General features: G+C 33.7%; 49 protein-coding genes, 2 pseudogenes and 1 riboswitch (2 of these 52 only partly in view). Of the genes and pseudogenes, 8 read left to right on the plus strand and 43 right to left on the minus strand.

Translation table 11 applies throughout. The features are described 5' to 3' along the window. A protein-coding gene (locus QTL86_RS15740) for an ABC transporter substrate-binding protein (RefSeq protein WP_410495372.1) crosses the window boundary here: on the minus strand, positions 1-1,021 show its 5' portion. 53 nt of this gene lie to the left of the window's left edge; the window shows 1,021 of its 1,074 coding nt (coding positions 1-1,021); the start codon lies at positions 1,019-1,021; its stop codon lies beyond the left edge, outside the window. Positions 1,022-1,145: 124 nt separating this feature from the next. Between QTL86_RS15740 and QTL86_RS15745 the strand changes: the two are divergent. Together QTL86_RS15745 and QTL86_RS15750 are read left to right on the plus strand one after the other, a co-directional pair. Continuing rightward, positions 1,146-1,289, plus strand: a pseudogene (locus QTL86_RS15745) (alpha/beta hydrolase fold domain-containing protein); the annotation flags it as partial. Then, entirely contained in the window at positions 1,247-1,642 is a 396-nt protein-coding gene (locus QTL86_RS15750) for an alpha/beta hydrolase fold domain-containing protein (RefSeq protein ID WP_330547614.1), read from the plus strand. The pseudogene QTL86_RS15745 and the gene QTL86_RS15750, both read left to right, overlap by 43 nt. A gap of 157 nt (positions 1,643-1,799) precedes the next feature. On the opposite strand, the gene QTL86_RS15755 is transcribed toward QTL86_RS15750, so the two are convergent. The 13 genes from QTL86_RS15755 to QTL86_RS15815 all read right to left on the minus strand — a co-directional run bounded on the left by QTL86_RS15755 (position 1,800) and on the right by QTL86_RS15815 (position 22,685). Continuing rightward, positions 1,800-2,552: a cyclase family protein gene (locus tag QTL86_RS15755; protein WP_127065450.1), complete on the minus strand. Its 753-nt coding sequence runs from the start codon at positions 2,550-2,552 to the stop codon at positions 1,800-1,802. A 521-nt stretch (positions 2,553-3,073) separates the two neighbouring features. Further along, positions 3,074-3,478 carry a pyridoxamine 5'-phosphate oxidase family protein gene (locus QTL86_RS15760; protein ID WP_127065449.1) on the minus strand — a complete coding sequence of 135 codons (405 nt, stop codon included), beginning with the start codon at positions 3,476-3,478 and terminating at the stop codon, positions 3,074-3,076. 499 nt (positions 3,479-3,977) lie between these two features. Next, entirely contained in the window at positions 3,978-8,678 is a 4,701-nt protein-coding gene (locus QTL86_RS15765; protein ID WP_410495373.1) for a hypothetical protein, read from the minus strand. Positions 8,679-9,077: 399 nt separating this feature from the next. Then, positions 9,078-9,794, minus strand: a complete 717-nt coding sequence (locus QTL86_RS15770) for a response regulator (protein ID WP_127065447.1) — start codon at positions 9,792-9,794, stop codon at positions 9,078-9,080. Next, positions 9,760-12,495 carry a sensor histidine kinase gene (locus QTL86_RS15775; RefSeq protein WP_127065446.1) on the minus strand — a complete coding sequence of 912 codons (2,736 nt, stop codon included), beginning with the start codon at positions 12,493-12,495 and terminating at the stop codon, positions 9,760-9,762. The genes QTL86_RS15770 and QTL86_RS15775 overlap by 35 nt, the downstream gene beginning before the upstream one ends. Before the next feature lie 111 nt (positions 12,496-12,606). Then, complete coding sequence (gene kdpC, locus QTL86_RS15780; RefSeq protein ID WP_410495374.1) at positions 12,607-13,209, minus strand: potassium-transporting ATPase subunit KdpC; 603 nt, start codon at positions 13,207-13,209, stop codon at positions 12,607-12,609. Positions 13,210-13,319: 110 nt separating this feature from the next. Next, entirely contained in the window at positions 13,320-15,389 is a 2,070-nt protein-coding gene (kdpB, locus tag QTL86_RS15785) for a potassium-transporting ATPase subunit KdpB (RefSeq protein ID WP_410495375.1), read from the minus strand. Positions 15,390-15,404: 15 nt separating this feature from the next. Continuing rightward, entirely contained in the window at positions 15,405-17,144 is a 1,740-nt protein-coding gene (kdpA, locus tag QTL86_RS15790; protein WP_410497315.1) for a potassium-transporting ATPase subunit KdpA, read from the minus strand. Between the two features lie 334 nt (positions 17,145-17,478). After that, positions 17,479-18,633: a M20 family metallopeptidase gene (locus QTL86_RS15795; protein WP_410495376.1), complete on the minus strand. Its 1,155-nt coding sequence runs from the start codon at positions 18,631-18,633 to the stop codon at positions 17,479-17,481. 128 nt (positions 18,634-18,761) lie between these two features. Next, entirely contained in the window at positions 18,762-19,616 is an 855-nt protein-coding gene (locus QTL86_RS15800) for a MetQ/NlpA family ABC transporter substrate-binding protein (RefSeq protein ID WP_410495377.1), read from the minus strand. 34 nt (positions 19,617-19,650) lie between these two features. Continuing rightward, entirely contained in the window at positions 19,651-20,322 is a 672-nt protein-coding gene (locus tag QTL86_RS15805) for a methionine ABC transporter permease (protein WP_410495378.1), read from the minus strand. Further along, positions 20,300-21,325, minus strand: coding sequence for a methionine ABC transporter ATP-binding protein (locus tag QTL86_RS15810; RefSeq protein WP_410495379.1), 1,026 nt, complete (start codon positions 21,323-21,325; stop codon positions 20,300-20,302). The genes QTL86_RS15805 and QTL86_RS15810 overlap by 23 nt, the downstream gene beginning before the upstream one ends. A gap of 19 nt (positions 21,326-21,344) precedes the next feature. Next, positions 21,345-22,685 (minus strand): CapA family protein, encoded by a 1,341-nt coding sequence (locus QTL86_RS15815; RefSeq protein ID WP_410495380.1) that lies wholly within the window; start codon positions 22,683-22,685, stop codon positions 21,345-21,347. 137 nt (positions 22,686-22,822) lie between these two features. Continuing rightward, positions 22,823-22,948, minus strand: a riboswitch (SAM riboswitch). A gap of 417 nt (positions 22,949-23,365) precedes the next feature. Here QTL86_RS15815 and QTL86_RS15820 point away from each other — a divergent pair. Continuing rightward, the gene (locus QTL86_RS15820; protein ID WP_127065438.1) at positions 23,366-23,812 is read left to right on the plus strand and encodes an Hsp20/alpha crystallin family protein; all 447 of its coding nucleotides are present in this window, start codon (positions 23,366-23,368) and stop codon (positions 23,810-23,812) included. A gap of 152 nt (positions 23,813-23,964) precedes the next feature. Here the strand turns inward: QTL86_RS15820 and QTL86_RS15825 are convergent, their stop codons facing one another. After that, complete coding sequence (locus tag QTL86_RS15825) at positions 23,965-24,888, minus strand: helix-turn-helix domain-containing protein (protein ID WP_410495381.1); 924 nt, start codon at positions 24,886-24,888, stop codon at positions 23,965-23,967. Between the two features lie 266 nt (positions 24,889-25,154). Here QTL86_RS15825 and QTL86_RS15830 point away from each other — a divergent pair, with 266 nt between their 5' ends. Beyond that, the gene (locus tag QTL86_RS15830; protein ID WP_410495382.1) at positions 25,155-26,741 is read left to right on the plus strand and encodes a transposase; all 1,587 of its coding nucleotides are present in this window, start codon (positions 25,155-25,157) and stop codon (positions 26,739-26,741) included. Positions 26,742-26,958: 217 nt separating this feature from the next. Here the strand turns inward: QTL86_RS15830 and QTL86_RS15835 are convergent, their stop codons facing one another. The 9 genes from QTL86_RS15835 to QTL86_RS15875 all read right to left on the minus strand — a co-directional run bounded on the left by QTL86_RS15835 (position 26,959) and on the right by QTL86_RS15875 (position 35,535). Continuing rightward, on the minus strand, positions 26,959-28,146 hold the full coding sequence (locus tag QTL86_RS15835; protein WP_410495383.1) for a M20 metallopeptidase family protein: 1,188 nt from the start codon (positions 28,144-28,146) through the stop codon (positions 26,959-26,961). A gap of 236 nt (positions 28,147-28,382) precedes the next feature. Continuing rightward, positions 28,383-28,931: a dTDP-4-dehydrorhamnose 3,5-epimerase gene (gene rfbC / locus QTL86_RS15840; RefSeq protein WP_410495384.1), complete on the minus strand. Its 549-nt coding sequence runs from the start codon at positions 28,929-28,931 to the stop codon at positions 28,383-28,385. Between the two features lie 397 nt (positions 28,932-29,328). Next, positions 29,329-29,937 carry an ABC transporter ATP-binding protein gene (locus QTL86_RS15845; RefSeq protein WP_410497316.1) on the minus strand — a complete coding sequence of 203 codons (609 nt, stop codon included), beginning with the start codon at positions 29,935-29,937 and terminating at the stop codon, positions 29,329-29,331. 1 nt (position 29,938) lies between these two features. Then, positions 29,939-30,109 carry an ATP-binding cassette domain-containing protein gene (locus QTL86_RS15850; RefSeq protein WP_410495385.1) on the minus strand — a complete coding sequence of 57 codons (171 nt, stop codon included), beginning with the start codon at positions 30,107-30,109 and terminating at the stop codon, positions 29,939-29,941. Beyond that, complete coding sequence (locus QTL86_RS15855) at positions 30,106-31,128, minus strand: FecCD family ABC transporter permease (RefSeq protein WP_410495386.1); 1,023 nt, start codon at positions 31,126-31,128, stop codon at positions 30,106-30,108. Before QTL86_RS15855 ends, QTL86_RS15850 begins: the two co-directional genes overlap by 4 nt. 3 nt (positions 31,129-31,131) lie before the next feature. Then, positions 31,132-32,295, minus strand: coding sequence for an ABC transporter substrate-binding protein (locus QTL86_RS15860; protein ID WP_410495387.1), 1,164 nt, complete (start codon positions 32,293-32,295; stop codon positions 31,132-31,134). 43 nt (positions 32,296-32,338) lie between these two features. Continuing rightward, entirely contained in the window at positions 32,339-33,526 is a 1,188-nt protein-coding gene (locus tag QTL86_RS15865; protein ID WP_013655417.1) for a nitrogenase component 1, read from the minus strand. Position 33,527: 1 nt separating this feature from the next. After that, positions 33,528-34,784 carry a nitrogenase component 1 gene (locus tag QTL86_RS15870; RefSeq protein WP_410495388.1) on the minus strand — a complete coding sequence of 419 codons (1,257 nt, stop codon included), beginning with the start codon at positions 34,782-34,784 and terminating at the stop codon, positions 33,528-33,530. Continuing rightward, positions 34,771-35,535 carry an AAA family ATPase gene (locus tag QTL86_RS15875; protein WP_410495389.1) on the minus strand — a complete coding sequence of 255 codons (765 nt, stop codon included), beginning with the start codon at positions 35,533-35,535 and terminating at the stop codon, positions 34,771-34,773. The genes QTL86_RS15870 and QTL86_RS15875 overlap by 14 nt, the downstream gene beginning before the upstream one ends. Positions 35,536-35,710: 175 nt before the next feature. Between QTL86_RS15875 and QTL86_RS15880 the strand changes: the two genes are divergently transcribed. Beyond that, complete coding sequence (locus QTL86_RS15880; RefSeq protein WP_410495390.1) at positions 35,711-36,346, plus strand: Crp/Fnr family transcriptional regulator; 636 nt, start codon at positions 35,711-35,713, stop codon at positions 36,344-36,346. A gap of 316 nt (positions 36,347-36,662) precedes the next feature. Here QTL86_RS15880 and QTL86_RS15885 read toward each other — a convergent pair. Then, positions 36,663-37,873, minus strand: a pseudogene (locus QTL86_RS15885) (IS4 family transposase). A 356-nt stretch (positions 37,874-38,229) separates the two neighbouring features. Between QTL86_RS15885 and QTL86_RS15890 the strand changes: the two are divergent. Next, a complete protein-coding gene (locus QTL86_RS15890; RefSeq protein WP_410495391.1) occupies positions 38,230-38,631 on the plus strand; it encodes a phytoene desaturase family protein in 402 nt (133 codons plus the stop codon). 223 nt (positions 38,632-38,854) lie between these two features. Here QTL86_RS15890 and QTL86_RS15895 read toward each other — a convergent pair whose 3' ends face one another. From QTL86_RS15895 to QTL86_RS15950, 12 genes are all read right to left on the minus strand, one after another. Next, on the minus strand, positions 38,855-40,762 hold the full coding sequence (locus tag QTL86_RS15895) for an FtsX-like permease family protein (protein WP_410495392.1): 1,908 nt from the start codon (positions 40,760-40,762) through the stop codon (positions 38,855-38,857). Beyond that, entirely contained in the window at positions 40,762-41,514 is a 753-nt protein-coding gene (locus tag QTL86_RS15900; protein WP_410495393.1) for an ABC transporter ATP-binding protein, read from the minus strand. The genes QTL86_RS15895 and QTL86_RS15900 overlap by 1 nt, the downstream gene beginning before the upstream one ends. A 93-nt stretch (positions 41,515-41,607) precedes the next feature. After that, the gene (locus QTL86_RS15905) at positions 41,608-42,633 is read right to left on the minus strand and encodes a sensor histidine kinase (RefSeq protein ID WP_410495394.1); all 1,026 of its coding nucleotides are present in this window, start codon (positions 42,631-42,633) and stop codon (positions 41,608-41,610) included. Continuing rightward, positions 42,633-43,301, minus strand: a complete 669-nt coding sequence (locus tag QTL86_RS15910; RefSeq protein WP_013655406.1) for a response regulator transcription factor — start codon at positions 43,299-43,301, stop codon at positions 42,633-42,635. Before QTL86_RS15910 ends, QTL86_RS15905 begins: the two co-directional genes overlap by 1 nt. Positions 43,302-43,571: 270 nt before the next feature. After that, positions 43,572-44,444: a hypothetical protein gene (locus QTL86_RS15915; RefSeq protein WP_410495395.1), complete on the minus strand. Its 873-nt coding sequence runs from the start codon at positions 44,442-44,444 to the stop codon at positions 43,572-43,574. A 482-nt stretch (positions 44,445-44,926) separates the two neighbouring features. Beyond that, positions 44,927-45,868 (minus strand): methionyl-tRNA formyltransferase, encoded by a 942-nt coding sequence (gene fmt, locus QTL86_RS15920; RefSeq protein ID WP_410495396.1) that lies wholly within the window; start codon positions 45,866-45,868, stop codon positions 44,927-44,929. A gap of 18 nt (positions 45,869-45,886) precedes the next feature. Next, entirely contained in the window at positions 45,887-46,165 is a 279-nt protein-coding gene (locus QTL86_RS15925; RefSeq protein ID WP_410495397.1) for a 3-dehydroquinate synthase II, read from the minus strand. A gap of 405 nt (positions 46,166-46,570) precedes the next feature. Next, a complete protein-coding gene (locus tag QTL86_RS15930) occupies positions 46,571-47,230 on the minus strand; it encodes an HAD family hydrolase (RefSeq protein WP_410495398.1) in 660 nt (219 codons plus the stop codon). A 167-nt stretch (positions 47,231-47,397) separates the two neighbouring features. Continuing rightward, positions 47,398-47,763 carry an ACT domain-containing protein gene (locus QTL86_RS15935; protein WP_013655402.1) on the minus strand — a complete coding sequence of 122 codons (366 nt, stop codon included), beginning with the start codon at positions 47,761-47,763 and terminating at the stop codon, positions 47,398-47,400. Positions 47,764-47,767: 4 nt separating this feature from the next. Next, positions 47,768-48,304: a hypothetical protein gene (locus tag QTL86_RS15940; RefSeq protein WP_410495399.1), complete on the minus strand. Its 537-nt coding sequence runs from the start codon at positions 48,302-48,304 to the stop codon at positions 47,768-47,770. Between the two features lie 13 nt (positions 48,305-48,317). Further along, positions 48,318-49,421 carry a 4Fe-4S dicluster domain-containing protein gene (locus QTL86_RS15945; RefSeq protein WP_410495400.1) on the minus strand — a complete coding sequence of 368 codons (1,104 nt, stop codon included), beginning with the start codon at positions 49,419-49,421 and terminating at the stop codon, positions 48,318-48,320. A gap of 2 nt (positions 49,422-49,423) precedes the next feature. Beyond that, positions 49,424-49,990, minus strand: coding sequence for a TetR/AcrR family transcriptional regulator (locus QTL86_RS15950; RefSeq protein ID WP_127065430.1), 567 nt, complete (start codon positions 49,988-49,990; stop codon positions 49,424-49,426). 262 nt (positions 49,991-50,252) lie between these two features. Between QTL86_RS15950 and bioB the strand changes: the two genes are divergently transcribed. Continuing rightward, the gene (gene bioB, locus QTL86_RS15955; protein ID WP_410495401.1) at positions 50,253-51,224 is read left to right on the plus strand and encodes a biotin synthase BioB; all 972 of its coding nucleotides are present in this window, start codon (positions 50,253-50,255) and stop codon (positions 51,222-51,224) included. Between the two features lie 161 nt (positions 51,225-51,385). Here the strand turns inward: bioB and QTL86_RS15960 are convergent, their stop codons facing one another. From QTL86_RS15960 to QTL86_RS15980, 5 genes are all read right to left on the minus strand, one after another. Continuing rightward, positions 51,386-51,970: a DUF2271 domain-containing protein gene (locus QTL86_RS15960; RefSeq protein ID WP_410495402.1), complete on the minus strand. Its 585-nt coding sequence runs from the start codon at positions 51,968-51,970 to the stop codon at positions 51,386-51,388. 236 nt (positions 51,971-52,206) lie between these two features. After that, positions 52,207-53,457, minus strand: coding sequence for an MFS transporter (locus QTL86_RS15965; RefSeq protein ID WP_410495403.1), 1,251 nt, complete (start codon positions 53,455-53,457; stop codon positions 52,207-52,209). Between the two features lie 78 nt (positions 53,458-53,535). Then, positions 53,536-54,177, minus strand: a complete 642-nt coding sequence (locus QTL86_RS15970; protein ID WP_410495404.1) for a TetR/AcrR family transcriptional regulator — start codon at positions 54,175-54,177, stop codon at positions 53,536-53,538. Between the two features lie 131 nt (positions 54,178-54,308). Continuing rightward, positions 54,309-55,259, minus strand: coding sequence for an aldo/keto reductase (locus tag QTL86_RS15975; RefSeq protein ID WP_410495405.1), 951 nt, complete (start codon positions 55,257-55,259; stop codon positions 54,309-54,311). Between the two features lie 12 nt (positions 55,260-55,271). Continuing rightward, positions 55,272-55,865, minus strand: coding sequence for a Crp/Fnr family transcriptional regulator (locus QTL86_RS15980; protein ID WP_410495406.1), 594 nt, complete (start codon positions 55,863-55,865; stop codon positions 55,272-55,274). 918 nt (positions 55,866-56,783) lie between these two features. Between QTL86_RS15980 and QTL86_RS15985 the strand changes: the two genes are divergently transcribed. Beyond that, positions 56,784-57,101, plus strand: coding sequence for a DUF3784 domain-containing protein (locus QTL86_RS15985; RefSeq protein ID WP_410495407.1), 318 nt, complete (start codon positions 56,784-56,786; stop codon positions 57,099-57,101). A gap of 86 nt (positions 57,102-57,187) precedes the next feature. On the opposite strand, the gene add is transcribed toward QTL86_RS15985, so the two are convergent. Further along, on the minus strand, positions 57,188-57,671 hold the 3' portion of the coding sequence (gene add, locus QTL86_RS15990) for an adenosine deaminase (protein ID WP_410495408.1). Its footprint extends 470 nt past the window's final position; only the last 484 of its 954 coding nucleotides appear in the window; the start codon falls outside the window, past its right edge — the gene reads right to left on this strand; the stop codon is at positions 57,188-57,190.

Genomic DNA, 57,671 nt, shown 5'->3' on the forward strand with positions numbered 1-57,671 from the left:
GTGAAAAAGGCTCATATATTTCACTTAAGTCCATCATTTCTTTTGTCATATAAGCATTTGGATTGTTTTTTATATATTCTGCTTGTTCTAATCTGGCTTCTTTGTTTGGTGTGGTATAGCCAATTTCATCAGCTATTCTTAATGCGCTTTCTTTATCACTAACAAAATTAATGAATTTTTCAGCGCCTTCTACATTTGTTGCATTAGCTGGAATGCACAGACTATCAATCCAGAAATTTACCCCTTCTTTAGGTATGGTATAAACTAGATTTGGATATTCGTCTTGAAGATTGAGTCCTTCACCAGACCAAATCATATTGATAGCTGTTTCCCCGCTGGCTATCATTGTGGTTCCATTATCAACGCCGTATATTGGGTCTACTAATTCTCTTTGCTCTAATAAAAGCTCTTTAGCTGCTTCAAGTTCCTCTAGATTATCTGAGTTCATGGAATATCCTAGTTTCTTTAAGGCCACGCCTATAGTATCTCTATAGGTGTCAAACATGAAGACTTTATCTCTATACTTCTCATCCCATAGTATATCCCAGCTATCTACTTGCTCTGATACTTGATTCTTATCATAAATGATTCCTATGGTTCCAAACATATAAGGTACCGAATATTGATTACCTGGATCCATGCTTAAGTTTAAATATTCTTCATCCATCTGAGCTATATTAGTAATATTATCCTTGTTAAGCTTTTGAAGTAGCCCTTCTTCAATCATCCTTGGCATTAACGCGTCTGATACTAATATGACATCATATTTAACATCGCTACCAGCAATCTTTAGATACATTGTCTCCATATCATCAAAATTGTCCATTTTCACCTTTATGCCATATTCTCTCTCAAATTCCTTTAATGTTTCATTGTCTATATTAGCTCCGTAATTAAAAAAGTTAATTGTATCAGAACTCTTTCCACTGCATCCTGTCAATAACATCCCTGCTACAAGTATAGAGCCTGCCAAACTTAATAATTTCTTTAACTTCTTCATATTAACCATTAATCCTTTCATTATACCTACTAATTAAAATATATTGTCTCTATGGTACTTTATACTATAGTCTCACTATTATTATACACCATACTCAACTCTTGAATAATAATTATTATTCGATAAACTAACTTTTTACAAACAACGAGTTGCTTTGGTTGGTGATAGTGCTGGTGGTAATCTAGCTACTGTTTTGTGCCTAATGGCTAGCGACAAGGTGTACAGTTCCTTTGTGCTCAGGTACTTATCTATCCATGGGTTGATAGAAATATGGAATGTGGCAGTATGAAAAAATTTACCGTTCTCTATTCCTCCACTAAAGACTATGAGCATATGGAATACTTTTCTCCAGTGGGAGCTCTCTCCCTGGCAGGACTGTCCTCTGCTTATGTGGAGACAGCAGAATTTGACTGTTTACTGGACAGTGGACTCCTCTACGCCCAGCTTCTAAAGGAGTCCGGTATAGAAGTTGAACTCCACGAAACTATAGCCACCATGCACGGCTATGACATCGCCGTTAACAGCAATCTGGTAAAAAATCTGATGGATAAACGTGTGGCATTTTTGAAAAAGGTGTTATTTCCCCAAATAATTTTAAACACTATAAAACAAAGCCGTCAGGGTGAGAGTGGGCTCGCCTGACGGCTTTGCTATTTAGTTCGATTAGTCCAGCGCTTTTCTACAGTTTCACCTTGTCAACTTGAAGTTGCAACATGATACAGCCATGCCTTATTAAGCGACGGTTTTCTAATCTTTTAATCGTCTTATAAATTGAATAGTTTTTCCCACTATTAACTTTTTACTCTGTGATTGCCCACACTCTTGCTGGCAGGCCACTTGCTCCTTCAAATCTTGGATAAGAAACAATAATTACTGCACCAGCTGGTGCCACTTGATCTAGGTTCTTTAATAATTCTACCTGTAATTTCTCCTGTTGTAATACATAACGCTCACATATCAAATCTCCTGCCTTTTCAGCTACTGCTGAAGAATCTGTATCTAAGGTCTCATGCCCATTTGCTGCTGCTCTTCTGACTTCATAAATATATTCAATTGCTTCTATTGACCAGCCTGGGAAATTCTCGCTGCCATCCTCTTTAGTGCCAGAAAATGCATCCATATCTGGCCATTTTTTATACCAGTCTGTTCTTAATGCCACTAACGCTCCTTCAGGAATTTCTCCATACTCTGCTTCATACTTTTTGATATCTTCTACTGTAACAGCATATCTATCATCCTTTTCGACCTGCGGTGTGATATCAATAACACACAGTGGAAATATTAAATCATTCACCCCATACTTTTCTGACAAATCTTTTCCTTTAATAAAGTGTCCCGGAAAATCAATGTGTGTACCAAATTGGCCTGGAAATTTAAAAGTCTGAATGAGACACTCAAGCATTGGGTTCCCCCATTCAAAACAGGTTTTAGCTAATTCAACTGAACCGTTTGGGATACCACTCCAATATGGACTATCATTATTCATGGAGTGAGATAACTCTACCCATTTGTATTTTTTTGCTTGTTCTAATGCCTTCCATAATTTATACATTTATTTCATCTCCCCCATCTTTTTACTATTTAAAATGCTATGTATTTGTTCTTTCATCTAATAAGCTTATTGCTTATTGGCTATAGTATAGCAATGAATTAAAGTCTTGTATAATACATGTAAAAAATAGCTGATTATAGTCTCCAGCTATCTAAGCACTGTATTATAGCCAAAATATCTGCAACCGTAAGAAATTGCAATTGCAGATGTTTATGTTCTTAAAGATATTTATATTATTAAATTTAATCTTGAAGGTAATCTAAAAGGTTTTAAAGTTAGTTTTGAAACCAAAAAAGAGCACTCCATCCGACCAATAATAGGTATGCCTCTCTCTTCTATAATTACTTTAATGTACTTTTCCAATAGCCCTAAAATAAAATTAGCACCCACTACGTGCTAATCACGCACAAACGTCTCACTTTCGAAATGCTTAGTAGTTACCAGCTATTAAGCATTTCCTTTTATAAATATAATAAAAATATTCCCTTAAAAATAAACCCTAGATTTTAGAAAACTATAAATTAAGTATGATCAAACTCTCCATCGATATATAAATCTACAGTAATGGTTGTAAAAATTAACACACAGTATCTTTGCATACCACTTCTCTCTAATCGTTCCACATACTGACTAGGTAAAATTTTTCTCTTCGTTTCATCATCTTCTTGGATCTCTATATTTCCCTTTAAACAAACACTATCATCTTCAGTATGTAACTCTACACAACATTTATTATTTATATTCAATAAACGTACCTTGTTTGAATCCCGTTTAGTAATAAAAATAATTTTATTTAGATCTTCTGACACCACTTTCTCCATTGCATAGATTTTAGGATAACCATATTCATCTATAGCGGATAATGCTAGTGTATTACTACTGTTTATCAACTGTATTGCCTTTTCATAACTATTTCTTATTTCCATATTTCCCTTCCTAATTTTTGAAAATATATTATTTTTTCTTTATACTAAAATCCTGTTTTTCTATTATTCATTTATGGTACGGTTCACCTCACCTAGATAATGGGCGGTTTTTATTTCTTTATAGAACTACTTCAATATTCATCTGCCAACAGTTCTATATATTTTATACTACTAATTTTGATTTTGAAAAACAAAATATGCTCCTAATATTTCTTTTTCTTCTTTATCAAGTAATAGCATTATTTCATTAATTTTGAACTCCCTTACATAGATGAGCTTTCCTGCAACATTCTAGATTCCTCTACTTATTCCTACTGCAATAAGATATCACAATAACGAATTGATCAGTTTTGATACCACAAATATATTTTTCAATGTTGGTGCAGCCAAAATAAATATCATCATTTTATCCTCATACTTATGCTGGAATAAAAATGCTATTACAAAACCACTTGAATATTTATACTTCAAGTGGTTTTATTAGCTTATTTATATGCACTTAATGAATCCTAAATTCATCTAAGATTACTGCTGCTTTCTCATTATTTACTTCAATTAATGATTCCAAAATTCTTTCAAAAGCACTCGTTAATTCTTCATCTTTTTTTATTTTATCTCCATAGTATGTAAAAGCTTTTAATATTAACACATCTACTATCCACTTTGCTTCAGATATAATTTCCCCAAAATTCTTACCATCCTTTATTGCCTCATAAAAACTTACATCAACTGATAATAATATTTCTGGCAATAGTTCTTCCATATGAAGCTGATATATTGTGTATAGTAATTCTTTTATATGATATTTCCCATACTTACTAAACTGTCCATTCAAGAATTTTTTATCTCTGTAGGAATATTGTGTTTTTAGCTTACTCCAATCACTTTGATAAAATCTATCTATAGAAAATGTAAGAGACTTGTATAATTCCTTACGAACATATTCAACTTCAATTTTATCAACCTTCATACTGATGTATTTAATTTTCTTTTCGATATTAGTTCGCTTATTTTGATCAGAATATCCATCAAAGTAGGTACATAAAAATAACTGGAATATATCTTGATAAAACTCTATTGTATCATGTGTAAACTTTGAAAAATCCATATCATCAAATAATGAATCTACTACTTTTTCAGTATTACCATCAGCTAAAACTATTTCACGTTGATATAAACTGACAACTTCTCGTTCTTGAAAAATATTAATAATCTTATCTGCATTATAAGTTATCTTATGATAATTCCATATATCAATCATACATAGAACTATTTTTCTCATCACTAACGAAAATTGAGGATTATCGAAGCCAAGTCCACAATTTGAAATATAACAAAGTGTACCTATATCGTAATCATCAGTATTAAATATACCTATACTAAGCTCTTTGGCAGAAAATAAATATGTATCTATGATTTCATCCCTTTTGCTATCATAAATACTCCCACCTTCTTCTTTTATGTACTTTTCATTAAGCCAAATGTGCTTCAAATTAGGTTTAAATTCAAATTTTTCTACTTTGTTTGAGGTTTGTAAATATGCTGCATTATATTTTATATGATTCATCTCATCTTCTGCTAGCTTAATGATTGTATTAAAATAAGCTTTTGCTAACTCTTTATCTGCATTCAAATATTTCTTTACCATATCTGCAATTTGATTAATCAATCCATGGTGTCCACCATGAAGAAGGCACTCAAGCATTAATATTTTAAGTCTATTTCTAACTTCATCAGATATATTAGATTTAAGTTGCTCAATAAGTATAGGAGTTAGCTTTACATCCGCCAAAAATGATCCATTAGAAAAGTATCTTTCAATTCCTTCAATCCATACTATACATAAAGAATCTCTTCGTTCTTTTTTCAGTGATTTATCACTTAATACAATTGCAATAAGGTAAATCAAATTATTCTCTAATTGAATTCTATGTATTTCATCTTTAGCAATCATTCTAAGTATATCGTCTATTACTTTATTAATATAAGTATAATCTATAATTTTTCCTGATGAATCTTTTACACATTTAGCAAATAAATCATTTAATTCTTGAATAATAGAAGCTTCTTCTTTATTCTCTTTATTCTTTTGAACTATTCTTTCTGCTTCACCTGTAACTACTGGTTCAATAGCATATAAATTATCTTCTACATGCTTAATAGTAACATTTCTCATATCCATCTTCTGTACTTGGAGATAATCAAGGGCATTCTCACTATCATTATTCGTTAAAGAGTAAAGATAATCACAAACTTCATTGCACTTTACTTTAATATTTTCTCCAAAGTCTAAATGTGTTTTTGCCACATATTTCTGCAAACTAAAATTACATTTTTTGTCTAATAGATATCTTTTCTCTAATTCTGGTACTCCCATGATCTGAAGTATTTGCTTTTGTAATAATTCTTTTGTTGGGTTAGGTATATATAACTCATATCTTTCAATATCCACATATAAAATTTCAAAACTAGTGGCCAAATCTAATGCATAACCTGGTAATTCTTTTTGAAAATGTAATCCAATACCTTCAATTATTGAAAGCAATGCAATATTATTTGACTTTGTGTATAATTCATTTTTTACATAATCAGTATACCTCTGAATTAATTCCTGCTCATTTTTATATACCTCAATACTATTTATAATGGCATCTTTCAATAGATAAATAATATCACCCACTAGTAATGGCACATTATTCTCTTCAATACCAGCTAACCACATATTAGGGTTACCCAAATATTTTTTACTTTGCTTTTTACCTATAAAATATACTTCTACTTCTTCTACACATTGAGGTTCATTTTTAGCATATGTACTCATAACTTCATTAACAAACCCAATTGCCCACTTAAGTCCAACAATAAAATTACATCTGAACAAATTATATAAGAAGATATTTGATGATATATCTCTTTGTAAGGATTTATATTCATCAGCACTTTCACTTAAGCCATATAACTCATACTCCTTCAAATCATTATCTATATAGAATGGATTATTTCTTCGTTGTACTTCTCCCTTGAGCCATAAGGTATTAGCCAATATACATAATTCATTAGCCAAATTATTTACTAAAACCGGATAGGCATTTTGTACTGTCCATTCAATTATATCATTTGACCATCTATATCCTTCATGATTTCCTTCTTCGTGATATTCCACCACTTTATTGAAAAATTCTTTTAGCCACTCAACTGAGGCCTCCGCCATAGGATAGATAATCTCAAGAAATGGTGCAATTTCTTCTTTGGCTGAATAATACCATCCACTTTCTTTTTTATTCATTACTTCTTCTAGATAACACTCCATCATTCTACATGCTGCCACTGTTACATTCTTATCTCTATGAGACACTTTAGAATAATCACTACATAGCTTAATTATATCTCCTCTATTTACTGAATTTGATATATATGAATTATTTTTCTCCAGCAAAATAATTAAGCTTTCTCTAGCCCTTCCTATCGGCTTTAGCACCATATTAATTGCTCCTATACTATTCAGTAGTAATTTTGCTTCAAATGCATAAAGATTCGTTATTTGAATAAACATTTCTAACTGATTATTGCTAATCAATTCCTCACTATATCCTTCGAAAAACACATCACAATACTTCGATTTAACAATTCCAATTTCAGTTTGCTTTTTCCATTCAATCGGTAATTCCCTTTCAAAAATAAGTGCATAAATAAACTTATCTCTTGTCTTTTGAAGAAATAATTTATTAGAAATCCATATCTGATAACGTCTGTATACACACCTTCCAAGACTATTTATTTTTTCATAAAATTTCTGATAATTACCTCTACAATCCTCAAATTGCTTATCAAAATAATGTTCAAAAGAAATATCCTCAAAAATATCATACTTTAACCTAATGTACTCACCGTTTGGAACAACAACTCCCTCTGAAATCAAAGCAGAAAGAATATCTTGATCTATTTCGTCCTTATGTATACCTACTAAAAAATCTTTCGCTCTTTTAAATACTATTAGATTTACAGCTTCCATTATTGCATCACTTGTAACTCCATATTGTCTGGCCTTATTTTTTAAACAAATAATATTATTCCAAATTATTTGTCGTAATGTATTTTCATCACTAATATCTTCAGTATTAATATGATTACTCAAAACTAAATTAATATAAAAGGGTGATTTTAGTAAATCAGCATAAGACTTTTGATTAATCATTTCTTGAATTATAGGATACTTCTTAGCAATATCTTTAAGCTCCTCAACTGAAATATCATCTATATCATATGTTTTAATCTCGTATCGTGTTTGTAATTTTATAAATGCATTTTTATCAGTTGTTCTACAAGAAGTTATTATATATACATTTTTATACTTTCCAGCCACATTATATAGCCCTTGAAGTAATTCAATTTTTTCAGCAGTACAATCAGCAATAAATTCAAGTGCATCAATAAAAATTACTATTTTCTCACCAGATAACCAATTTAATGCCTCCTCAAGATTACAGTTCCATATATCATTGATATTATTCTCTTTGATAAATCTTTCTGCACGTGCAAATAAAACATATGTTTCATTCTTTACAATGTTTTTGCATAAAACTGATTTACCACAACCAGCATTGCCTTGTATAGAAATAAAACGGCAATCATCTTTTTTTATTTCTTCAATAAAGCTTGAACGGTCAATTATATATTCTCCATTAATACTATCTTCAATATTATCTAGACCTATATTTTTACTCATTTCTATTGCAGTTTTAAATTTATTTATATTGTCATTTTCTTCCTTACTAGTTAATTGATCCAACTTTGTTGCGATCTTTTGACACTTATTTTGCATGTCATTATGAATTATTTTTTCGCCAGGTGACATTAATGAACGGTTATATTCATTATACTTACACAGTATGTCACGAATATATTCTTTAATCTTATCCTTTTCAAGTTTTCTTAAGCATAATATCTTATTTTCTTTAAAATAAAGATCTACTATTTCCTCAATCTCTTCTGGAGAAAATAGATGTTCCTCATATTTTTCTTTAACCTTACATTTAAACTCATCCAAAGCTCTTTGCACAATCGGATCATTTGAGTTCCACTCTGTTAATTGTATTTTTCTTTTTGCCCTTTTCACTTTTATAAATGGTAACCAACCACGACCTGCTTCCTCAAAAGTTACTAAAGTACCAAGCAAACCAACTATCGTTATCAAATCCATATCTATCTCCTATCATGCTATCAAATAATGCAACAATTTATCATTTAATATCTAATATTCAAAAAATATAAAATATACATTTTAATATCATTATATACCATATTTATCTTTTAAATATATTTACCTCATTAAAAAATAAACTTTTTATCTTCCTATAAATATAAATTCGTAGTCATACAACTTATTAGTAAAATTTTTAACTAAAAAAAGAGGCGATTAATACTCCTCTTTCCAAAATCTAGCTATATATTCTATAAACCGTATCGCAACGCAATTTGCTACATCTCATGTTATTCAAGGCCTACGCCTATTTATCTGATTTATTTATGGTATGGTTCACTATTATTAATTCTAAACTCTGACTATCAAATAAACATTCACACCTACTTCTCAGACATATTATTCATTTTCACCACTATCTGCTATTCGTATTAAACGGTAGCCCACACCGATATGTGTCTGTATATACTTAGGCTCCGATGGGTCTTTCTCTATTTTCTTTCTTAGAGTAGCCATAAAGACTCTTAAAGACTGTGTATCCCTATCAACTAGAACATTCACCCATATTTTATCCAGTATATAATTATGAGTAAGTACTTTCCCCACATTTTTAGCCAGTAAACAAAGTAAGCGGTACTCCATAGGCGTCAAGTGAACTTCTTCCTCGTCAACATATACTGTATTGGCACTATAATCTATTTTTAGTCCTCCATTAACGAAAACAGGCTCTTCTTTAGCGCTACTATTATCATAATTCATCTTTCTAAAGGCTACTCTTATTCTTGCTAGAAGCTCATCTATACTAAAAGGTTTAGTGAGGTAATCATCTGCGCCAGCATCTAATGCTTTAATTTTGTCTTTGTCTTCACTTCTTGCACTTACTACTATGATGGGATTATTACTCCAACTTCTTACCTTCGTAATGATTTCAACCCCATCCATATCTGGAAGACCTAAATCTAAGATAATAATGTCTGGTTGATATGAAACTGCTTCTAAAATAGCTTTTTGCCCTGTGTCTGCTACATGAAATCCATATCCTTGTGTTTCTAAGGTAGTTGTTATTAAATTACGAATAGCTTTATCGTCCTCCACTACCAAAATGCTCTTCTTCACTTTGATTCACTTCCTTACATTGTAATCTAAATCCAAAAATCGTTCCTTTAGGCGTATTATCTTTAATATAAATACTTCCTCCATGAGCTGCAACTATAGATTTGCATAAGGCTAGGCCTAAACCTAAGCCTCTTCTGCCATCACCTTCTTTATTGCCTGCTGTATAAAACATATCAAATATTCTTTTCTTATCTTCATCTGTAACGCCAATACCTGTATCGGCTACTTCTATAGCCACCTCATTTTTCTCACGTTTTGCAGAGACTATAATCGTAGAACCTTCTTCTGCATATTTAATAGCATTATCTAAGAAATTGACAATCACTTGAATAATAAGCCTTGCATCTACTTCCACCATTAAAATTTCCTCATCACATTGCATCTTAATAGAATGTGTACGCTTAATTCTCTTAGCATGTTGAATGGCTTCTGCTAGAAGCTCCTCTACTAACTCTAGTTGAAGTCTCAGCTGCATGGTGCCATTTTCTACTCGTGTAATAGATAATAAATTTTCTACTAGATTAATAAGCCAAATAGAATCCTCGTAAATGCTTTCACAGGCTTGGCGCTTGAAAGCCTCACTTAACTTTTCTTCTTGGCTTAGTAAAATGCTTGCATTGCCCGAAATACTCGTTAAAGGCGTTCTTAAATCATGCGATATAGAACGTAGTAGGTTAGCTCTTAACTTTTCTTGCTCTGCTTCAAACTCTACTTCTTTATTAAGTCTATCTAAACGATATTTTTCTATTGCAAAAGCCACTTCATTGAGCATAGCAACAAGTATATTATACTCAAAGGTTTCTATCTCTTCTCCATCACCTAATACAATTCCAACTACCGCGAAGACTTCTTTACCATTACCAATAGGTAAATATAATGCTTCCGCTCCTGGCAAAGTATTTGTAGATGTTCCTGCTGGCATACCATTTTTATAAGTCCACTCCGCTACAGCCCTTTCATCCTCATCTATATATTTTTGATAATCTATATTTATTTTTGCATCACAGGGAAACCACTTAGGTTCTCCTAACTGCTTATGATCCTCTACGTATAGGGTAAGAGGTTTATTGACCAGTTTAATAATTTGCTCTGCTGTTTTTTCTACGATGCTAGAAATATCTTTGGCTCTTTGTAATCGCCTACTTGTATCTAACAAAATTTGTGTACGATAAGCTTGGCTAGCTGCCTCCTTAGCTTGTCTTTTAACTCTAATAGCCATTGAACTACTCATAATGGCTGCTATGAGCATGATGAGAAAAGTCACAGGATATCCTGGATCATAAGACTCTAAACTAAACCTTGGATTGGTGAAAAAGAAGTTAAACGTAATGACTGAAACCACAGAGGCTACTACACTATAAGTACGCCCTTTGGTTACCATAGCACTTACTAATACTCCTAAAATAAATACCATAATAATATTGGATTCTCTCATCCCTATCTTTTCGAAAAGTATTCCTAACAAAATACAAGCCACTAAAACAAGTAATGTTTTTATCATATCCACATAGTTTAACTTTTCTTTTCCCATCATAAAGCTTTTCTTATACTTATTTTTATAAAAGCTAGGGGCATCTGGAATAATATAAACATCTATATAGGGAGCTAGATGAATAAGCTTATCTACTAAGCTATTTTTTCTTGTAAAAATAGACTTCTTAGTATTGGTTCTTCCTACCACGATTTTTGAAATACCACTTGCCTTAGCGTATTCTATAATATGCTTTGCAATATCTTCACCAAAGGTGGTTACAATATGCGCTCCGAATTCCTTTGCTAAAGTAATATTTTCTTTTAAACAGCGCTTAGCTTTATCATCCATTTCTTTTAAACTAGGTGTTTGTACAAGTAATGCTGTTAAAGGCGCTCTAAAGGCATTGGCCATTCTAGCCGCAGTTCTAATAACCTTGGCATTAGAAGGAGAAGCTGATAAACATACTAAAATATGTTCGCCAGTTATATATTGTATGCCGCTTTTTGCTTCTTTTATCAGTTCTACATCACGATTAACCCTATCAGCTGTACGTCTTAACGCAATCTCCCTTAAAGCAATCAAGTTCTCTTTTACAAAGAAGTGCTCCATGGCATGGCTCACTTTATTTTGCTGATAAATCTTTCCATCTTTTAAACGCTTAATGAGTTCCTCAGGCTCAATATCTACTAACTCTACTTGATCAGCTTTATTAAATACCTGATCAGGAATACGCTCCTTCACAATAACCCCTGTAATAGAAGCCACGATATCATTTAAACTTTCTATATGCTGAACATTAACAGTGGTATAAACATCTATGCCTGCTTTTAAAAGCTCTTCAATATCTGAATAACGTTTCTTATGACGACAACCTTCGGCATTGGTATGGGCTAGTTCATCCACCAAAACAAGTTTAGGATGCCTTATAAGTACAGCATCCAAATCTAATTCTTTAAGGGTTATTCCCCTATATTCAATTTCTAAAGGCTTAATCACTTCAAGTCCTTCTATAAGCGCTAGAGTCTCCGGCCTTGCATGTGGTTCTATATAACCTATGACTACTTCTTCCCCTGCCTTATTCATGGCATGAGCTGCATCCAACATAGCATAGGTCTTCCCCACTCCTGCTGCATACCCAAAGAAAATCTTTAACTTGCCTCTACCTGTTTCTTCCTGATGTAGATTAATCTGCTTTAATAACTTCTCTGGATTCGGTCTTTCTTCCATGACTTTATCTCCCTCTAATTCCTTTTTCTATTAATAAAAACGATGTCATACTTGGAAAAATACGGAGCGGAACTCCGTAAGTTAACCACTCCGTTCATCTTTAAGTTATGTTTATAAAATACCATCTAATGCTAGATTAACCTGTAATACATTAACGACATCTTCCCCTAGTACTCCTAAAAACTTATGAGTTGTGTATTTATTAATGATTTCTTCTACCTTTTCTTCTGATACGCCTCTCGCTTTGGCTACCCTATTTATCTGATACTGAGCTGCTGCTATAGAAATATGAGGGTCTAATCCACTACCTGATATCGTTACTAAATCTACTGGAACTGGTGTATCTCCTTGGTCTGGATGTGCTGCTTTTATCTTTTGTACTCTCTCACTTATAAGCGCCTCATAGGCTTTGCTTGCTGGGCTAAGATTAGAAGGTACTGCATACATTAGTGCTTTTCCATCCTTGCTAGTAAAAGTTCCTGTATCAACGCTCATTACTCTTCCCCACAAGTACTCATTCCCTGTAAACTGCTGGGCTAATAACACACTGCCATATTTTGTTCCATTTACTTCGATTATACTCCCGTTAGCTTGTTTGTTAAAGCACACTTGTGCCATTCCTGTCATTCCTAAGGAGTAAATACCTCCACACATCACTGTTAAGACTATAAAAAATGCTATTGCTTTTGGCAAAACACCTTTAAATATTTTCATATAAGTCCTCTCCTTTAATCTATTAAAAATGTAAGACACTCGGCTATACCATATCCACTATAAACAACAATGCAAACAATTATAAATAAAGTGATTACACTGGCCTTACCTTATACAATCCCAATGGCCACAATAATGATATCAATGAGTTTTACCGCTATGAATGGTGTAATAATACCCCCTAGTCCATAAATGAGTAAATTCCTAGATAGCAATTTCTTCGCTGGTACTTCTCTGTATTTAACACCTTTAAGTGCCAAAGGAATAAGCGCTACAATAATAAGAGCATTATAGATGATTGCTGAGAATATAGCACTTTCTGCGCTATGCAGTCCCATAATATTTAAAGCTGCAAGTCCTGGATAAAGTCCCATAAATAAAGCTGGTATAATAGCAAAATATTTCGCTATGTCGTTAGCAATGCTAAATGTGGTTAAGCTTCCACGAGTCATTAAAAGCTGTTTACCAATACGGACAATATCAATAAGCTTTGTAGGGGAAGAATCTAAATCTACCATGTTTCCCGCTTCCTTAGCAGCTTGTGTTCCTGTATTCATAGCCACTGCTACATCAGCTTGTGCCAGAGCTGGTGCATCATTGGTTCCATCCCCTGTCATAGCCACTAAGTGTCCTTCGCTTTGGAACTTTCTAATCATTGCCAGCTTAGCTTCTGGTGTAGCTTCAGCTAGGAAATCATCTACGCCGGCCTCAGCTGCAATGGCTGCTGCTGTTAATGGATTATCACCAGTAATCATAATGGTTTTAATCCCCATCTTACGAAGGTCTGCAAATCTTTCTTTAACACCCTTTTTAACAATGTCCTTTAAGTTAATAACGCCTAATACTTTCCCATTTTTAGCAACCACAAGAGGCGTTCCTCCAGCTTTTGCAATACGTTTAACCACTTCATCACAGGTATTTGTATAAGTACCGCCTAAGTGAAGCACATATGCTTTAATAGCATCTGCTGCGCCTTTACGAACTTCATTACATTCATAGTCAATACCGCTCATCCTTGTTTTGGCAGTAAAAGGAACAAAAATGCCCTTTAATTCATTCATATTACGTCCACGTATGCCAAACTTTTCTTTGGCGAGTACCACAATACTTCTTCCTTCTGGTGTTTCATCAGCTAATGAAGCAAGCTGAGCTGCATCTGCTAATTCTTCTACAGGCACACCATCTACTGGAATAAACTCACAAGCTTCTCTATTTCCAAGTGTAATAGTCCCTGTTTTATCTAGCATTAAGATATCTACATCACCTGCTGCTTCAATCGCTCTACCACTCATAGCTAAGACATTAGCCTCATTTAATCTACTCATACCTGCAATGCCAATAGCTGAAAGTAAGGCGCCAATAGTTGTAGGTGCAAGACATACAAGAAGAGCTACTAAAGCTGTTACTGAGGTAGGATTACTAATACCTGCTTGGTTAGCAGAAAACAAAGAATAAGAATATAAGGCAATCGTTACAAGTAAGAAAATAACCGTTAAAGCTACTAATAAAATCTGAAGTGCCATTTCATTGGGTGTTTTCTTTCTAGAAGCACCTTCTACCATGGCAATCATTTTATCTAGGAAGCTTTCACCCGCTTCACTTGTAACTTCAATTACTAACCAGTCTGATGTAACTGTAGTCCCACCTGTTACAGCGCTGCGATCACCACCACTTTCTCTAATAACTGGAGCAGATTCGCCTGTTATAGCACTTTCATCTACAGAAGCCACCCCTTCTACTACTTCACCATCTGCGGGAATTTGCTCTCCTGCTTTAACAATGACTAAGTCTCCTTTTTTAAGATTGGCAGATGAGATTTCTACCACTTGTGTTTTTTGTGAGATAGAAGGGATTTTATAAGCTTTGACTTCCTTCTTAGCTGCCCTAAGGGCATCTGCTTGTGCTTTCCCTCTACCTTCTGCAATGGCTTCTGCAAAGTTAGCAAATAATACAGTAAACCAAAGTACAGCTGTAATACCTAATATAAAACCTGGCTGTGCATCTCTTAAACCAAATAGTGCAACTACGAATAATGCTGTTGTTAATAGAGATGAAACATAAACCAGAAACATAACAGGATTTTCTAGCTGCTTTTTAGGATTCATCTTAATGAAGGAGTCTTTAATGGCTCTTCCTAGCATTTCTTTATCTGTAAAAGAACTTTTTGTCTTTTCTTTCATTTTATTCATCCTCCCTTAAACAATCATTTCGAAGAACTCTGCTATTGGTCCAAGTGCTAATGCTGGGAAGAAGCTTAATGCGCCAATAAGAAGTACAACGAAAATCAAAATACCAATAAACATGGCATCATGTGTAGGAAGTGTTCCTGCACTAGCTGCTACTTTTTTCTTAGTTACCATACTACCTGCAATAGCTAAGGTAGCAAGCATTGGTACAAATCTTGCAAATAACATAACAAGCCCAATAGTTACATTTAAGAAAGGGGTATTTGCCCCAAAGCCTGCAAAAGCTGAGCCATTATTACCTCCAGCAGATGAGTAAGCATAAAGTACTTCTGAAAAACCATGAGCACCGTTATTATTTAAGCTATCAGAGACAGATGGTACTAAAGTTGCAATACCACTTCCTACTAATATAGCAATAGGTGTTGCAAGGCACACAAGAACTGCCATTCTCATTTCATAAGGTTCTATCTTCTTACCTAAATACTCCGGTGTTCTACCCACCATTAAACCTGCTATAAACACAGCTAAAATAATGAACCCAATCATCCCATATAAACCACAACCGACTCCTCCAAAAATAACCTCTCCAAGCTGCATTTGAAGCATCGTAATCATACCACCTATTGGTGTATAGCTATCATGCATTGAGTTAACAGAACCATTAGAAGCGGCTGTTGTAAAGGAAGCCCAAGTCGCTGAACTTGCTATACCAAAACGACTTTCCTTACCTTCCATATTCCCCCCAGCTTGATTAGTGCTAGATAAATCTACCGCACCACTTTGTGCCAGCTGAGGTGTTGCTTGTTGTTCACTAAAACCTATAATGCCAAGACCTACAACTAACAGGATAAACATCGCTATAAAGATGGCCTTGCCCTGCTTTTTATCTTTGATATTCCTTCCAAACGTAAAGCAAAGTGCTACTGGAATCAATAAGAGAGAAATCATTTCTATAAGATTAGATAATGCTGTTGGATTTTCTAATGGATGTGCGGAGTTAACACCGAAGAAGCCACCACCATTTGTTCCAAGTTGTTTAATCGCTATTTGACTTGCTGCTGGCCCCATGGGTATTACTTGCTCTGTAACAACTGTTCCATCCTGTAAGGTAATGGGTTCTACTAAGCTTACTGTTTCATAAGGTTCAAAGCTTTGAACAACCCCTTGTGATACAAGTGCAATAGTTACTACCATTCCTAATGGCATTAAGATATAAAGAATCGTTCTTGTCATATCTACCCAAAAGCTACCAATGCCTTTCTTTTCTACTCTTCTAAGACCTCTAATAAGTGCAAATAGAACAGCAATACCAGTTGCTGCTGAAACGAAATTTTGAACTGTCAGTCCCATCATTTGTGAAAAATAACTTAAAGCACTTTCTCCCGAATAAGCTTGCCAGTTAGTATTAGTCACGAAACTTGCTGCGGTGTTAAAAGCTAAGTGCCATGAATGACCTGGGATTCCCTCTGGATTTAAGGGAAGCATTTTTTGAAGTAACAAGCAAAAGAATAATACGATTAAACCTACTAGATTAAAAGCTATAGCACTTAAGGCATATTTTTTTGAGTGCATTTCTTCCTTTTCATTAATTTTTAATAGTTTATAAATACCTCTTTCACAAGGTAACAGTATTTTTGAAAGCCATACCTTCTCTCCATCCATTACCTTGCCTATATATTTCCCTAAAGGTATCCCTAGGGCCACTAGAATTGCTAAGTAAATGATATATTGCAATGCTGTAGACATTATCGTTCATCCCCTTTAAAAAATATCGTTGTTAAATAAATAAGGAACATTACCCCTACAAGACCAATTAAACTTGTAACAACTTGCATCACTGTCACTCCCTCCTTAATTCCCTTTTAATCTAACACACAGAAAATGAGTATAGTATTAGGGTTATATAGATAAACATAAAGATTGCATAAAGATGAATCGTTTTTTCCAAAACTAGATTCAAACTTTATGCAATCTTTATATGGTCTTTATTCATTTATTTTTTCCTTAATACTAAACTTATTATTATGGAACAAGGCTTTTCATTATATTCTTTTAAGGAAATGTAATCAGTAGCTTATATCACTTATGATTTTATATACTTTACTAGTTCAGGATCCGCTAGTAATTTAAGCCCTGTATAAGCAAGCAGCTGTGTGCCTTCCTCTATTTTACCAATGCCTTCTTCGCTGCCACACACCTGCAAGAAGACTTCTGAATGAAGTGGTGCTTCCTCATCAGTAATTTTAAAAATGGGATGTAGAAGCGGGATAACCTGTGACACATTCCCTGCATCAGTTGAAGGAAAGGTTCGGTCATCTGTCCACTCTATTCCTAACTCCTCTAAAGTTTCCTTATAAACTAAGTCTAGCTTTTCATTAGGAATAATGTTATCTACCTTATTTTGAAAGAGCCCCATTTTATAGGTGCACCCTGTTGCCAGTGCCGCTCCTTCTGCTATTTTCTCTACTTTTTTATAAACTTCATTTACTTTTTGTCTTGTTGCTCCTCTTAAATAAAACCTCCCTCTCGTATAATCAGGAACCGTATTAGGTGCTGTCCCTCCATCTAAAATAATGCCATGTATCTTCACATCAGAGGTTAAATGCTGCCTTAGGGCATTAATGCCATTATAGGTGAGGATGAGTGCATCAAGGGCATTAATTCCTTGTTCAGGTGCAGCCCCTGCATGAGCAGCTTTTCCAAAGAATTCAATATCAACTGGATCAAGTGCCAGTGATTTTGGTGTTAGTGTATTAACTCTTCCTGGATGTAATTCTAAAGCAATATCCACATCTTTAAAATAACCCTTTACCACAAAGCTTTCTTTGGCACTACCATTTTCTCCACCTTCTTCCCCAGGTGTACCGTAAACCCTTATCTCTCCGCCTAATTCCTCTAACTGCTTACTAAGGGCAATGGCGCTAAATGTACTTATTGTACCAATAAGATTGTGCCCGCAGCCATGTCCAAGACCTGCTAAAGCATCATATTCAGCTAAAAATGCTAACGTTGGTCCCGCTTTCTCAGATTTTTTAACAGCCGTAAAACCTGTAGGATGTCCAGCTACATCTCTAGTTACTACAAAACCATGTTCTTCTAATTTCTCAGACAAAATGCCACTGGCAAAATACTCATGGTTAGATGTTTCTGGGCGAGCAAATATTTCTTTTGCAATAGTCTTATACTCTTCTTGATGCTCATTAATATATTGAAATAAACTATCCTTTTTACTCTTCATGTCTTATCTCCTTCTATTAAAATACAGGGCTGTTACAAAATGAATGCTTCCTTTCATTCTATTTTGTAGCAGCCCTATTTATCATCATTTCTACTTATCTCTTATTCAAACTCATCACTATTGATATTCTACCATACTGGGATATAAGCGCCACTATAAATTTCTTCAATTGCCTTCTTAGTTTCATCTGTATGGTAGACTTCCATTATCTTCTTAAATACTTCTTTGTCTTTATCCTCTGTTCTTACTGCAATGACATTAAAATATTGCTGTGCATTTTCTTGCTCTGGATCTTCTCTATAAATGTAATCATAGATGCCTGCATCTGTCGCTGCACCACCATTAATAGCTGCAAAGTCTACATCTGCCAAAGAACGTGGGATTTGTACAGATTCCATTGAAACAAATTCAAGCTTCTTTGGATTCTCTGCAATATTCTTTGTCGTTGGTGTCACTTTGTCTGTCCCATCTAAAGTAATAAGCCCTGCTGACTCTAAAAGAAGTAATGCTCTTCCGCCATTAGTAGCATCATTTGGAATAGCCACAGTTGCCCCATCTTTAACTTCATCTAAGCTTTTGATTTTGTTTGAATATAAGCCAAGAGGTGCAATAAATGTATAGCCGATTGAAGATAAGTCTAAGCTATGTTCTTTGATGAAATTTTCAAAATAAAGTTCATGTTGGAAAGCATTAAGGTCAATTTCACCGTCTGCTAAAGCAAGATTAGGTTTAATATAATCAGAAAAGCTCACTGGTTCAAGTTCAATATTGTACTCTGCCAGCCTTTCATTGATATTATCCCACAAGCGAAAATCTGTACCATTTACCCCAATCTTAAGAACTGTTTTTTCCCCACTATCTGTTTTTTCTGTCTGAGTAGTATTACTTGCCTCATTGCTTGTTGGTTTTCCTGTCCCACATGCTGAAACTCCTAATGCTAATACACCTGTTAATATAATAGATAATAATTTCTTTTTATTCATTGTCATCTCTCCCTATCCTTTTTATAATTTATTATTAATGAGCCAATTTTTTATAGATGAAATCTCCCACTCCCTGAATCAAATAAACTAGGAGTAAAATAATAATAATGGTAACGATCATAATGTCTGTCTTAAAGTACTGATAACCATATCTAATAGCAAAATCGCCAAGTCCGCCTCCACCAACAGTTCCAGTGATAGCTGAATAACCAATTAAGCTAATAAGTGAAACAGTAATGGCTAAGATAATATCTTTTCTACCTTCTACTAAAATTACTTTCGTAATAATCTTCCATGTTGAAAATCCCATAGCCTCATAAGCTTCAATAATACCTCTATCCACCTTAAGAAGTGCCATTTCTACTTGTCTTGCTATAAAAGGAAAGCTGGCAACTACCAGTGGCACAATAGCACCTTTAACACCAATGGTTGTTCCTACAATCATTCTAGTAAGTCCTGGGATAGCTGCTATAAGTACAACAAACGGTATAGACCTTAGTGTATTTACAATCTTAGAAACAATGGAATAAACTAATTTGTTGTCACAAATATGGTCCTTTGAAAAAACAAGTAGCATGACCCCTACTGGAATGCCTATGAGTGAAGCAAATAGACCTGATACAGAAATCATGATCATTGTTTCATTAAAAGCCTTTCCTAGCTCTGCTGAGTATTCAATTACATTAGGCATTAATTGCTGTAGCATGTTTAATCACCTCCACTTTTGTATTCAATGTTCTATAGTAATCAAGCGCTTTTTGTATCTGCCAATCATCACCTCTAAGCTCAACTATAAGGCTCCCTACAATGCCTGTATAAAGATGCTCAATATTCCCAAATAAGATATTAACTTGAATATCAAAGTCTCGTTCTAACTTTGAAAGTATAGGTTCATGAGCTACTTCACCATAAAAGTTAAATTTGCATACCATACCTGTAAACTGCGCTAAATCTTCTTCGTTAATGATGGTCCCTGAAGAATGGGCAACAAAGTCTTTTGCTACCTGACTTTGAGGACTAGTAAAAACTTCTACAATATCTCCACTTTCAATCACTTCGCCCTTCTCCATAATGGCAATGCGGTTACAAATGCTTTTTACTACTTCCATCTGATGCGTAATGATTACAATGGTAATATTCAGCTTATATCTAATTTCCTTTAGAAGCTGAAGAATAGATTTAGTTGTGGTAGGGTCTAGAGCAGAAGTAGCTTCGTCACATAGCAGGATCTTTGGATCACTGCTTAGTGCCCTTGCAATAGCTACTCTTTGCTTTTGCCCACCACTCAGCTGATTAGGATAAGCATATTTTTTATCTGTTAGATCTACTAACTCTAGTAAGTTGTTGACCTTTTCTTCAATTTCTTTTTTATTCCACTTTAAATTTTTAAGAGGCGCTGCAATATTGTCATAAACATTAATACTGTTCATTAAATTAAAGCCTTGAAAAATCATCCCGATATTACTACGCACTCTAGACAATTCTTTTTTATTCATTTGAGTAAGTATGGTACCGTCTACCTCTACTTCTCCTTCATCAGGCCTCTCCAGTAAATTAATGATGCGAATGAGCGTACTTTTTCCTGCCCCACTATAGCCAATTACTCCGAAAATATCGCCTTGTTCTATCTCTAAATTAATATCCTTTAATGCTTCAACCTTTGCACCCTTTGTATGAAAGGTCTTATGTATATGACTTAATTTAATCATATTTTTTCCTCCCCTCTTCCTAGTTTTTTTCTAGAATACCTGCATTGTCCTCTGGCATTAACCTTAAAAATAGTCTTTTTAAATGAGCAATTTCTTTGAGCTGTTTCTTTGTAAACACATAAGGAAGCTGCCCTTTTTCTATTTTGTTTATCAATTTAATGAAATCTAATAATTTAATTTCCTTATATTTTCCCTTTTCATATTGCTTAAAGATATAATAAGGAAATACCTTTAAATCGCTTATAACCGTTACTTCTTTTTCCTTATGGATTCCTTTAGTCAATTCAATCTTTATTAGAATCCCAAGTAAAGCATTCAACGTATTAAAATCTCCTACCAGGTTGCCTAACGAATAAGCAATCAGTCCTGTTTTCCTAACTTCTTGTATTGGATCTATGAAGCTATACTTTTCAATAGGCTGCACGACATGAGCATGATTGCCTATAATAATATCTACGCCGCATTCCTCTAATACCCGGTGTCCCATATCGATGATGTTTTGAATAGGGTAGGATTCAAATTCTAAGCTCCAATGGAGACAGGCAACTACAATGTCAGCATTCTTTTCCCTAGCAATTTGTACATGTTCCTTCACTAAATCTAGCTTTTCTCCCGGGTTATTCAGCTTGACATAGTTTACTAAATATGACTTTCCCGCTGGCACTTGATCACCGTTCAAGGTAAAGGTATAAGCTAAGTATGCTACCCTTACTCCATGCTTTTCTATGATGGGAATGTCTCTTTGTTCCTCTATACTTCTAGCTGTCCCAACCTGTTTACAGCCTTTTTTATCAATCAATTCTAAGGTTTCAATAAGCCCTGATTCTCCTTGATTTAAACAGTGATTATTAGCTGTAGAGAAAAAATTAATCCCTCTTCCACCATGTAAATATCTTTCAAACATACCTAGTGTTCCATTAAGCTCTGGCGTACTATTAACACTTCTTGGTGCATTCTGTACTGGTTTAGAAGAAGCTATAGGCGTTTCCAAATTAGCGTAAATGCTGTCTACTCCATCAAAGTAAAAATCTTCTACCTCATCCCAGAAATGCTCGGTTGTCTCTGGTGTTAACTGGTCTCCTGAAAGTAAGTCTCCACCCGCTGTTAAAGTAAATTTCCCTGTTATCTCAAATGCCTCTGGTAATGAAAATGTAAGGTCTTGCTTTTTAAAATAATCCTCAATTTGACTACCTTTCTCTGCTCTTTCAATCTGCTTTATGTAATACTTATATTTCCACCAATCAAACTCCCCTGGCTGCAAATTACTAAAGTCCCCCTGCACATTTTGGGAATATCTATAAGTATCGCCTTTGATTACTCCTAATAAGCGATATTTTAATTTTTCAGCTGCTAGCGACATTTACTCCACCTCCCTGTTGTTTTAGAAACTCCTTCATCTGTAGAAGATAGTTCTAACTTATATATGTTTTACTATATAAAATACAAAAGCTACTTTCTTATTGATAAGAAAGTAGCTCAAATAAAGCAGAACTCACCTTCTTATCTTCTCAAACTCAAAGTTTTAATTACTCTACGTTTGTAGGAATTAGCACCGTGTACACTTATGGAATGTCCGGTTGCTGGGCATCATAGGGCCTATCCCTCAGCCTCTCTCGATAAGAAACAGTTTTTTATTTCTGTGTTTTTATTTCTTAGTGTTTTAATATGTTTTGTAGTATATATTCTTCGTCGAATATTGTCAATAAAATTGCTTATATTTAAAATATAGTTTTTTCCTATAGCTAGATATTGATTTTTCAAGCTTTTGAACCTCATGTATTGGTTTTACTTGGTTTTTACAACTATGAATTTCCACATTTTTAATTCCTAGTATTTTAGTAATAGATTGTTTCTGACACTATAAGTTACTTTTTGAATGAAGGTTTGAAAGCATATTTTATAAATACAAAATTTTTATAAAAATATTAAAAAAATACTTGACAATGACATTTAAGAAGCCTATATTATAAGTGTAATTAGCACTCGACCAATGAGAGTGCTAACAAAACTATAAAAAGGTTTCTTAAAGGAGGAGTTTATATGTTTGGATTAACACCATTCAATCGTCAAGCAGTTCAAAGGAGCAACAACGGATTTGTAGACTTTTATCATGTAATGGATGACTTTTTTAACAATGATCTTCTCAACTTAAGGGATTTTAAGTATGACACCTTTAAGGTAGATATTAAAGAAGATGCTAATGGCTATGCTATTGAAGCAGAGATGCCAGGCGTAAAAAAAGAAGACATTGCCATCGACTATCAGAACGATCAACTGATTATAGCCGTACAACGAAAAGAAGAAATGAATGATGAAAAAGATCAATATATCCATCGAGAACGTCGCATTGCTTCTATGCAGCGTGCGATTAGCTTAAAAGATGTTAAAGTAGAAGGCATTACAGCTAAACTAGAAGAGGGTATATTAAAGATAAATATTCCAAAAGAAGAAGTACCCAAAGCAAAACGATTAATTGAAATCCAATAAAAGTTAAGACTTAGAGGACTACTGCACCAAATTGCAGCAGTCTATTTTTATTGTATAGGAAAGCAGGACTTTCCTATACAATAAAAATAGAGAGCTAGATAGCTCTCTATCACAATATTTCTTAATTTACTCACTCAAAAAAAGTGAAAAATCTATTTCTTTTTTATAGGAAGCCAAAACTTAAATTCTACTGGTACCTTCGAGGGATTGTCAGCTAAAAACCATTCCTTCGAAAAAAGATGTTCTTCTAAATAATTTCGACCGTCAAAATCCACATCATAGCCGCCCATATCCAACATACACTCATATATAGTCTGTGATGATTTTTTCATGGATAAACCTATATCTAAAGTTCCATCTTCATTAAATTCATTCAACACCACATCACCCACAAGAAATAGGCCTTTAGGTGCATCACTCACCTTTGCGCCTAGCAAAGTTGTATTGAGTCCTTCTTCCCCATGCAAAACCATTTGAGCATTATATTCATGAAAATCATTTTCTTCCCCTGTTGGGTGATGTCCATTAGGTGCAAAACCTATATATCTTCTAGCTTCATAGTCATTCAGATTTTTTACAGCCCACTCTCGTAATTGATTCCATGCCAAAGTTTCAGGTCTGTCACAATTGACTTGAAAGGAAACTACTTTCATATGATTTAATTCTTCAATACGAACTAATGATTTTGAACCAGTCATGATACTACCTCCGTCAAACTTGATTTGGAAAGTGATTGGCTGATATTTTTTGGCTATTCCCAGCTTTCGGACAATCGTTGGCGGCATACCATGAAAAGCTTGAAAAGCTCTCGTAAATGCCTCTGGAGATTCATATCCGTACTTATTAGCTAAATCCACTACCTTTATATCAGTATTTTTAATATCCTCACCTGCAAGAGACATTTTTCTAAACCGCACATAATCTCCTATTGTTAAATCTGTCATGAATGTAAACATTCTTTGAAATCGCGTCAAAGAGCAACAGGCAACACGGGCAACTTCGCAATAATCAATTTTACCTGTTATATTTGACTCTATGTAATCCAAAGCATCATTCATCTTACTTAACCATTCCATCACCAATTTCACCTCTAACAGTAGTATAACTCAAGTTTTCAAAAAGTACCTTGCAAAAAAAATCAGTTGATGCAAGACTCCTGCCTTCTATAATAAGACTATTATCATTATAGCATATAAGGATTTTGTTCTTCGCATATTTAACTCCATTTTTATAGGGCTTTTAATGTCTTATTATAATAAAAAAGGGGATGTAAAAAAACTCCCCTAACGAAAAAATCGCTGAGGTCGTAAGACTTCAGCGATTTTTTTGGTATAATTTATTTATGCTACTAAACAAAAATACCAATGATAATTTTACACCAAGACAGCTAAAATTACCATTGGATATCGAAAAAATAATTGATATTTCAGATCCAGTATATACTTTATGCGAAGTAATGGATCACATTGACCTAACACGATATTTTGTAGAGAAGGACTGCAAAATAGGTCGTCCAAGATGTGATTCAGATAAAATGCTTAAGATTATACTTTTCACTTTTATGGAGCATGGCATTAGTTCTTTAAGAAATATTGAAAAACTCTGCCGTACAGACATCAGATATATGTATCTTCTTGACGGAATGAAAGCTCCATCTTTTGCTACTTTCGGCAACTTTATTCGTAATGAATTAACGACTTCAATTGAACAAATCTTCATTGATATCAATTCTTATATTTTTGATCAAGAGCATGTGGATTTACATCACACTTACATCGATGGAACAAAGATCGAAGCTAATGCTAATCGCTATACCTGGGTATGGAAGAAATCTTGCATCAAAAATAGAAACAAAGTGTTCGAAAAGATCTCATTACTCATCGATACAATGAATTCAGAGATTCTTAGTTTTCTTAATGTGAAGTTAGAAAAAAGAGATGAATATGCGATTGATTACGTTGAGGCATTGCTTGAAAGTTATCAGAAGGCAATAAATCTAGAGGTTTCAAAATTTGTTTCCGGAGCTGGGCATAAGAAAAGTATCCATCAAAAACAGTATCAGGAAATGCAGGGGTATCTAGAACGCCTCAAGAAATATGCAAAGCACATCGAAGTATGTGGAGAGCGAAGAAATAGTTATTCAAAAACTGATTACGATGCAACTTTTATGAGAATCAAACGTGATTATATGGGAAATGACCAACTCCTTCCTGCTTACAATATGCAGGCTGCCATATGTGATGAATATATAGCTGTAATAGACGCAAAACCTTATGCTTCAGACATGGAATGTTTTCAACCCTTAATGGAAAAGTTTAATGCTACTTATGGTCATTATCCAACGTATCCTGTTGCTGACGCAGGATATGGTTCTTATAACAATTATCTTTATTGTGAGGAACATGGCATGGAAAAATATATGAAATTTACTATGTTTGAGAGGGAAACTAAGAATCAAAAATATCATTATGATCCATATCGTGCAGTAAATTTCAAAAGAGATGAACACGGAAACCTGATCTGTCCTAATAATAAAAAGTTTATATATAAATGTGATAGGCATATATATAAAAATCAATATGGTAGAACAGAAGAAATATATGAATGTGAAGACTGTGCAGGATGTCTATATCGTAGTGAATGTTGCAAAAGAGCACATGGAAATAGAACAATACGCCTTAATCGAGAATTAACAGAAATACATAAGGAAGTAATAAATAATCTAGAATCAATTCATGGTGCCTTATTGTGTATGAACAGAAGTATTCAATCAGAGGGGACATTTGGGATAATTAAGTGGGATAGATCTTATAAAAGATTATTTCGGCGAGGTGAAAAAGCTGTCATTTTAGAATTCACGTTAATTTCTTGTGGATACAACCTCTATAAGTATCATAACAAGAAACATCGGACATCCATAGCTGCATAAAAAACGGATATAATATCATCATTTAAAGCCTATAAAACCATAGGCTTAATAAGTGACTTCTAATTTTGTGATAATGACAATAAATCTATAAAAAAACAAGGAGCAGGTCGCTACAGGCGACCTGCTCCTTGTTTCGAGGCTGTTTTTTTACAGCCCCTTCTTTTTAAATATAGCAAAAAGACTTTCTTCTGCTTTGTCTAATGTTGATTTCTATTCACTACTTATTATTTTTTAGCCACATGATGGCACTATAGGCATGGATGGCAGCTCCTGTAGGTAATATTTCTTCATTAAATACAACCCTTGCACTATGCATAGGTTCACCAAATAAATCATTTTCAGCTTTTGAACCGGCACCTAGCATCATATAAACACTTGGTACTTCATATGAATAAGAAGCAAAATCTTCTGATCCCATACCACCTGACTCAAATAATACTACTGACTTTTCACCTACTAAGTCCTTTACATAGTCTGTTATTTCATGTGCTAAGTTATTATTATTAGCTAGTGGTGGTACAGAAGATAGTTCTATTAATTCTGCTTCGCCTCTAAACATCTTAGCTGTAGAAGTTACTATTTCATTCATTCTGTTAAATATAAATTCGCCTATTTCTTTATCTAAACTTCTAATAGTACCCTCCATAATAACCTGGCCAGGTATGATGTTTGCTGCGTCCCCTCCAACAAACTTTCCTATAGTAACAACCGCTGATTGAGTAGCTGATACTTCTCTAGCTATAATTTCTTGTAAAGATAGATAGATATGAGCAGCTATATTGATAGGATCCACGCCTAGCTCAGGCATTGCCCCATGACAACCAGCTCCTTTTACAACAATTCTAAATCTATTACATCCTGCTATACTTGTTCCTAAGCCACATAATATGACATTTGAAGGTGTGCCCGAGTGAATGTGCATCGCCATGGCTACATCTACCTTTGGATTTTCAAGGACGCCTGCCGCTATCATTTTCTTAGCTCCAGTAAAGCCTTCTTCATCTGGTTGAAATACTAATTTTACAGTTCCTTCTATTTGCTCTTGATTCTCTCTAAGTAATTTGGCAGCACCTAAGAGCATAGCCGTATGCATATCATGCCCACAAGCATGCATATAACCATTAGTTGACTTAAAGTCACATTCTGTCTCTTCAGTTACTGGTAGTGCATCCATATCTGCCCTTAACAAAAAAGTCTTTCCTGGTTTATTCCCCTTAATTGTGGCCACTATACCACTTTCACATATCTCTTCCGGTTCATATCCCATAGCTCTTAATTGCTCTATTACAAAAGCTTTTGTCTTTGGCAACTTTTCGCCTATTTCAGGATAACTATGAATGGTTCTTCTATAGTTTACTATTTCATCTTTTAATAATTTAGCTTGTTCAATAAACTTATTCATCATTCTTTCTCGTCCTTTTACTCAGATAAATTTATTATTTAATTTAGTGTCTCCCCACTCTCATAAACTATTCAGCCTTTTATAACGCTTTCTTTTCATAATCCAATAGTCATAAAATAAACATCTCACTTTAAGAATGCTTAGTAGTTGGTAGCCACTGAGTATTTCTTTATACACTTATAATATAACAAGATTTAAATAAAAATAGCCCCTAAACTTAAAAAACTACTTTTTAATATCTATAAATTACAATCACTATCCCTTAGCTTAGGTGCATCTATATCATGTTGCGCTAATATTGGGTTTTTCACAGGATATTGAATAGCTATTTGTGAATCATTCCATGCAATCTGTCTACTATACTTGTTATCAAAATATTCATCTATACGCATTACCACCTTTGTATTATCTTCTAAAGAAATAAAAGCATGCCCAAATCCTTTTGGTATAAGTATCTGCCTTCTATTTTCCTTACTTAATTCAACTGATATCCATTTTAAATATTGGGGTGAGTCTTTTCGTAAATCAATAGCATAATCTATCCCCCTACCCTCTATGCAATAGAGCAGTTTAGTCTGTGCTACAGGGTTATTCTGAAAATGAATGCCATATAAAGTTCCAGACTTTATAGGACAATAAACATTCTCTTCAATAAAATGAACATCTATTCCGTTTTCTAATAATTCCTTCTCGGAGTAGTTCGAGAATTTCAATCCTCTATTATCTTCCTTACAAGCATACTCTAGAATTTTTACTTCCTTTAACTCTGTTTCTATCACTTGTAACACCTTGTCATCTCCCCTTAAAAATATATCTTTTAATGTAAAAATCATATATCATTATACATCAAAACTACTCTATTTTCAGTCTAGCCTATCACTTACTTATGATACGGTTCACTTCATCTAGAAAAAGGGCGGAGTTTTCATAACATAACAGCCTTATAAATATTACAAGGCTGTCCTAAGTAGTTATTTTTTCTTTTACATATAAAATCTTTATCCCTCTCATAGGATTTCTTTATCCTTACCCCCTTAGGTCCTTAAATATAGTTTTATTACCTGCATTATCTTCCATACATGGACAATTACAACACCCAGCCAACAATCAACTACTTCGCTGAACGCACTAATCCCCAAAGAGTGTCAAGTAATAGAGGCACTCTTTGGGGACAATCTTTATAAACTATCTTGCAAAACTAATTGGGACAACATAGGTATGTTGCTCATCCTCAATATGAATAGATTCTATTGCTACTTTTACATCAAATGCTTTTTTCATATTGATTTCATTAATAACTTTTTTACTATCTCCCCAGAACCATTCTTTATTCTTAGATAAAATTAAAGATTTGTGTGCTACACGTAAAGCATGAGCTGGATAGTGTGTATTAATAATACAAGAGATTTGATGCTTCTTGGCTAACTTTTCAATTGTATCTAAGATAATTAATTGATTTTTAAAATCAAGATTGGATTCTGGTTCGTCCATAATTAACATTCTAGGCTTGGAAGCTAATGCTCTTGCAATAAGGACCATTTGGAGTTGTCCACCACTCATTTGATGACAATTTTTATTAGCCAAATGTGTGATACCCACCATTTCCATAGCCTCATCTGCTATTTCAATATCTTCCTTACTAGGTTGAGAAAAGATTCCCAAATGAGCAGAACGCCCTAATAAAACCATTTCTCTAGCAGTATAGGTAAAGGTAACATTTTTAGCTTGTGCTACATATCCAATATTCGTCCAAACTTCCTTTTCAGAAAGTTGTTTTATAGACTTTCCATCGATTCTACTTTCTCCATGGTTTAAGGCCCATCATGCATTTAAGTAATGTAGTTTTTCCAATGCCATTAGGTCCTAAAATAGCTAATGTCTCACCATCACCAATTGTAAAATTAAGATTTTCAAAAAAGATTTCCTCTCCGAATCCATATGCGCCATCTTTTACCTCAAAGATCATGCCCAGCCACCTCCTGTTTTTCTAAGTAGATAACCGAAGAACGGTGCACCAATAAGTGCTGTTAAAATAGAAAGTGGAATTTCTGCTGTACTTGCACTCCTTGCCACCGTATCAATAATAACCATATAAGATGCACCTAAACTAATACTTACAGGAATCACTCTTTGATTATTTGTACCAACTAACATCCTTGTAATATGTGGAATCAAGAGTCCAATCCAACCAATTTGCCCACACATAGATACGGCAGATGCTGTAATAGCTGTAGATGCTAAAATCACAAGCCATCTCATATGTTGTAAGTTATACCCCATTGTACGTGCTTCATCTTCACTAAGTGCAAGGATATTCAGTCTCCAACGTAATAAATAAAGTATTGCAGAACCAATAATAATTAATGGTGCCCCACCTAAAAGCGTATTATAAGATACACTTGCCATACTTCCCATTAAACAATAAGTAATGGCTGGTAGCTTTGTTTCTGGATCTGCTACATATTTAATCAGTGATATTAAAGCCTGGAAGAATGCTGAAGTAACCATTCCCCCAAGTACTACCATTAAAATAGTTGATTTCCCTTTTATTTTACTAATTGAATAAGTTAGTGCTACTGCCGCAATGCCAAAGACAACTGATAGAGCTTGTACCATTACAATGTTTTCAAATAACAAAATACCTAGTGCTGCCCCAAAAGAAGCCCCAGCAGCTACACCTAATGTGTCAGGTGTAGCTAATGGATTACTAAATAAACCTTGAAAAGCAGCTCCAGATACAGCAAGTCCCATTCCTACCAGAAGCGCTAATAAAATCCTAGGCAAACGTACATTCCAAACAACTGATAAGTGAATATCTGGAATCTCTTGATTCATACCAAAAATTTGTTGCAATAATACATCCATAACTTCTTTTGGACTAATCATATATCGTCCTAAACATAAAGCCAAAAATCCAATTACGATGGGTAAAAGCACTAATAATACGATCTTGAACTTAGAATGTAATTTTAGTTTTTCTACCATTTCTTATACTCCATTAGCAGCTTCACGACTTGGATTAAAGATTGTAGTTACATCTTCATCTGTTAATTCAATACCATAGAATTCACTATAATATTCTTTTACTTCTGTATTCATATCCACATCTTCAAATTTCTCTGGATACATTTGTTTTGCAAACCATTCTAACATAAGTGGTGTATCTGATGAAGGTGGATACCATCTATACATGCCTAATGGAATTTTGTAAACTTCTCCATCTTGTACAGCTTTTACGCTTCCCCAGTCTGCATTATCAATTGTATTATCCATTAAATCTTCTGGCATTCTACTTGAGAAGTTCGTGATAAAGATTTTATCTGGATTCCATGTATAAATTTGTTCCATATTAACAGCTGCTGTTCCTTTAATTTCATCTGCAGCGTTAATACCACCTGTCGCTTCAATCCAGAAATCTCCAAAGTGTCCATCTCCTGCAACAGTTAATTCTTCATCACTATAACGATAGAGAATAAGTACGCGTTCTTTCTCTTCTTCTGTAATATCTTCAACTTTTGCCTGAACTTCTTCAAGTACTTGGTATCCCATTTCTTTGATTTCTTCTGCACGGTCTTCTTTTTGGAAAATAACACCTAATTGTTCCATCCAAGAAGAAACTGCTTCAATAGCATTGCCATCCCCCGTAGGATTTGCTATAAATCCAACTGCTGGGATACCTGCTTTCTTTAAAATTTCATATTCCTCTGTATTGGTTCCTAAGTAAAATACAACGTCTGGATCTAATTTCATTAATTCTTCTGCATTAATTTGTCCATCTTGAATAAATCTTGTCTCTACACCAGATAAGTCTGCTACTTTACCAAGCATTGACCCTTCTGCTGCTGCTTTAGCTGCTGGGTGCATACCAACTAATCCCTCTGCTGAACCTTGGAAAAGTGTATAAACAGATGGTAATGGCCATAAAGAAGTAATAACCACTCTCTCAATTTTTTCAGGTAATACAACTTCATTTCCTACTTGGTCAATGATTGTTCTAGTCCCTTCATTTGTTGCCACTTCTTCACCTGCATTTGTTCCTGCTTCTACTGATGGTTGTTGCTCGGCTGAAGAAGCTGCTGTCCCACATCCTACTACACTAAAAACCATTCCCGTTGCTAATACTGCTGTTCCTAATTTCTTTAATAAGTGCATATACTCTCCTCATCTCTATATGGATTATGTTTAGTTACTCATTCTAAGTATCTTTCTTAAGTGACTTGGCTAAAGGACTACTTTTCATTACTTGGTCCATATATTCACCCATAATTCTTGGGCTATTATGCCAATATAATCTACTAGATACTGCTACGTGAGGTAACTCAATAAATTCTGCTTTACTATAACTTGGTATAAGCTGTTTAAATAATGGATCACCAATAATAACGTCATAAGTATCTGCTTTTAATAATTTTATAAGTTGTAATTCACTTTCAATATGAATATCTCCTTGGCATGCAAGCTGCTTATCTAATTTAAAGAATGTTGCTACCTCTACATTTTCTATTTGATATTCATCTTTTAAATAATCTCTAATGCTATTTGATAAAATCTGCTCTCCAGTAATAAGCACACGTTTTTGTGTCTCTGAAGTAGCTTCATCTGTAACTTCTGCTACATCTTTTTGTCCGACTTTTAATGCTTCTATTAATCTACGTTCACCAGACTCACCTACTGGTACACCTACAATATATGGCATTTGATAGTGTTTTTCTAAATATCTTGCAAGCTCTAAACCAGCTACTGAAATAACAATATTGATTTGTGCTTTAGTTGTTTGTTGGATGGCTTCAAAGCTTGTATGCATACTCCAACTTGCATTGACTTTATAGCCATGTTTCTCTAATAGTGCCATTAAGTCTGTGATATTTTCATTTATAGAAAAATCTAAAGGTGTTGCCCCTAAAATATTAACTGTTTTTTCCTCTTTTACATCGCAAGCTTTTACAAATCGTTTTGCAAGTTCTAAATAAGCTTGCGAAATACCTATATCATAGTAATTAAGCCCTGTTGTATCAAAACCTAAACTTGGCACCTTTGTCATATTCTCTATTTCTTTTGCAATACCTGTAAAGTCTGATCCAATAATCATTGGTACAGGGCTTCCTAATACGGTAATAAATTCTGGCTTTAAATCTTCTGCTGCCATTCTTACTTTATTAATAAGTTTTTCGTCATCTCCTAAAACAGCATCTAACTCTCTAAGTCCTGAGCAGAATACTAATTTTTGATTATCATACCATCTTGGTTCATCAAACCCTGTATAATTCCCTGTACATCCAGATGCATCATGAATAACGCTCATACCACCAAGCTCATAAAGCGCTGAACAAACTCCAGAATAATCAGGTGCAAAAGGAGGTAATTTAATACATAATTTTCTCATGCTACACCACCAGTCCATATTTTTCAATCATTTCTTTAAGTGCCATTGGCTCAAGATAACATTTTGTCATCTTTTCCATAAGCTTCATAATACCGCTATATCCAAACATATACTCATCTTGAATTAAATCTACTACATGTTTCGCTTTATCAATATATGCCGCATTGTAACCAATCGCGATACAGTCCTGTTCTTCTTCAACTCTACTAATACGATTATGATTGGTTGCTGAAATAATCTCTACCCCCGGTGCATTTACCTTAAGCCATTCAAATGACTCTTTCTCAAAGGCTACTACTTCTTCAGCATATACTTTTTGTACGTTAAAACCATAACTGATAAGTGCTTTGGCTAAATTGTATGGTCTGCAAACCGCTGAGTGACCAATAATAATTGGGAAGTCCCCAATAACTTCTCTAGCTTTTTTGATTTGTACTTGAGCTTCTTCTTGTATAGCCGTTAGGTCTATAGCAGCATCTTTATCAATAAAATCAATAATCTCTTTGTATTGCGCTGCAACTGTTTCCATCTCATAACTGACTGGTAAGAAACGATAATCTACTTGATGCTGGCGCTTCATATCTTCTGCTGCCACTTTTGCTTCTGGTCTTAGAACAAGATTGTATTTACTTTCACCCATTTGTTCAAAATCTTTAAATGTTTTTTGCTCTGAAATATGTTTTACTTCTTTAATACCTAGTTGTTTAAGTACGTCAAATAACTCATTATTTTCTTCTAAAGCAACGAAATTTCCTAAAAGATTAAGTGTGTTCTCTTTTCCTCCATTTCCTTCAACAAGCTCATACATTTTACGTTGAAGTGTTACTGGTGGTGGCGTTTTAGAGCCATTTGTAATTGGATTCATATGTCCTACTTGGAACTTAATAGGATACTTATTATTTAAAACATCTAAAATGGCTACGTGGTCTGTTCCTAATAAATCATCTAAACAACTTACGAAGATGAAAATTACCTTAGGTTGTTCTTCTAACGCTTCTAATAAAGCCTCTACCCCTTGGATAATAAGATCTTCATAGCTTCCTGAAACAATATCTGCTTGATCTATATATAAATAAGATAGGCGCTCTTTATTCCCATGTTCAATGGCACCTAACGCACCATGTCTACCACATGCAGATGGGCATACAAAAAGTTGATAGCTTTCTGGTACTAACATACCTACTCTTACAACACCCCATCCACCATGTGCTGGTGAGCAATAATGTACTGTGCTTGTAAATGGATTATTCCTCTTCATCGCGTGTTCCCTCCAGTATAAGTTCTGCGAGTTCTAAGTAGTGTTTTGCCATTTCAGATTCGGGGTAAGCTTCTACCACTGTTTTACCTTGCTGCTCTGCTAATTGTACATGTCCGTCTCTAGGTATTTTCTTAACTACTTTTGTGCCAATTTCTTCGGCTGCTTTATTAACAATGTTTTCTTCATCCTCTACATTTCTTGAGTTAAGAATAATCCCACCTAATTTTGCATAACCTCTTGTTCCAAAGTTTTTAATCGCACTCGAAATATTAGAGGCTGCATAAAGTGCCATCATTTCCCCTGATGAAACAATAAACACATCGTTAGCATAGCCTCCACGAATTGGCATTGCAAAGCCACCGCATACTACGTCTCCCAGAACATCATAGATAATAATATCTGGCTTATAAATGTTATAGGCATCTAATTCTTCTAACTTTTCAAATGCTGTAATGATACCACGTCCAGCACATCCAATACCTGGTGTTGGGCCCCCTGCTTCCACACAAAGTGCACCTTTATATCCAATTTTAACGATATCTTCTAATTCAACATCTCCGCCTTTTTCCTTAATAGCATCTAAGACAGTAATAAGACTTTCTCCACTTAATAAGTTTGTTGTTGAATCCGCTTTTGGGTCACAACCAATTTGCATGACCTTATACCCTTTTTCTATAAGTGCTGCTGTCAGATTTGAAGTAGTAGTTGATTTACCAATACCACCTTTTCCATAAATAGCTATTTTTCGCATCTACATTTAGTCCTTCCTTCAATTAACTACTTTTATTATTTCTAATTATTAAACATCCATTATTCTTTATGAATAATTACTCTCTTATTGATTTTTTTACCTACTTATAATATATTATTTTATAAATAATAATATGTCTCATTTGAGACAGCTTATCATAATTTAGGAGATGTCTATGCATAATTTTGGAAAACTATTTAATAACTTATCACAAACCACGATTCAAACCTTGCTCACCCAAGTTCCTCATACAATAAAATCCTATCTTCCTCGAGAGACAATTTTTACTGAAGTAGATTTTAATCGGCAGCTCGGTATTCTTTTAAAAGGTGAGGTACAAATATATAAAACTTTGTCCACAGGTACTGAATTATTACTTAAACATTTAAATGCTAATGCCCTACTTGGTATAGGTTATGTATGGGGGGATGCAGAATATTTTCCTGCCACTATAAAGGCTGTTAGGCCTTGTACAGTCCTATTTTTACCTAAAAATTCTTTAAAAAGGCTTTTTTCACTTGAACCCATTATTCTAGATAATTTTCTAGACGCTATGAATCATAGCTTTTTATATCTCACTAACAAAATAGAAATGCTAGCTCTTCCATCTGCTAAAGAACGCTTATTATTTGTTATTATGGAGTCCTGTCAGACTAATACAAGTATGCCACTTAACAAGTCAAGACTCTGCCAGGAACTTTCTATTAGTCGTGCTTCTTTATATCGTTGCCTTGAGCAGCTTCAAGATGAACAATATATTCAAATTTACTCTAATAGAAAAGTAGGCTTACATCCTTGTGCGTTTAAATAAATCTATTTATGCTTTTATACCCCACTCAAAATAATAGATAAAAAAATAGAGAGCAAATTGCTCTCTAATGTCATTAAGTTAACATTGTGATAGAAACGCGTCCCTAGAAAAAGAAGTTGAAGATTTATTTCTTCAGCTTCTTTTCCTATTTCTAGGTAGCATAAATAGACAGATTTACATCTGTCTTAAAATTTCTATTATTTTACAAAAATTTATGCTACTCTATAAAGGAAGCCATGAAAAAGCTTGATAGTTAAGTTTCGTTCCCTATGCCTATTAGGCCGTACAGGAATGAGATTTCTTGCGATTATGACTTCTAAATCAGGTGATGTTGCTTTTCCATGACAGAATAACCTACACATATGCACTGCAACTGAGAAATTTGCTTTATATGTATGCTTTCTTTGTTTTTTTCAATGACTACGTGACATGTAATCATTTCTGCAAAGTTATACATTATCATATGTGCATAGATTTCTTGTTGGATACACATCACCTTTTTTGAATGAAAATCTAACATTCCAATCGTATATTTCAAATCTCGAAAAGATGTTTCAATCCCCCAACGAGAAGCATACAGTTTTTTACCTCATCAGGAGGATACTTTTCACTATTTAGATTTGTAACTATTGTTTCATAGGAAGTTTCTGAAATAGGAAGTCTCACTATTCGGAAGTGTAATTCATAGAATTTAGCAGGTTCAGATTTCTTGTTTTTAAGTGGTAAATAATCAAACGGTTGGGCTGAAGAAACACTTCGATAATGATTTTTGTCTTTGAAAAGTTCTTTGACTGCATTCGTTTTCTTTCTTGTAAGTTTTAAAGAAATATCAATATCAAAACAGTCTGTTTTGGGTAAATCCAATCCATTCTTTATACCATTAATTCCATCTTTGACACGAATAAGAAAGAACCATCCTTTTTCTTGAATGTGAGCCATGCTGTTGAAAGATTCATAACCTCTATCAGCTATCACGAGTGCTTTAGGAATTTCAGAACGATCAACCATTTCTTGTAGAGCGTTATGTTCATTCTTTTCTTTAGATGTTTGTATTATCACATCATGATAAATAGAATAATTTATATTATACAACGCATTTATATGCAGAAGATTATATGATTTTCTTCCATCTTTTCCAGAATGAAATGAATTTAAATCATCAGGATTGGTAGGAATCTGTACATCAGACCCATCAACAGCAAGTATGGGCATATCTTCATTAAAGTTATCTATAAGTTTACTTGAAAAGCCGTCAAATATCTTCTTAAAAGCTTCGGGCTTTATCTTTTTTCTCTGCTGAACAAACGCAGAAGAAGTTGGTGTATCTGCAGATGCACAAAATAGATCTAATAATTCGTTTGTAAGGCTCCTACTTCCCATTCCAATGATTCCAGCTAAAATTTTATTCATGGGCAATTTCCTTTTGCGTAAAAAGTCACTACCTGGATTGGTACAATAATCTTGCGGATTGTCAGCTAACTTTTGGATTTCATCTACTAAAAGCTTTTTAATTTGTTTGGGTTTCATATGTGTCCTCCTTGTAACTAAGTTTCCTTTAATTACAAGGGCCGCTCTCACTACCTCTTTATTCAATCAGTAGTGAGAGCGGCCACACATTTTCTTTGTCTTGTCAACTACTTTTTCAAAAAAAGATCCCTATACCATTTGATTGGTATAGAGATCTTTTTTCGTCATCTTAACTTAATGACATTGGCTCCACCTTTATTATTTACTTAGGCTTAAAGAAAAAATATCCTCAGCTTTCAGTTCATAATCTTTACTTAAATGTTGACTTTAAAAAGAATATTGACTCAGCTTTTACAGGACATTTACCCACTAATCCTTCCCTCTATATCTATTGTCCTACTAGAGTAGATAATAGTATGATAGCAAGTGATGGTGAATGTATAAGTATAGTAGCGAGAGTTCCAAATTTGCTTTTTAGAAATATAACATGGAATGAGAAAACAGTAAAATTTATGAGAAACAAAATCCTATCTACCCTTAAAAACATCTCAGGTTTAGAAGATATTGAGGAAGATATTATTTACGAAAACCACCTTACCCCTCAGAATTTAAAAGATAGTCTTAACTCCTATGGCGGTGCTGCTTTTGGCTTAAGTCCAACCCTAACACAAACCAATTACTTTAGACCTCACTTTAAGTCAAGTCATGTGAAAAATCTCTATTTTGTTGGTAGTTCTGTTCATCCTGGTCCAGGTGCTTCTATTGTCTTGCTCTCAAGCAAGCTTGTAGTTCAAGAAATATTGAAAAACGATAGCTGAAATAGCTAAAACAACGGCTAATAGAGTAACCCCTACATAAGTCATGATACTTGACTAATAGTAGGGGCTCACATTGGCAAATGGAACATCAAATCTTCTCTCTATCCCATCACTGACTTAATTTTTATCATAACCAATTCATTCGAACTTTAATATTATGAATACTTACACTGCCCATCTGAACTACTTATGATATGGTCCACCTCACCTCATTAAGTAGAGGTTATCTTACTTTTACTACCTTTTTAAAGCTTGATACAGAAACCATATAACTTACTATAAATATACCCATACATATTGTAGCACTTATCACAAATGTTCCTAATAAACTCTCCGATAGAAAGTCTCCTAGTACTTGAATTGCAAAAAAGCTATCTATTAAGCCTATCACTAATGGTAATGCATAAAATAAAGCAACTTCTTTACTAATGGCTCTTTCTAAATCTTTTTTGGAACCACCTATACGCATTAAAATCTGATACTTCTCTTTATCTTCCATAGCATCACTATATATTTTAGTATAAATAATGCTTGCTTCTGCAAGGACAAAAACTAAAAATAAAAAGGTACCAATGGCATAGACTACCCGTAGCCATGCAACATTTTCTATTTTATAAATCCCTATTTGCTTTTCCATATCGTTATCCAAATAAGGGTTAATCCGCTGGGTAACGTCCTCTATTACTTCTTTATTTAATAACTGCTGCTCATTGTCTACTTTAATGCCATAAAAATGAAGGGGTTCTCCTTGCGTTTTTAATCTATTATAAACATCATCATTTACAACAAGTGTGACCTCATTTAAGAGTGAGCCTAGTGTCTTAAATCGAATATCCCCCAGACTTACTTCATAAGGTTCATCATAGATGCGTACCTTGGTTGTTGGCACAAGGCTTGCTAAGGTTCCTGGTCTTTGAATATAAATGACTTTATTGCCTTCCACCATTTTTTCATTCACCTTGGCTATTTCATCTTCATTTCCATTATTTCTTAAAATCCCTAAGAACTGCTCATAAGAAAGAACATTATAGTCACTTCGTTGCCACTTTTCTCCCTCTTTTAAAGTGGACTTTACCCTAAGTACAGTAGTATCTAGTTCATATTGTTTATGACCTACTTCAAGAAAACACTCTGCTATTTCTTTAGTAGAAATCGCCCCTTTAGAAGCAAAAGATGCCGTATAAAGGGTATCATTTTCATAAGACATTGTATAAAGATTTTTCATAGAAACTGCTGTTCCTAATACAGAAATGGTACACGCCGTTAATAAACTCATAGTGGCATAAGTGGTATAATTTTTCTTTATACGGTAAGCAAGGCTATTAATTGCAATGATATTCTCACCCTTATATAAAATTGATTTTTTATTAATAAGCATCCTAAATACGACTGGAATGAATGCGTAAAAGAGCCCATATGTTCCTATACATACAAGAAGTAACGTCTTAAACACATTTAAGGTTGAAAGCTTCACCAAATAATAACCATATAACATGGCACCTAATGATAGTGCTGCTATGATATAGGTTAAAATATTTACTCTAGGCATACGTTCTACCTTTCGGCTATCATTTAATAAGTCAATGATTTTACTTCGTATAATACTTATAAATCCCTTTATGCTCATGATTGTAAAAATCACCATAAAACCAATAGCTGTACGAATGAGGGCTCCATTTGTAATATCAAGTTTAACCTTGACATTAAAACCTGCTAGTCCAAAAATAATCATTTGAAAGAACTTAGAAAACAATGCTCCTAGACTAATTCCTATAACACATGCGCATATACCAATAAGCATCATTTCTATAAAATAAATACTACCTATTGTCTTTAGGTCAACCCCCATAAAAATATAGAGTCCAATTTCCTTCTTCCTATTTTTGAGGAAAATATTTGAAGTATACCAAATAAAAAAGAATATAAATATCACCAAAATAACGATAATCATCTGAGCAATCATCTTCGTATAATTGGCATTGTATTCACCTAAAGTTTTTATGGCATCCCCACGCATAAGTATAAAGAAATTACTGAGTATGATGACTGAAAACACCATAGATATAAAAAACATTGTATAGGTTTTCATATTATTTTTGAAGTTATTGTATGCCATAGCAAACACCCTCATTATCTCGCACCCCCTAAGGTTGCTAATAGGTCAATAATACGTCCATAAAATTCCTTTCGCTCATTACCTCTATTTAATTGACACTTGATTTCACCATCACTTAATACATATACCTTTTGCGCATAACTTGCAGTAAGGGCATCGTGGGTAACCATAATGATAGTGGCTTTCTTCTCTTCATTAACTCTCTTCAAACATGCTAATAAATCAGAAGAAGACTTTGAGTCTAACGCTCCTGTTGGTTCATCTGCAAATATAACACTCGGGCTTGTAATAAGTGCTCTAGCTGCTGCTCCTCTTTGCTTTTGTCCTCCAGATAACTCATATGGATACTTATTCAAATGTTCCTTTAATCCAAAAGTCTCTGCTATGGCAATTACCTTTTCTTCGATTTCCTTACTCTTTTTATGCCCTAATGCAAGAGGTAATGCAATATTATCCATCAAATTCATATTATCTAAAAGACTATAATCCTGAAAGATAAATCCTATATGATCTTTTCTAATCTGTGATAGCTCTTTATTTCTAAGTTTTGTTATATCCTTACCATCTAATAAGATCTCTCCCTTTGTGGGTTTATCAATGGTGGACAAAAGATTTAAGAGGGTCGTTTTTCCTGAACCAGAAGGTCCCATAATCGCTATAAACTCTCCCTCCCCTACTGTAAGAGAAATATCTTTTAGTACCTGTGTCTTAAATCCTTTTATACCATATTCCTTATATAAATGGCTTAATTTTAAAATCTCCTTCATTTAAGCGCCTCCAAAATTAAATTTGTATAATTCAATTTTAATAGCATCGCTAACTATATTCCTTCACTTAACATGACATTTTCATTTGTAACGTTACATTTTTGCAACCTTAATATAATCTGATATCTTATAAAACTTTATTCTAAACAAAGTATACTTTCCTTCTACAGACTCTACCTCTATGTCATGACCTAACTTGTCTAAAATTTTCTTAGAGAAATAAAGTCCCATCCCTGTAGACTTATACGTTGTATTTCTTCCATTCTTACCTGTGAAGCCTTTATTAAAAATGCGCTCTTGATCTTCCTCTGCAATACCTACCCCATAATCTTTGATATTTAAAATAATATATTGGGCGTCTTCTTCACCGTAAAAACTGATTTTCCCATTTACCCCCGCATATTTAATCGCATTACTAATCATTTGCCCTATCACATAGACCAGCCACTTTTTATCTGTATAAGCTTCAAGATTTAAGTACGCCATTTCCACCTCTATATTGTTTTTGATTAAGAAAAAGGCACTTTGCCTGATTGCAGTTTTGACGATTTCATCTAGCCTTTCCTCTCTAATAAATAAATCCTCTACGGCTGCAGTGGCTCTACTACCATAGAGCACATTATTTACTAACAAGTTGATTCTCTCTATTTCATGTTTAACATCATATCCTACTTCATCATCTTCTATTCTCTCTACCATCATACTTAATGCACTAATGGGTAACTTAATTTCATGTACCCATTTAGAGAGATATTCTTCCATCTCTTTGATTCTTTCTTCATTATTAGCTTGTTCTTTAGCAAATTTTAGTTCTTTTGTATCTACTATATAACGCATAATTTCCCCAGACACATCATCCCCTTTAATCTCTTCTCTTGTGATATCTTCCCCTTCTTCTAGTGCATGATATAACTGTTCATAGCTGGATTTCCATTTTATATAGCTTATATAAAAACCACCTAAATAAAAGGTTATTAACACCATGTCTAAATAAAGTATATCCTCTTGTTGTATGGTATCTGTACTTAATAGAAATAAATAGGCATTCACACATAGTAAAATGATGAGCTGTACGGCAATAGTCACTTTTTGTTCAGAAATAAATTGTCTTATTTTCATTACATCATATACCCCAACCCTTTTTTAGTTTTAATAACTTCTTCTAGTCCTATTTCTTTCATCTTACTACGTAACCTTGTCATATTAACAGTAAGAGTATTATCACTAATAAATTCGTCATCATTCCATAAACTCATCATGATTTTATCTCTAGAAACTACCTTTCCTTTATTACGAATAAGCAGTGTTAAAATTTTAATTTCATTCTTGGTAAGCTCTAAACTATTTCCCTTATACCTAAGTTCACATTTATCTATATCTAATACAGCATCGTTATAATACAATAATGCACCTGCATCTGTATATTGGTAAGCTCTCCTTAATAAGGCATTTATTTTACTTAGTAATACTTGAGTGTCAAAGGGTTTTGTAATATAATCATCTCCTCCATTATTAATCCCCATAATAACATCCATATTGGAGTCCCTTGAAGATAAAAATAAAATAGGAAGATTAGATACTTCTCTTATCCGCCCACACCAATAAAAGCCATCATAATAAGGTAAATTCACATCCATAAGTACAAGTTTAGGCTGCTTCCTCACGACCTCTTCTAAAACATTACTAAAATCTTCTATAAGTTGTACTTGCATACCCCACTTTTCTAAACTTAATTTGATCTCCTTGGCTACTTCTAAATTATCTTCTACTAATAAAATATCTTTCATATATAATCATTCCTCCTCCTTTTTAATATTTCCCTATGCTAATCTATTTCTTATATTATCATTTGTGTGTGATTATTTTATAGCTTAATGATAGTATACGCCTTCAAGACTCTCATAAAAATAGAGAGCAATCTGCTCCCCACATCATTTACACTATTTATAGTATACTCATACCATAGGTAGTTACTCTAAAAACTAGTATTACAAATACTCCTATTATCAATAAATTGGACTTTGTTAAACTTCACATTACGCTTATAATATCTCATTTTAGCTCGTATGCTTTTTTCTTTTACGAATGTACCAAGTAATAAAGACAACAATTATTAAGCCTATTAAAATAAATGGCGAAAGTATCATAAGAGTTATGTCTAAATAAGGGCTTCTTAAGGTGCTAAAAATATTTTGATACCAGTTTTCATCAATGACTATTTCTAAATTTCCTTCAGGAAGCGTATTTGAATTATACTGATAAGTGCGTACTCCAACTTTTTTAAACTCTAAATTACTACTTTTGATAATCGGCATATTTTTATCAAGATATAGATTGATCGTTAAATCAGAGAAATCCTTCCACATAGTAGCAGGTGCCAGATAATATTCAATCTCACCTCTTTTAGCATCAAAATCATAATCCGGGTATCCACCAAGACTGTAACCATAAGAAACAATAACCTCATATTCTTCATTCGGTGTAAAACTCATATCAAAGGTTATAGCATCTACTGTCTGCTCCTGGTTATGTCTTGCTAACTCATCATCTGTAAGTATAGCATACTGCCAGTCATTCGTTTTTACTTCTGTATTGTAATTCAAATCGTAACTCTCTACTGTGAAAGATTTATCTTTATCATTAACTACTATGTTTACACTGCTGTTTTCAACATTGGGAGATAGAAACATAGCTTGTGTAGAAGTGTTTTCATTTGTGGTATTCTTCATTTTATAAGTCACAACAATATCCGCTTGCGAGCCATCAACCGTAATATCTAACACCTCTGATAATACAGAAATTGTATCATTTTTCTCAAAGGTTATAGATGAGCCAATATCTGAATGTTTAGGGGCTGCCATATTTGCATAAACAATTTGAGGCAAAGACAATACTAAAACTAACACAAAAATTAAACTCACTTTTTTCATCATGCTTCCTCCCAAACTAATATAAATTTCATTGGTATTTCCTTAATTCACTCTTATAAATTTTATCTATTAAATATCCTTTATTTTCAGAATATCACTCCACCTATACAATAGCAATTATATCCCTTCTAAATAGTCATCTTTATAAGTTGTGGCACAAAAATAACCTTTAAGAGACTATTCCTCCTAAAGGTTATTATATAGTTTTAATATTTTAATCACTTATTATTGTTCTTTGATGAACAATCATTCTCCATTTGTAGTCTATATTCTTCCATATGGAACTTATAGTATACTACACTGTTATTCTCTGCTATCTTATAAATTCCACTTTCTATTACTTATTTGTGATACGGTTCACCTCACCTCGTTAAGTGGAAGTCTTTTTATATACTCTTTATTTGAATAAAACAATTTCAAATTTTTCCTCTTTAAAAATACTTGTTCTGTAAAGTTAAATGAAACAAGGAACTACTCATAACTCATCTGAATACCTTACCAATTAGATTGCTTTTTTCTTTAAATCCATTAAGATAATCTTTCACATTCATTTTTTTACTACCTGAAGGTTTTATTATTTTTAAAATAATTTCTCCATCAGATACTTTAATTCCTATTCCATCCTTGTATAGTTTTACTATTTCTCCATTTAATTTTTCTTTATAAATACCTTCACCTATAATAGCTTCGTATATTTTTATTTCTTTATCTTCTAAAATTGCATAAGATACTGGCCATGGATTAAGTCCTCTTATTTGGTTAAAAACTTCTACTTTGGTTTTATTGAAATTTAAATGTTCATCTTCTCTTGATATATTATAAGCAAATGTTATTTCTTCTTCATTTTGGACAATTCTATTTGCTTGTCCACTTACAATACTTGGTAATGTCTCTATTAATAGTTCTGCACCTAATAGGCTTAATTTATCATGCAACGTACCTACATTATCAGTTTTTTCTATTTCAATGCTTTTTTGGCTTATTATATCACCATTATCCATTTTTAGACCCATATGCATTATGGTTATACCTGTAGTGGTATATCCATCAATAATAGCTTTATGAATAGGTGCTCCTCCTCGTAATTTGGGAAGAAGTGATGCGTGAACATTTATACAACCATATTTAGGATAATCTAATATCTCTTTGGGGAGAAATTGACCATATGCACAAGTAATAATAATATCAGGATTTAAATCTATTATACTTTGATATTCTTCTCTTATTTTAGTCGGTTGTATTACTTTTATATTGTTTTCAAGTGCCACCTTTTTTACAGCTGGCTGCGTCAATACTTGTTTTCTACCAGCTAATTTATCTGGTTGAGTTACTACTCCTATTACATTAGTATTATCAATTAAGCTATTAAGTACATTTACACTAAAATCAGGTGTACCCATAAATATGACTTTTATATCTTTCATTATTATGAACATTCCTTTCTATGGAAAGCACAAAAGGGTAATAAAACCGAAGTACCTTCTCTGGTTATGATTTTCTGATACACTTGTATTATTTTTTATTTCTCCTACCACTGCGTTAATCATCTGTAATGGTCTTTTTTCAATCTCATTTCTATCTACAACAAGTCTTGCATCTCCTTTTGTGCTAACACACAATATCTCTTCTCCTGTTTTAAGTTCACTCATATAACGAGTTGTATTATTGAGTACCAGAATAACCATCATAAATAAAAATCCGTATACATTAAACCAACTCATATTATGCCTCAGTAAATTCAAACTTATCAACTTATAAAATATCTATTTTATTTTTAGCATATCACTCCACCTACGTAATAACAATTATATTTCTTCTAAATAGCAAACTTTATAATTTGCGGCACAAAAATAACCTTATCCAATTGTTTTCTATTGGATAAGGTCTTATTCTTAATGTCCTCCTGCAGTTGTTCATCTATCTTTAATCAAACTTTACTTACCAGCCTGTACCATAATCAATTTGTCTACATTTCTTTATTTTCAAGGTTTCTAACCACCATCTGAGTTACTTGTGGTACGATTTATTATTATTAATTCTAAATCCTTATATTCTCCTACTTTCCATAACCCGTAAAATACTACTTACAAACAGCATTACCTTCCAACATCAATGTTTCTTAGTTGTTAAGCTTCAAAGCTTTTCATCACTTCATAATAATCCATTACAAAATGGTCTGCTATCTCCTGCATTTCTGATTGCATCTCTTTTGTTTGATTATCAAACATTCCCCAAGCTGTCATGCCTGCTGCTTTACCTGCTCTGAGGCCGTTTGGAATATCTTCAAAGATTAAGCACTTATGAGGCTCCACTTTTAAATCTTCTGCTACTTTTAAATAGATATCAGGAAAAGGCTTACCCCTACCCACTTCACAAGAGGTGCGAATCTGACTAAAGTAATCTCTAATATTTAATGCTTCAAGTACAGCTTCTACTAGTTGAATACTATTGCTCGTAGCAATGCCCATCTTAATATTTTTTTCTTTAAGCCATACTAAAAAGTCTTTAGCTCCTGCTTTTAATGGTACTTTTTTAGTATAAAATCCCCATGCCATCTGATTCCAACGTTCTTTGATAGCTTCTATACTCATTTCTAGCTTAAAACGTTCTTTGAAATAAATGGCTGTTTCTGTAAAACTTTTGCCCTCTAATATTTTATCCATATCTTTAGGTACTGTAAGCCCTAATTCACTTAAAAAAGTCTCATCAATTTTTTCCCATACCCACATGGAATCGATTAAGGTACCATCTAAATCAAAAATAACTGCGTCATATTGTTTATTCATTGTGCTTCCCCTCGAGTTTGTCATTATTAATACTTTTTGGTTTCTATAAAAAATATTATAACACCAAACTAAAGCCTAGCCTATTAGTACGATCTCCCTAATATAGAATATCTAATAAGTAAGCAAGCTATTATTCATCTTTCATTCCATTCGGGAAATCTAATCTTCTAAATAAATCTACAATTACTTTCTTCTAATGCGCCTTTAACCTCTTCCCATTTAGAGCCTTTAATTAAAATATAATCCGTATCATACGTGGCCACCACCAAAATTCCTGTCTTCTGCTTAGCAATAATATCTGCTAAGAAAGCTATCATTCCATACTTTCCAAAAGAAGCATCTTCCGCTATTCTAAAACAACGCCAGTCATGTTCAACTTCTATACATGCTTTAGGTACTAGCTTTGTTGGGCAAATAACGGAATACTCCTCATCCGTATGACTTGTGAATACATACAGTTCATTTAAATTTACCTCACTAAAATCCTTTACCTTACATATAGAAAATGCCTCATTAATCATTTGCAAATCCACTTCATCATCTCCCCAATACTCTTTTTTTCATAATATACTGACCTAACTTTATGACTATTCCTAGTATAAATAATCCTCCCCATATGCCTATCATGCATAGCTTCATGGATGTAGCCATTCCTGCTATAGTAACAGCTATGGGATGCTGCACAGGATATAATAATAATACACTAAATAGCAATATATTTTCTATGATATCGAATAATCCTCTAGCAACTGGTACACCAATAGTAATAGTACGTATCCATTTAGCTTTTGTCCATTTATAAGCATATAGAGAAAGTAAAATCTGTACACCACCAAAACCTATCACAAATAAAAAGTCCCCTATGAAATACTTCTGGTAGATGCTAAACCCTTTTGGCTCCATCTGGTCTAAAACCGTATAAACACTATTTGCATCATAACTTTTCATATCAAAAGTTCCATAGCCATTATTATAACTTTGCACGGCTGTACTGCTCCAAGGACTAAATTCTACCCAATAAAATGTAATAATAAATAATAAAACAATTCCCCAAACCACATACTTTTTCCTCATAATCGCTCTCCCCTCAACCCTTTAATTCTTCAACCAAAGCCATTGTGTTTTTCCCTGCCTTGCAGTGGTAGGTACATGCACCACATTGAATGCAGTTTTCTGGATGAAGCTCTTTTATAACCGAGAGATTATTTTTTTCTATAGCTGCAATTATTTTATCTACCCGTATTTGCATCGGGCATTTTCTACTACAAGCACCACATCTTCTGCATCTTGCTTCTTGATCATAACTAATAGCTTCTCCATAGCCTATAAAATTCGTAGTAAGAGTGATTTCATCCTCCTGAGTAGTTTCACGTCCCATCATTATTCCTTCTCCAAAGTAAGGGGTTAACCTTGGTCTTTTTCCTAGGGTTTGACCTAGAATATCTATGACCTTATCACCCACATTAACCCTTGCTACTAAAGCCTCACCTGTTGATAAATCTGCTACTGTTATAAGTCTAGTATTAGCTACTACCCCCTCATAAATGGCCTCGTAAATAGCATAGATAGTTTGAACATTGAGCATTAAAATCCCCTTCATAGCAGGTATTTCATTAGATGCAAAGTTCTTTCCTAATACATGGTTAATCAGTATTTTTTCTGCACCCATAGGGTACCTATTAGGCACTAAACATATCTCATAATTTTTACTATCTATCTTCTCTTTTGTAGCCAGTATGATTCTATTAAACCCAATATACTTATTCAGTAATGCTATCCCCTTCTCAATCTTTCCTAGCTCATGTTTAATGAGCCAATCATCATGAATAAGCCCGGGATCACAGGCCACTGCATTAATAATGAGAACTTTCTCCTTTACTTTTGCATCCACTACTGCCCTTACTTTCTTCTCTGTTTGAAACCCACTGCCACTTAAGCCACAAACCCCTTTTTCCCTAAATTCTTCTAGTAACAAATGAATGTTCAAATCTTCTGGTGCTTTTTTTATTATTTGCTTATTTGATAAATCATAAAAACTATTTTGGCTGCGTAATGCTACGACCTTACTAATCCTTGCTTTTGGAAAACGTCCTTTAATATGTCTGTATTGCTTTTGATAAACTTTTTGAATATGCTTAATGCTAGCATTTCTTCTAGCTTGGCTTTTTGTTAGTAATGGGTATCCTTTCATTTCTATCCCTCCATATACATCTCCATAAAATTTTCTACATGTTTTCTAAGTAAAGGATTCATTCGTTCTTTAGGTTCTTCAATCGTATGGTATAAGAAAAATGGTGCATAGAGCTCCATGGCCATTACTTCCGCATTCTTATCCTTCATCATCTTCTGATTAATTAAGTTTTGAAAAATTTCTTTTTGACAATTAACTGGCATCTCTACAAACAAGGCTTTATAAATAGCAGCCATCTGAGGATTATTAAATTGTTCTATTAGTAGAAGTCTTCTAAACATGATAATCCATTCATCTTGTGTTTGAAAATTAAACATCTGCATACAAGTCTCTACTACATTATCAAAATTCATTTTTTCTAATTCTAGCTCTTTATACTTTTTTAAAAAACGTAATTTAGATTCCTCTACTATGCCATCTAAAATCTCTTGTTTACTTTTAAAATGTTTATATAAGGCACTGTCTCTTACCCCCACTGCTGCTGCTATAGTTCTTACTGAAACAGCCGCAAAACCTTGCACTGAAAATAGCTTCATCGATTCTAATAATATTTTTTCTTTCGTTGTCATTTACACATTTCTCCTTTTACAAGTCAATCGACTCGTATTAAGATTTCTTACCTAATCAATTTAGTGAGCAACTGCTCACTTTTGAGTATAGTTAGCGTTCGCTCACCTGTCAAGATTTTTTATTTGTTTTCTTAGTAAACTTATTTATCTATTTGTAAACCACTTTCATGTAAATAGTTGACAATATTATTTTATTAATTTATACTACAATAAATTTTTCTAACTACGCTTCTTAAAAATCAAACGATAGGAAGGTGTGTCAATGAATAGATTATTGGAACTCAAAAATAAAGTATTAAGTGGTGATTTACTAGAAAAAAGTGAGGCTTTAGAACTCATAGAAATGCCTTTAGAAGAACTGTGTGAGTCAGCTAACGCCTTACGCCTTCACTTTTGTGGTAATGCTTTTGATATCTGTACCATTATTAACGGAAAAAGTGGTAAATGCTCAGAAAACTGTAAGTATTGTGCCCAATCGGCATTTTATGAGACACCTGTAGAAGAATATCCTCTACTTGATACTGACACTATTGTTAAGCAAGCTCAATATAATGAGAAGCGAGGTGTACTCCGCTTTTCTATTGTTACATCTGGTAAGAAATTAAGCGATGAGGAAATCGAGCCAATCTGTGCTAGTAGTAAAGCTATTCAAGAAACCTCTCCTATCAAAGTTTGTGCTTCTCTAGGGCTCTTAGATGAAGGTGATTTTGCAAGGCTCAAAGCTGCAGGTATTAATAGAGTACATAATAATTTAGAAACCTCTAAGCGTAACTTCCCAAATGTTTGTACTACTCACACCTTTGAAGATAAGATCGCTGCTATTAAAGCTGCACAAAAAGCTGGGCTGAACGTATGTAGTGGCGGTATTATGGGACTTGGTGAAACCATGGAAGATCGCATTGATATGGTACTTACCATTAGAGACTTAGGCATTCGTTCTATTCCTGTTAATATGCTAAATCCTATTCCTGGTACGCCTTATGAAAATAACCCTCTTTTAACCAATGATGAAATGCGCCGCATCGTAGCCATTTTTCGTTTTCTCGTACCTAATGCTTCCATTCGTTTAGCAGGTGGTAGAGGTCTGTTATCAGACAAAGGAAGACTTTGTTTTCAATCCGGTGCTAATGCTGCTATTTCTGGAGATATGCTTACAACTACTGGGATTACTATTGAGCAAGATATGAAAATGCTAGATGAACTTGGCTTTATCCCTTCCCTCTGGAATGAATAATTGAATAGAACATCACATCATACAGCAAATTCCTAATCCATGCAAAAAATATGCATAACTAGAACATTCTTTCTAGTCATGCATGTTTTTTTACGCTATTACCATCTATTCACCACTTTACAAATAATCAAATTTCACTTTTTACTATGCAATCCTTTTTGTCAAGGCAAGTACTTAGCATACACATCTACAATAAGATCACTCTCTGCTGCTTCATCAGTGGTAAATTCAGGAACTGCTTCTACTTCACACGCTCCACCACTTATATCTATTTTCCCACTATACAGCACACCACTCTTCTTATAAATAGTTCCTTCTACAAAAAATGTATATACTCCTGATGGCACTTGTTCGCCCTTTTCATTTTTGCAATCCCATAAATACATCACTTCTCCTGTATTCGGCGTTGCAGTTGTAATTGCATCTACTTGCTCTTGGTCATATGTACTAATACCAGATTTTTCTACCCACATTGGAATTGATTCAGCCCTCTTCTCATATCCACCTTGCGCCGTAAACTGTGTTGCACAAACTGTTTTCACCAAGTCCCCTTTTTCATCCTCTATCCATATGGCATATTGATTAGATGAGTAACCTTCCCGCTTTGTATAATCAAATCCTATAGCAACTGTCCCAGCCGTTTGTACTTCAACTGGTTGCACTTTCACCTCTCCTTTCTTACCACATCCCGTTAGGCTACATACTATAGCCCCAATTACCCCTATAACCAAAATATTCTTTTTCATTGTCTTCTACCTTTCCCTTAATATTCAGTTTTTATACTGTATAAAAAAATCCTACCACACAAAGAATTTATGTTTTAGGATTAGTTAATTTATTTTCACAATTTTCACTTTATTATACCATGTTTTTGTTAAATGTCTATACATATTTTAGGCCATAGCTTTGTTAGGCAAATAGCGGAATATGAATAAAATCATGACGTTGCCTATTGCTTAGCTCCCTTGGTAACATCCTATATTTAAATAGTAGCTCCACTCTCTTTTAACTTTCTTAAATTCATTTGGGCTGCTACTGAAACTAATAAGCTTAAGACAGCTCCTATTAAAATAACAAGCCATACTTGATTCTTTAATACATCAAATAACACCCCATACATAGCCTGCCCTAATGGATAAGCACAGGTCGCTATTGCCATAACAAAGGCCATAATTTTACCCATTAATTCATTAGGTGTTCGAGTTTGAACAAAGGTTTGGCCAAATACGTTAAATAGCGTTGCAAACATAATACACACTAATTCTCCTATTATAATAATAACGTAAGCTACTATAGGTATTTCAGTTAAATAGCTTCCAATTGCAATAGGTAAAATACCCATACACGCGACAAATAAAAATACATAGGATTTATTCATACTAATCTTTTTACCAACTACCCCTGAAAGAATAGCTCCTGCTATAGAACCTATGGCTAACGCTGCCTGAGCAAAACCATAATACTGACTTCCTAATTGCAGTGTCTCGTTAAGAATATAAGGTAATCCCACAGCTAATAAGGCTGATAAAAACAAATTTAAAGCTGCAATAATAAATAGCATCTTAAATAGAATCGGTTGTTCATCTTTCAAAAAGTGAATAGCTTCTTTTGTATCTCCTATAACCATTTGTAATATGCCTTGGGTACGGCCTTTTTTTACAAATGGTATTTTAATAAAGCACTCCATTACAGCTGATATAAAAAAGCATATGGTACTAATCACTAAAATCCACGTCATGTCTACGAATGCATACAAAAATCCACCTACAATAGGTCCAAATAAACTGGCTAAAGCTGAGACCTGCGCTACTATACCATTGGCGGCCATTAAATGCTCTTGATCTACTAATGATGGTATGCTTGCCTGAACCGATGGCTGATAAAAGGCTTGAATACAACCCAGTATTATCATAACCGTTCCTATTAGTAAAATAGGATGGCTTACTTTGAGCAAAACTGCAAAACCTAATATCAAAGCTGAAGTAATAAAGTCTAGGCCTACCATAATATTTCTTCTATTAATTCTATCCGACAAAATCCCGCCAATAGGTGATAATACCACACTTGGTATCATAGAAATAGCTAATATCCCTCCAAATATAGTTGCTGAATGTGTTGTATCTAGTACATATAAGGATAAAACAAATCTTAAAATAGAATTTCCAAATAAGGAAATAATCTGCCCTATTACCATTAGTATAAAATCTTTACCCCATCCTTTATTCCCTTGCATATCTATCCCTCCTGAAATTAATTTTATACCGAACGTCGGTATGTATCTATTCAAAATAAAAACCCTTTCGGGCTTTTATTATTTTTCACTTACTACATCATAATAGTCTGTCACTACTTCTAAAAATCCTTTATTTACTAGTGGTATACCTAGGTTATCTACTACTTCCTTTAGGCAGTTAATCTTTGCTATAAAAGCATCTCGATCTACTTTAAACAAACTTGGGTTCACCCATGCATTAATCAAAATGGCTATTATTTGTGCTGCTTCCTTTGGTTGATTTACCTTCATAGATCCATCCTTGTTACCATTTTCAATAAACCACTCAAACATTGGTGCTAACTCGTTCACTGTTACATTTAGTTGCCTTACTACAATTTGAGGATTCTTTAATAAAGGTGTACTCATCTTATCTAGCATACGTTTATTACTACTGCCTAGTTCAGTGAGCATAGCTGTTCGCATCTTCTCTAAAGCATTGTTACCTAGAATCTGGTCTAAAGATCTACTCCAAATGCCTTCATAATAATTAGTTTCACAAATCTTGTTGAGTATGTCTTCTTTACTTTTAAAGTGATGATAAATAGCACCTTTAGACATACCTAATTCCTCTATAATATCTTGAATAGAAGTTTCATCATAACCCTTTTCATAAAAAAGCTTATATGAAACCTCTAAAATCTTTTTCACTGTTTCTTCTGGATACTTATTTCTTGCCATTTGTCACCTCGTATACATACCGTCGTTATGTATGTATATTATAACAATTTTATCTTTAAGTCAATCTGTTTCTTCTGATTATTCTATACAGCTAATTAGCTAGCTTTTCTATTTACCAAACTGCCCTTACGTTAGTTTTCCCAGCTTGCTTTTACATTAACACCTACATCTTTTGCTAGTCTTTCTAAGCCTTTTACCTCTTTTGCTGTTAATTCAATTTCAAAGGCCTTTGATAAATCCTCTACTTGTTCTTTTTTAGTAACACCTATAATAGGGACAGTCCCTTTAGCTAATGCCCAAGCTATAGTAATTTGTGCGGGTGTAGCCTTATATTGTTCTCCTAGGTCTCTTAGTCCTTTTAGTAAGCCTTGGATTTGATTAAGTACTTCAACTGGAAAAGCTTTTGCTCTTCTTGTGCCTCTCTTAAAAGGGTGCTCACCATCATATCTTCCCGTTAAGGCACCTTGTTCTAGTACCATATAGGAAAAGAAAACTACCTGGTTTTCCTTACACCACTTTAAAATGCCGGTTTCTTCAGATACTTGGTATAACAAGCTATAATGATTTTGTACAGCCGAAAGCTTGAAGCCTGCTTGTTTTAAAATCTGGTCTGCTTCTTTAACTTGCTCAAGATTGTGGTTAGATACGCCTACATATTTTACTTCTTCCTGTTTTAATAGAGGAATAAGCTCTTTAGTCCACTTCTGGACATTCGCCGGACTATGAATCCAATATAAATCTACTTGTTCTACACCAAGCCTACAGCAACTTTTCTTTAAAAATCTACCTACTGCTTTTCTAGTTTGTAAGCCTAAAGGTGTAAATTTAGTAGATAAAATCACATTAGGATTGTTTTTTATACAGCTTCCTAAAATCTTTTCTGCTGCTCCCATACCATAAACAGCTGCTGTGTCCCATAAATTAAATCCTTGCTTCATAGCTAGCTCAAAAACCGGCTTAAGATCTTCTTCTCCATAGCTGTTTCCAAAAATCTGATTTCCACCATTAATACCCGTACCCCATGACCAAGTACCTAATGCTATGGCTGGAATTTCTGTATCTCCTAATTTGGCATACTTCATCTCTTCTCCCCCTTAATTTTCTTCTCTTATTGTTTTTCTTATTCTACTTAATGACACTGGTGTAATGCCTAGGTAAGAAGCTATATAACTTTGATTAACTCGCTCTTCTAACTTAGGATAATACCTTTTAAAATCTAGATATCTTTCAGTCGCACTTTTAAGTAAAAAGCTACTTTCTCTTTCAATCTTATAGTGAATACTCTCTTCTAATAGGTTGATATAAAATTTTGTAAAGTAAGAGGAAGTATGGATTAATTTTTTTATCTGCTGCCCTGGTATAACGAGTACCTTGCTACTTTCCAATGCTTCAATACAACACGGTGAAGCTTTTTCATTAAAAAGTGTTTCAACTCCAAAGCCGCTTCCTTCTGGGGTAAAAATCCTTGTTACATCATTCCCCTCTCGATCAATATAGTAACTTCGAAATATACCGTTAACCACAAAGTAGAATTCTGCCGGCTTATCTCCTACATGGACAATCACTTCTCCCTTAGGAATACTTTTTAGGAAAATATTTTCTAGGCCTATTTCTTGAATTCCTATAGGCATTTTTTCTTGACTTATTCCTTCAATCACTTGCTGTAATTGTACTAAAGCCTCCTGCATCTCTCTCCTCCTTTATAGATAAACTTCTTTAGTTCATTTCTCTCCATTATAGAACACTATAATTTTTATGTAATTATCATATGATAAGTATTTAAAAAATTAAGTTTTTATATTATTATCTTATCATATAGCTAATAATGAAAGTGAGGAAGCCCATGCCCATTTTTCCTTCTACTAATACTACTCTCTCTAATGAATTCACCATTTACTCAACTTTCCCCTTTGACGAAGTATGCACTATACTCAAAGAAGAAACCTCCAAAAATATTTGGTCAAGTAAAAAAACTACTTATTGGGGCGCTCCAAAATTTATAGGTAAGATCCATCCTACTAACTTCCGTATACTTTGCAAACAATATAGTAATTCCGTTACTTGCCTTACTATTGGTAAAAAGGATCAAAATGATAATCATATTATTCATCTCACTCAGTCACTTACTTATGGTATCAAATTATTTATGTATATCTCCTTCTTTTTTTGCTTTACTATATCCTTATTAACAATAATAGCTAGCATTGCTTTAATTCACCAGGGGGGTCTCCTCTATTTAATCTCTTTATTTTTTCCTTGTATCGTATACTTAATATCAAAGAAAGTACTGGAATATATGTTCTCATCTGAAGCTAGGCTTATAAAAGACTTTCTAGTTGAAAATTTACATGCTACTATTATTTCTTCACCTACTAATCAAATATAATTTCACTCAAAAGCTAAATAGGCGTAAGCACCCAATGAGCTTACGCCTATTTAGCGTGAAAAAATTTATTATCTGTAATCATGTCACTATATTATTACTTATACATATAGTTTAAAATAAGGTAACACAAATAAATATTTCTTGAGCTAGATCACTAAAAGAATTGGAGGGCTGCATGATAACGTATAAGTAAAGATTATTTATAAAATAGGAGGTAATGATGTTTTCTATTGGTATAGTTTTTACAATTCTTTTCATTTCACTTGGAAGTATCTTACTACGGGGAAAAGGCATCAGAATGTTATCTGTATATAATATGTTACCTAAATCTCGAAAAGCAACGATTTATAAAGAAGCATTATGTCAATTTATGGGCAAAATATTTTTTGGCTTTGCATTTGGCAGTATGCTTTGGATTATCGGCGGTGCTATTAACTCTTCAACAGTAATTGTACTTGGACTTATTATTATTGCATTTTTAGCTATAGCTTCAACGATTTATGTTCTAACAACAAATCATTTTAATAGCAATAAATAATTAATAGATATTTTAATAGCCAAAGAATCTCTGCATAAAGAGTTTCTTTGGCTATTTATTTTATAAGTTATTTAGTTTGATACAGCTTATTTGATAAAAGCAGCTTCTCTAGCATACTTTTGCATAGTTCTGATTTCTTCATCAGTAAAGCCTAACTGTGTTTTTAAAATTTCAATTTCCTTGTGAATGTTCGTATTAGATACTGTCATGTTATCTGAGTTAAAGGTTACTTTAACCCCTGCATCAAATAACTGCTTAATAGGATGCTCTTTAAGGCTAGGCACTAATTTCGTATGGTAATTACTTGTTACACAAACTTCTAAAGTAATATCCTTTTCGATAAGCTCTTGAATAAGCGTCTCATCTTCTATAGCCATTACGCCATGTCCAATACGTTTAGCACCATATTCTAAAGCCTTTCTCATGCTTTCTGGGCCTGATACTTCACCTATTGCTTCTCCTGCATGAATTGTTACTGGAAGCCCATATTCTTTGACCTTAGCAAAAACAGGTTCGAACATTTTAGTAGGGAATAAAGACTCTGCCCCAGCTAAGTCTACAGCGCATACA

Origin of the sequence: Cellulosilyticum sp. ST5, assembly GCF_046529625.1 — a bacterium.
Taxonomy (GTDB): Bacteria; Bacillota; Clostridia; order Lachnospirales; family Cellulosilyticaceae; genus Cellulosilyticum; species Cellulosilyticum lentocellum.

Coding starts and splice junctions, on each gene's coding strand:
- QTL86_RS15985 (WP_410495407.1), top strand. CDS start 56,784: ATGTTTTCTATTGGTATAGTTTTTACAATTCTTTTCATTTCACTTGGA.
- bioB (WP_410495401.1), top strand. CDS start 50,253: ATGAATAGATTATTGGAACTCAAAAATAAAGTATTAAGTGGTGATTTA.
- QTL86_RS15830 (WP_410495382.1), top strand. CDS start 25,155: ATGCTACTAAACAAAAATACCAATGATAATTTTACACCAAGACAGCTA.
- QTL86_RS15850 (WP_410495385.1), bottom strand. CDS start 30,109: ATGATCTTTGAGGTAAAAGATGGCGCATATGGATTCGGAGAGGAAATC.
- QTL86_RS15975 (WP_410495405.1), bottom strand. CDS start 55,259: ATGAAGTATGCCAAATTAGGAGATACAGAAATTCCAGCCATAGCATTA.
- QTL86_RS15895 (WP_410495392.1), bottom strand. CDS start 40,762: ATGAGGGTGTTTGCTATGGCATACAATAACTTCAAAAATAATATGAAA.
- QTL86_RS15760 (WP_127065449.1), bottom strand. CDS start 3,478: ATGGAAATAAGAAATAGTTATGAAAAGGCAATACAGTTGATAAACAGT.
- QTL86_RS15835 (WP_410495383.1), bottom strand. CDS start 28,146: ATGATGAATAAGTTTATTGAACAAGCTAAATTATTAAAAGATGAAATA.
- QTL86_RS15910 (WP_013655406.1), bottom strand. CDS start 43,301: ATGAAAGATATTTTATTAGTAGAAGATAATTTAGAAGTAGCCAAGGAG.
- kdpC (WP_410495374.1), bottom strand. CDS start 13,209: ATGAAAATATTTAAAGGTGTTTTGCCAAAAGCAATAGCATTTTTTATA.
- QTL86_RS15890 (WP_410495391.1), top strand. CDS start 38,230: ATGATAGCAAGTGATGGTGAATGTATAAGTATAGTAGCGAGAGTTCCA.
- QTL86_RS15870 (WP_410495388.1), bottom strand. CDS start 34,784: ATGAAGAGGAATAATCCATTTACAAGCACAGTACATTATTGCTCACCA.
- QTL86_RS15940 (WP_410495399.1), bottom strand. CDS start 48,304: ATGAGGAAAAAGTATGTGGTTTGGGGAATTGTTTTATTATTTATTATT.
- QTL86_RS15815 (WP_410495380.1), bottom strand. CDS start 22,685: ATGTCGCTAGCAGCTGAAAAATTAAAATATCGCTTATTAGGAGTAATC.
- fmt (WP_410495396.1), bottom strand. CDS start 45,868: ATGAAAGATATAAAAGTCATATTTATGGGTACACCTGATTTTAGTGTA.
- QTL86_RS15930 (WP_410495398.1), bottom strand. CDS start 47,230: ATGAATAAACAATATGACGCAGTTATTTTTGATTTAGATGGTACCTTA.
- kdpB (WP_410495375.1), bottom strand. CDS start 15,389: ATGAAAGAAAAGACAAAAAGTTCTTTTACAGATAAAGAAATGCTAGGA.
- QTL86_RS15970 (WP_410495404.1), bottom strand. CDS start 54,177: ATGGCAAGAAATAAGTATCCAGAAGAAACAGTGAAAAAGATTTTAGAG.
- QTL86_RS15805 (WP_410495378.1), bottom strand. CDS start 20,322: ATGCTACAGCAATTAATGCCTAATGTAATTGAATACTCAGCAGAGCTA.
- QTL86_RS15925 (WP_410495397.1), bottom strand. CDS start 46,165: ATGAGTTGGTTTAATGTATACGGATTTTTATTTATGATGGTTATTCTG.
- QTL86_RS15820 (WP_127065438.1), top strand. CDS start 23,366: ATGTTTGGATTAACACCATTCAATCGTCAAGCAGTTCAAAGGAGCAAC.
- QTL86_RS15810 (WP_410495379.1), bottom strand. CDS start 21,325: ATGATTAAATTAAGTCATATACATAAGACCTTTCATACAAAGGGTGCA.
- QTL86_RS15755 (WP_127065450.1), bottom strand. CDS start 2,552: ATGTATAAATTATGGAAGGCATTAGAACAAGCAAAAAAATACAAATGG.
- QTL86_RS15965 (WP_410495403.1), bottom strand. CDS start 53,457: ATGCAAGGGAATAAAGGATGGGGTAAAGATTTTATACTAATGGTAATA.
- QTL86_RS15960 (WP_410495402.1), bottom strand. CDS start 51,970: ATGAAAAAGAATATTTTGGTTATAGGGGTAATTGGGGCTATAGTATGT.
- QTL86_RS15775 (WP_127065446.1), bottom strand. CDS start 12,495: ATGGAAGAAAGACCGAATCCAGAGAAGTTATTAAAGCAGATTAATCTA.
- QTL86_RS15825 (WP_410495381.1), bottom strand. CDS start 24,888: ATGGAATGGTTAAGTAAGATGAATGATGCTTTGGATTACATAGAGTCA.
- QTL86_RS15860 (WP_410495387.1), bottom strand. CDS start 32,295: ATGCACTTATTAAAGAAATTAGGAACAGCAGTATTAGCAACGGGAATG.
- QTL86_RS15900 (WP_410495393.1), bottom strand. CDS start 41,514: ATGAAGGAGATTTTAAAATTAAGCCATTTATATAAGGAATATGGTATA.
- QTL86_RS15980 (WP_410495406.1), bottom strand. CDS start 55,865: ATGCAGGAGGCTTTAGTACAATTACAGCAAGTGATTGAAGGAATAAGT.
- QTL86_RS15915 (WP_410495395.1), bottom strand. CDS start 44,444: ATGAAAAAAGTGAGTTTAATTTTTGTGTTAGTTTTAGTATTGTCTTTG.
- QTL86_RS15945 (WP_410495400.1), bottom strand. CDS start 49,421: ATGAAAGGATACCCATTACTAACAAAAAGCCAAGCTAGAAGAAATGCT.
- QTL86_RS15800 (WP_410495377.1), bottom strand. CDS start 19,616: ATGAATAAAAAGAAATTATTATCTATTATATTAACAGGTGTATTAGCA.
- QTL86_RS15795 (WP_410495376.1), bottom strand. CDS start 18,633: ATGAAGAGTAAAAAGGATAGTTTATTTCAATATATTAATGAGCATCAA.
- QTL86_RS15765 (WP_410495373.1), bottom strand. CDS start 8,678: ATGGATTTGATAACGATAGTTGGTTTGCTTGGTACTTTAGTAACTTTT.
- QTL86_RS15880 (WP_410495390.1), top strand. CDS start 35,711: ATGCATAATTTTGGAAAACTATTTAATAACTTATCACAAACCACGATT.
- QTL86_RS15865 (WP_013655417.1), bottom strand. CDS start 33,526: ATGAGAAAATTATGTATTAAATTACCTCCTTTTGCACCTGATTATTCT.
- QTL86_RS15950 (WP_127065430.1), bottom strand. CDS start 49,990: ATGACAACGAAAGAAAAAATATTATTAGAATCGATGAAGCTATTTTCA.
- QTL86_RS15905 (WP_410495394.1), bottom strand. CDS start 42,633: ATGAAAATAAGACAATTTATTTCTGAACAAAAAGTGACTATTGCCGTA.
- QTL86_RS15855 (WP_410495386.1), bottom strand. CDS start 31,128: ATGGTAGAAAAACTAAAATTACATTCTAAGTTCAAGATCGTATTATTA.
- QTL86_RS15875 (WP_410495389.1), bottom strand. CDS start 35,535: ATGCGAAAAATAGCTATTTATGGAAAAGGTGGTATTGGTAAATCAACT.